The 42415-nt window shown below is 60.0% G+C and carries 37 protein-coding genes (1 of these 37 cut by a window edge); 8 read left to right on the top strand and 29 right to left on the bottom strand.

Going from position 1 to position 42415, the window contains the following annotated elements; translation table 11 throughout:
• From FCH38_RS17815 to FCH38_RS17790, 6 genes are all read right to left on the bottom strand, one after another.
• The coding region (locus tag FCH38_RS17815) for a carbohydrate ABC transporter permease (RefSeq protein WP_174374592.1) at nucleotides 1–639 on the bottom strand (639 nt) is incomplete at its 3' end.
• 12 nt (nucleotides 640–651) lie between these two features.
• On the bottom strand, nucleotides 652–1524 hold the full coding sequence (locus FCH38_RS17810; protein WP_149901728.1) for a carbohydrate ABC transporter permease: 873 nt from the start codon (nucleotides 1522–1524) through the stop codon (nucleotides 652–654).
• A gap of 166 nt (nucleotides 1525–1690) precedes the next feature.
• Complete coding sequence (locus FCH38_RS17805; protein WP_174374591.1) at nucleotides 1691–3004, bottom strand: ABC transporter substrate-binding protein; 1314 nt, start codon at nucleotides 3002–3004, stop codon at nucleotides 1691–1693.
• Between the two features lie 144 nt (nucleotides 3005–3148).
• Nucleotides 3149–4102 (bottom strand): sugar-binding transcriptional regulator, encoded by a 954-nt coding sequence (locus FCH38_RS17800; RefSeq protein ID WP_174374590.1) that lies wholly within the window; start codon nucleotides 4100–4102, stop codon nucleotides 3149–3151.
• A gap of 304 nt (nucleotides 4103–4406) precedes the next feature.
• The gene (locus tag FCH38_RS17795; protein WP_174374589.1) at nucleotides 4407–6257 is read right to left on the bottom strand and encodes an ABC transporter ATP-binding protein; all 1851 of its coding nucleotides are present in this window, start codon (nucleotides 6255–6257) and stop codon (nucleotides 4407–4409) included.
• Between the two features lie 48 nt (nucleotides 6258–6305).
• Nucleotides 6306–7469 carry a M20 aminoacylase family protein gene (locus FCH38_RS17790; protein WP_153515812.1) on the bottom strand — a complete coding sequence of 388 codons (1164 nt, stop codon included), beginning with the start codon at nucleotides 7467–7469 and terminating at the stop codon, nucleotides 6306–6308.
• Between the two features lie 305 nt (nucleotides 7470–7774).
• Here FCH38_RS17790 and FCH38_RS17785 point away from each other — a divergent pair, with 305 nt between their 5' ends.
• From FCH38_RS17785 to FCH38_RS17775, 3 genes are all read left to right on the top strand, one after another.
• On the top strand, nucleotides 7775–9484 hold the full coding sequence (locus tag FCH38_RS17785; protein ID WP_174374588.1) for a peptide ABC transporter substrate-binding protein: 1710 nt from the start codon (nucleotides 7775–7777) through the stop codon (nucleotides 9482–9484).
• Between the two features lie 141 nt (nucleotides 9485–9625).
• Nucleotides 9626–10636 (top strand): ABC transporter permease, encoded by a 1011-nt coding sequence (locus FCH38_RS17780; protein ID WP_174374587.1) that lies wholly within the window; start codon nucleotides 9626–9628, stop codon nucleotides 10634–10636.
• Complete coding sequence (locus tag FCH38_RS17775) at nucleotides 10629–11549, top strand: ABC transporter permease (protein ID WP_174374586.1); 921 nt, start codon at nucleotides 10629–10631, stop codon at nucleotides 11547–11549. Before FCH38_RS17780 ends, FCH38_RS17775 begins: the two co-directional genes overlap by 8 nt.
• 167 nt (nucleotides 11550–11716) lie before the next feature.
• Here the strand turns inward: FCH38_RS17775 and FCH38_RS17770 are convergent, their stop codons facing one another.
• From FCH38_RS17770 to FCH38_RS17705, 14 genes are all read right to left on the bottom strand, one after another.
• A complete protein-coding gene (locus FCH38_RS17770; protein WP_174374585.1) occupies nucleotides 11717–12067 on the bottom strand; it encodes a ribbon-helix-helix domain-containing protein in 351 nt (116 codons plus the stop codon).
• A gap of 72 nt (nucleotides 12068–12139) precedes the next feature.
• Nucleotides 12140–12706: a DJ-1/PfpI family protein gene (locus FCH38_RS17765; protein ID WP_174374584.1), complete on the bottom strand. Its 567-nt coding sequence runs from the start codon at nucleotides 12704–12706 to the stop codon at nucleotides 12140–12142.
• Nucleotides 12707–12802: 96 nt separating this feature from the next.
• Nucleotides 12803–14200, bottom strand: a complete 1398-nt coding sequence (locus FCH38_RS17760; RefSeq protein ID WP_174374583.1) for an amidase — start codon at nucleotides 14198–14200, stop codon at nucleotides 12803–12805.
• Between the two features lie 53 nt (nucleotides 14201–14253).
• Nucleotides 14254–15075: an ABC transporter permease gene (locus tag FCH38_RS17755; RefSeq protein WP_174374582.1), complete on the bottom strand. Its 822-nt coding sequence runs from the start codon at nucleotides 15073–15075 to the stop codon at nucleotides 14254–14256.
• Nucleotides 15072–16022: an ABC transporter permease gene (locus FCH38_RS17750; protein ID WP_174374581.1), complete on the bottom strand. Its 951-nt coding sequence runs from the start codon at nucleotides 16020–16022 to the stop codon at nucleotides 15072–15074. Before FCH38_RS17750 ends, FCH38_RS17755 begins: the two co-directional genes overlap by 4 nt.
• 194 nt (nucleotides 16023–16216) lie before the next feature.
• Nucleotides 16217–17752, bottom strand: coding sequence for an ABC transporter substrate-binding protein (locus FCH38_RS17745; RefSeq protein ID WP_174374580.1), 1536 nt, complete (start codon nucleotides 17750–17752; stop codon nucleotides 16217–16219).
• 184 nt (nucleotides 17753–17936) lie between these two features.
• A complete protein-coding gene (locus FCH38_RS17740) occupies nucleotides 17937–18839 on the bottom strand; it encodes a LysR family transcriptional regulator (protein ID WP_174374579.1) in 903 nt (300 codons plus the stop codon).
• Nucleotides 18840–19101: 262 nt separating this feature from the next.
• Entirely contained in the window at nucleotides 19102–19851 is a 750-nt protein-coding gene (locus FCH38_RS17735; RefSeq protein ID WP_149900882.1) for an ABC transporter ATP-binding protein, read from the bottom strand.
• Complete coding sequence (locus FCH38_RS17730; protein WP_149900881.1) at nucleotides 19848–20684, bottom strand: ABC transporter ATP-binding protein; 837 nt, start codon at nucleotides 20682–20684, stop codon at nucleotides 19848–19850. Before FCH38_RS17730 ends, FCH38_RS17735 begins: the two co-directional genes overlap by 4 nt.
• Nucleotides 20681–21613 carry an ABC transporter permease gene (locus FCH38_RS17725; protein ID WP_149900880.1) on the bottom strand — a complete coding sequence of 311 codons (933 nt, stop codon included), beginning with the start codon at nucleotides 21611–21613 and terminating at the stop codon, nucleotides 20681–20683. Before FCH38_RS17725 ends, FCH38_RS17730 begins: the two co-directional genes overlap by 4 nt.
• Nucleotides 21610–22677 (bottom strand): ABC transporter permease, encoded by a 1068-nt coding sequence (locus FCH38_RS17720; protein ID WP_174374578.1) that lies wholly within the window; start codon nucleotides 22675–22677, stop codon nucleotides 21610–21612. The genes FCH38_RS17725 and FCH38_RS17720 overlap by 4 nt, the downstream gene beginning before the upstream one ends.
• Before the next feature lie 18 nt (nucleotides 22678–22695).
• On the bottom strand, nucleotides 22696–24336 hold the full coding sequence (locus FCH38_RS17715) for an ABC transporter substrate-binding protein (protein ID WP_174374577.1): 1641 nt from the start codon (nucleotides 24334–24336) through the stop codon (nucleotides 22696–22698).
• A gap of 52 nt (nucleotides 24337–24388) precedes the next feature.
• On the bottom strand, nucleotides 24389–25444 hold the full coding sequence (locus tag FCH38_RS17710) for a dipeptidase (protein WP_174374576.1): 1056 nt from the start codon (nucleotides 25442–25444) through the stop codon (nucleotides 24389–24391).
• 205 nt (nucleotides 25445–25649) lie between these two features.
• Complete coding sequence (locus FCH38_RS17705; RefSeq protein ID WP_174374575.1) at nucleotides 25650–26345, bottom strand: phosphoribosyltransferase; 696 nt, start codon at nucleotides 26343–26345, stop codon at nucleotides 25650–25652.
• A 200-nt stretch (nucleotides 26346–26545) separates the two neighbouring features.
• On the opposite strand from FCH38_RS17705, the gene FCH38_RS17700 reads away from it, so the two are divergent.
• The 3 genes from FCH38_RS17700 to FCH38_RS17690 all read left to right on the top strand — a co-directional run bounded on the left by FCH38_RS17700 (nucleotide 26546) and on the right by FCH38_RS17690 (nucleotide 29604).
• Nucleotides 26546–27718 carry a M20 aminoacylase family protein gene (locus FCH38_RS17700; RefSeq protein WP_174374574.1) on the top strand — a complete coding sequence of 391 codons (1173 nt, stop codon included), beginning with the start codon at nucleotides 26546–26548 and terminating at the stop codon, nucleotides 27716–27718.
• A 224-nt stretch (nucleotides 27719–27942) separates the two neighbouring features.
• Nucleotides 27943–28404: a hypothetical protein gene (locus tag FCH38_RS17695; protein ID WP_153515823.1), complete on the top strand. Its 462-nt coding sequence runs from the start codon at nucleotides 27943–27945 to the stop codon at nucleotides 28402–28404.
• 6 nt (nucleotides 28405–28410) lie between these two features.
• The gene (locus FCH38_RS17690) at nucleotides 28411–29604 is read left to right on the top strand and encodes a hypothetical protein (protein ID WP_174374573.1); all 1194 of its coding nucleotides are present in this window, start codon (nucleotides 28411–28413) and stop codon (nucleotides 29602–29604) included.
• Between the two features lie 51 nt (nucleotides 29605–29655).
• Here FCH38_RS17690 and FCH38_RS17685 read toward each other — a convergent pair whose 3' ends face one another.
• The 8 genes from FCH38_RS17685 to FCH38_RS17650 all read right to left on the bottom strand — a co-directional run bounded on the left by FCH38_RS17685 (nucleotide 29656) and on the right by FCH38_RS17650 (nucleotide 38302).
• Entirely contained in the window at nucleotides 29656–31449 is a 1794-nt protein-coding gene (locus tag FCH38_RS17685; protein WP_174374572.1) for an adenine deaminase, read from the bottom strand.
• Nucleotides 31446–32366 carry a nucleoside hydrolase gene (locus FCH38_RS17680; protein WP_174374571.1) on the bottom strand — a complete coding sequence of 307 codons (921 nt, stop codon included), beginning with the start codon at nucleotides 32364–32366 and terminating at the stop codon, nucleotides 31446–31448. Before FCH38_RS17680 ends, FCH38_RS17685 begins: the two co-directional genes overlap by 4 nt.
• A 2-nt stretch (nucleotides 32367–32368) precedes the next feature.
• Nucleotides 32369–33394 (bottom strand): ABC transporter ATP-binding protein, encoded by a 1026-nt coding sequence (locus FCH38_RS17675; protein ID WP_174374570.1) that lies wholly within the window; start codon nucleotides 33392–33394, stop codon nucleotides 32369–32371.
• On the bottom strand, nucleotides 33387–34166 hold the full coding sequence (locus tag FCH38_RS17670; protein ID WP_125146475.1) for an ABC transporter permease: 780 nt from the start codon (nucleotides 34164–34166) through the stop codon (nucleotides 33387–33389). Before FCH38_RS17670 ends, FCH38_RS17675 begins: the two co-directional genes overlap by 8 nt.
• A complete protein-coding gene (locus FCH38_RS17665; RefSeq protein ID WP_149900869.1) occupies nucleotides 34163–34990 on the bottom strand; it encodes an ABC transporter permease in 828 nt (275 codons plus the stop codon). The genes FCH38_RS17670 and FCH38_RS17665 overlap by 4 nt, the downstream gene beginning before the upstream one ends.
• A 177-nt stretch (nucleotides 34991–35167) precedes the next feature.
• Nucleotides 35168–36190, bottom strand: a complete 1023-nt coding sequence (locus FCH38_RS17660; RefSeq protein WP_174374569.1) for an ABC transporter substrate-binding protein — start codon at nucleotides 36188–36190, stop codon at nucleotides 35168–35170.
• Nucleotides 36187–37248 carry a LacI family DNA-binding transcriptional regulator gene (locus FCH38_RS17655; RefSeq protein ID WP_174374568.1) on the bottom strand — a complete coding sequence of 354 codons (1062 nt, stop codon included), beginning with the start codon at nucleotides 37246–37248 and terminating at the stop codon, nucleotides 36187–36189. The genes FCH38_RS17660 and FCH38_RS17655 overlap by 4 nt, the downstream gene beginning before the upstream one ends.
• A gap of 127 nt (nucleotides 37249–37375) precedes the next feature.
• Complete coding sequence (locus FCH38_RS17650) at nucleotides 37376–38302, bottom strand: LysR family transcriptional regulator (protein ID WP_174374567.1); 927 nt, start codon at nucleotides 38300–38302, stop codon at nucleotides 37376–37378.
• A gap of 96 nt (nucleotides 38303–38398) precedes the next feature.
• On the opposite strand from FCH38_RS17650, the gene FCH38_RS17645 reads away from it, so the two are divergent.
• Complete coding sequence (locus tag FCH38_RS17645) at nucleotides 38399–39586, top strand: acyl-CoA dehydrogenase family protein (RefSeq protein WP_174374566.1); 1188 nt, start codon at nucleotides 38399–38401, stop codon at nucleotides 39584–39586.
• An 85-nt stretch (nucleotides 39587–39671) separates the two neighbouring features.
• On the opposite strand, the gene FCH38_RS17640 is transcribed toward FCH38_RS17645, so the two are convergent.
• Nucleotides 39672–41738 carry a TonB-dependent receptor gene (locus tag FCH38_RS17640; RefSeq protein WP_236776638.1) on the bottom strand — a complete coding sequence of 689 codons (2067 nt, stop codon included), beginning with the start codon at nucleotides 41736–41738 and terminating at the stop codon, nucleotides 39672–39674.
• A gap of 300 nt (nucleotides 41739–42038) precedes the next feature.
• On the opposite strand from FCH38_RS17640, the gene FCH38_RS17635 reads away from it, so the two are divergent.
• Nucleotides 42039–42415, top strand: the 5' end (the start) of a protein-coding gene (locus tag FCH38_RS17635) for an IclR family transcriptional regulator (RefSeq protein ID WP_174374603.1). It continues 400 nt past the right edge of the window; 377 of the gene's 777 nt are visible here — the first part of the coding sequence; the start codon lies at nucleotides 42039–42041; its stop codon lies off the right edge, out of view.

The following is a 42415-nucleotide window of genomic DNA, read 5'->3' as shown; positions in this document are numbered from 1 at the left end:
CGTCCAGAAGGATTCGTTCCAGGCGAGGATGACGTTGAGCAGCAGCGTCGAGGCGATGCCCGGCACCGCCATCGGCGTCAACACATGGACGATCTCGTTCCACAACGATGCGCCATCCATGCGCGACGCTTCGAGGATCTCGCCGGGGATTTCCCGGAAGTAGGTGTAAAGCATCCACACCACGATCGGCAGGTTGATGAAGGTGAGCATGATGGTGAGGCCGATGCGGCTATCGAGCAGGCCGGCATTGCGGAAGATCAGGTAGATCGGCACCAGCACGGCGACCGCCGGCATCATCTTGGTGGACAGCATCCACATCAAAATGTCCTTGGTGCGCTTGGTCGGCGAGAACGCCATGGCCCAGGCGGCGGGAATGGCGATGATCAGCGCGATGATGGTTGAGCCGAGCGACAGCACCACCGAGTTCATGAACGGCTTGAAGTAATCGCGCTGGGTCTGCACGGTGATGTAGTTTTCCAGCGTGCCCGAGGGAATGAGGCTGAAGCCGGCTATCGCCTCTGGCTCGGTCTTGAGCGAGGTGAGGAAGGCATAAAGGATCGGGAAGAACAGCAAAAGCGCCACCGCCCATGCCGCGATGGAAAAGCCGATCTTCGCACGTGTGGTTGTCTTGCGGGCCATGATCGGTTCTCCTTAACGGTCCAAATTCTTGCCGACGGCGCGCATCAGGAAGATGGCGACGATATTGGCGAGCACGACGGCGATGATACCGCCGGCCGATGCGCCGCCGACGTCGTAACCCAGAAGTGCGGTGCGATAGATGAGGAAGGCGAGGTTGGTCGAGGCATAACCCGGTCCGCCATTGGTGGTGACGAGGATTTCCGCGTAGACGCCGAGCAGGAAGATCGTCTGGATCAGAATGACGACGGTGATGGCGCGCGACAGATGCGGCAGGGTCAGATAGATGAAGCGGTTGACGAAGTTGGCGCCATCCATCTCGGCGGCTTCCCTCTGCTCGCCATCGAGCGACTGCAGCGCCGTCAAAAGGATCAGTGTGGCAAACGGCAGCCATTGCCAGGCGACGATGATGATGATCGACAGCAGCGGAAACTGCGCAAACCAGTCGACCGGCTGGAAACCGAAGAAGCGCGAGAGATCGGCAAGCACGCCGTAACCCGGATGCATGATCATGTTCTTCCACACCAAAGCTGCGACAGGCGGCATGACGAAGAACGGCGAGATGATCATGATGCGCACGATGCCCTGGCCGAAAATGTCATTGTCGAGCAAGAGCGCAATGGCGATGCCGCCGATGACGGTGATCAGCAGCACGCCGCCGACGATCAAAAGCGTGTTCCAGATCGACTGGAAGAAGGCCGGGTCGGTGTAGAAATACTGGTAATTGAACAGGCCGGCAAAGCTGACATTGGCCGGGTTGAGGAGATTGTAGTTCTGGAACGAGAACCACAGGGTCATCGCCAGGGGCACGATCATCCACACCAGCAATAACAGCACCGATGGCGCAAGCATCACCCGCGCAAGGCCGCTCGTGTTTCGTGTTGCCATTACACTAACCTCCCCTTGGGCTCAGGCGGCACCACATGCGCCCGGCATATCCGGAAGAACCGGCTCATTCTTGTTTTGATTTGAAAAGGTATTGAAACCGCACAGCGGGTTCCAGCCCGGAGGTACGCTGCCCGGCATTGACGCCGGACAGCGATCTTCGGGAGGATTACTTGATGTAACCGGCGCGGGTCATTTCACGCGTCGCCGTCGACTGGGCGCTGGCAAGCGCATCATCGACGCTGGACTGGCCGGCAACGACCGCCGAGAACAGCTGACCGACCGTGGTGCCGAGCGCCTGGAATTCAGGGATCGCCACGAACTGACCACCGGTGTAAGGCACGGGCTTTACAGTCGGCTTGGTGATGTCGGCAGCATCCATGGCGGCAAGCGTCGGCTTGGCGAAGGCGGCGGCCTTTTCATAATCGGCGTTCTTGTAAAGCGAGGTGCGGGTGCCCGGAGGCACGTTTGCCCAGCCTTCCTTGGAAGCGACGAGCGTGGTGTAGTCCTTGCTGGTTGCCCAGGAGATGAACTTTTCGGCGGCTTCCGCCTTCTGCGAGCTCTTCGGGATCGCAAGGTTCCACGACCACAACCAGTTGCCGTGGTTCTTCAGTTCGCCATGCGTCGGGAAGAGCGCATAGCCAACCTTGTCGGCAACAGTGGAATCCTTCGGGTTGGACACGAAGGAGGCAGCCACAGTGGCGTCGATCCACATGCCGCATTTGCCCTGCTGGAACAGCGTCAGGTTTTCGTTGAAGCCGTTGGAGGACGCACCGGACGGGCCGGCATCCTTCATCAGATCGACGTAAAACTGCAGCGCGCTTTTCCATTCCGGCTGATCGAACTGCGGTTTCCAGTTTTCATCGAACCAGCGGCCACCGAAGGAGTTGGTGAGCGCGCTGATGAACGCCATGTTCTCGCCCCAGCCGGCCTTGCCGCGCAGGCACATGCCGTTGATATCCGTCTTGCGATCGGTAATCTTGCGGGCCGCGTCACCGATAAATTCCCAGGTCGGGTTGTCGGGCATCTTCAGGCCGGCTTTTTCAAACAGGTCCTTGCGATACATGATCATGGCGGATTCGCCGTAGAAGGGCGCCGCGTAAAGCTTGCCCTCAGCGGAAAGACCGCCACGGATTGCCGGCAGGATGTCATCCACATCGTATTTGTCGCCGAGCTTTTCGAGCGGCAGCAGCCAGCCCTGTTTGGCCCAGATCGGCACTTCATAGTTACCGATGGTCATGATGTCGTATTGGCCGCCATTGGTGGCGATATCGGTCGTCACGCGCTCGCGCAGGACGTTTTCTTCAAGCGTGACCCATTCGACCTTGATGTCCGGGTTCTTTGCCGTGAAGTCGGAGGTCAGCCCCTGCATGCGGATCATGTCGCCATTGTTGACGGTGGCGATGGTCAGCGTTTCGGCGGAAGCAAGGGTCGAAAAGGCGAGTGCCGAGCATGCGCTCAGCAAAATGGTCTTCAGTGTCATATCTTCCTCCCAGAAGAAAAATGATGAGCATTCGCTTTGCTCTGGGGCATTTACTCACCCAGAGAGGAAAAAAGTCAAGCGACATCCTGTGCTGCGACGCACATGGAAAAATCAACCAACTGATTTTATTGAATTAATTTTTGCTCAGTGATTGAGCAAATATTCGCTTGTCACTTCGTCGGTAATGAGGCCGTTCAGCAGACCGCCCCTCAGCGCCGCCAGAATCGAGGCATTCTTGCGCGCACCCTGGGCCATGCCGATGACGGTGCAGGTCTCGCGTGACGGAATGGGAACGGAGGCGACGCGCTCATTGACGGAATGCTCGAGAATGCGGCCGTTGGCATCATACATCCAGCCACAAATCTCGCCCACCGCACCGCTGGCCATCAGGGCCTTCATTTCATCGACGCCGAGGAAACCATCAACGCAGAGCGGCGCGTTTTCACCGAGTTCGCCGACGCCGACGAAGGTGACGTTGGCGGCAGCACCGAGCGCCAGCGTGGAACGCACCATGGACTGGTCATGCAGCAATTCCCGTTCCTCCGCCGAGGAGCACAGGACCGGCAACGGCATGGGAAAATGCCGCGCCTTGATGGCGTCTGCCATGCTGAAGATGACGTTGTAATAGGCAGCCGATCCATCCGGCCCGATATTGCCGGTCAGCGACACGATGCGGTGCTGCGGGCATTCCATCGGCGGCAGCTGATCCACAGCGGCCTTGAGTGTGCGGCCAGTGCCAATGGCAAGCACAATGGGATCGGCATTTTTCAGCCAGCGCTCGATCTCCGCCGCGCCGGCCTCGGCAATGCCAACGGTCGAGGAAACGCCGGCCGGATCGCTCGGCACCACCTCGATATATCTAAGGTCGAATTTCTCTTTCAGCCGTTCGGCTTTTTCAAGACAGGCTGCGATGGGGTGATCGAGCCGGACCTTGATCAGCCGCTCGGCGACGGCGAGCGACACCAGCCGCTGCGCCGATTGCCGGGAGATGCCCATAGCGGCGGCAATTTCATCCTGCGTGCGGCCGGCGACATAATAAAGCCAGCCGGCGCGGGCCGCATCGTCCAGCCGTCCATGTGCGTCGTTTCGTCTGGCCATGCCGCCGCCCTCTCAGAATTATGCTTGAGCATTTGCTGGCATTTTTTTGCGGCGGCTGTCAAACGGCGGGATGCGGAAGGGAGCGTCTGGTGGATTAAGATTACCTAGCTCGGCAGGGCGGCATATTTCTTCTCCCCGCCGGGGAGAAGGTGGCCCGAAGGGTCGGATGAGGGGGCACCGTTGCCGAATATCTCTACCCTTGCCCCCTCATCCCGCTGCCGCGACCTTCTCCCCCTCGGGGAGAAGAAATGCGCGGCACCCGCTCGTTCCATTCTCTATCGCGCAGTTCGGCGCGCGCCCTCGATCAAGCCGCTTCCTGCACCAGATGCCCCGCCGAAACCTCGCGATAATGCCGTTGCGGCGGCACGTAATCCACTGGGCGGATCGGGCTTCTTATCTCGTCCGTCGCCATATTGCGGCGAATCTGACGCCGCGCCGGGTCCGGCACCGGAACGGCGGACATCAGCTTCTTCGTATAGGGGTGCTGCGGATTGTCAAAGACGGCGGCGCGGGGGCCGATTTCGACGATTTCACCGAGATACATCACCGCAACACGATGGCTGACGCGTTCCACCACCGCCATGTCGTGAGAGATGAACAGGAAGGCCAAATTGAGGTTCTGTTGCAGGTCGAGCAACAGGTTGCAGACCTGCGCCTTGATCGAGACATCGAGTGCCGAAACCGCCTCGTCGGCAACGATGACCTTGGGGTCGAGCATCAGCGAACGGGCAATGGCGATGCGCTGGCGCTGGCCGCCGGAAAATTCATGCGGGAAACGCCGCATCATATCCGGGCTGAGGCCGACCTTTTCCATCAGGTCCGCCGCCTTTTCGCGCGCCTGCGCCTTCGGCCCAAGCCGGTGCTCGATGAAGGGCTCCATGATCGCCGTGCCTATGCTCATGCGTGGATCCAGCGAGGCGAAGGGGTCCTGAAAGATCATCTGCACGCTGCGGCGCATGGTGCGCAGCGTCGTCTTGTCGAGTTTCAGCACCTCGTAACCATCGAGCATGACATTGCCCGAGGTCGGCTCGATCAGCCGGGTGATCGAGCGGCCCGTAGTGGACTTGCCGCAACCGGATTCGCCGACCAGCGACAGGGTTTCACCTTCGGCGAGATCGAAGGAAACCTTTTCCACCGCATGCACGGCACCGGATTTGCGACCGAAAAGGCCCGACCGGATATCGAAACGCGTGGTCAGATCCTTGACCGAGAGAATGGGCGTGCGCGAACCGGAGACCGTGTCCTTCACCTCCATCACGGGCAGGCTTTCGCCGGTCTTGATATCGATGATCGGGAAACGGGCGGGCAGCACACGTTCCCTCATCGAACCGAGCTTCGGCACCGCCGAAAGCAAAGCGCGCGTATAGGGGTGATGTCCGCGATGGAAAATGTCGTCGGTGGCGCCGGTTTCCACCACATCGCCACGGAACATGACGATGGTGCGGTCGGACACTTCCGCCACCACACCCATATCATGGGTGATGAAAAGCACCGACATGCCCTCCTCTTCCTGCAATTGCTTGATGAGATCGAGAATCTGGCCCTGGATGGTCACATCGAGCGCCGTTGTCGGCTCGTCGGCGATCAGCAGCTTCGGTTTGGAGGCGAGCGCCATGGCGATCATCACACGCTGGCGCATGCCGCCGGAAAACTGGTGCGGATAATCCTCAAAACGGTTCTTGGCATTGGGAATGCGGACCTTTTCCAGCAGACGGATGACCTCGGCCTTCGCGGCCGACGAAGAAATATCCTGATGCACTGTGAGCGCCTCAGCGATCTGCTTGCCGATCGGGAAGATAGGGTTGAGGCTGGTCATCGGCTCCTGGAAGATCATCGAAATGTCTTTGCCGCGAACCTTGCGCATCTCCTCGTCCGGCAGCGCCAGCAAATCGCGCCCGCCGAGCATGACCTTGCCTTCGATGCGGCTGGTTTTTTTATCGAGAAGCCGCATGATCGACAGCGACGTCACGCTTTTGCCCGAGCCGCTCTCGCCGACGATCGCCACCGTTTCGCGCGGAGCGATGTCGAAGCTCATATTGCGGACCACGGATTTCCAGTCGCCATCGACACGGAAGGAGGTGGTGAGATTCTGAACCGAAAGAACCGGGCTGACCGAGCCTCCGGTCTGTTCCATGGATGTTGCCGCCAAAAGCATGCCGATCTCCTGAAAAGCGAAAGGCGGCCATCAAGGCCGCCGGATGTCTTACGCAGCAAGTGCTTTTTCGGCCATCGAGACCCAGTAGCTGATACCGTAGGGCAGCGCATCATCGTTGAAATCATAGGCAGCGTTGTGCAGCCCGGCGGTATCGCCATTGCCGATGAAGATGAACGCGCCGGGGCGCGCTTCCAGCATGTAGGAGAAATCCTCCGCCCCCATATGCGGGTTGGGATTGGTGTTGACGGCGTTCGCACCGGCCACGCCCATCGCCACGCCGGTCGCAAATTCGGTCTCATCATTGTGGTTGAAGGTGACGGGATAACCGCGATGATATTTCACCTCCACGGTGGCGCCATGCGCCATGGCCGTGGCAGTCGCCACTTCCTTCAGGCGTTTTTCGGCGAAATCGCGGGTTTCCGGCAAGAGCGTACGCACCGTGCCGGTCAGCGTCACTGAGCCGGGAATGACATTGACGGCGGTGCCGCCATGGGTGGTAGCGACGGTGACGACGAGCGATTTCAGCGGGTCCGTCTCCCGCGAGACGATGGATTGTAAAGCGATGATGATATGCGCCGAGGTCAGCACCGGATCGATGGAAAGATGCGGTGCGGCCGCATGGCTGCCCTTGCCGGTGATGACGATCTCGAAACTATCCGCCGCCGCCATGGTCGAGCCCTTGCGGATGGCGAATTGGCCGACGGGAATGCCCGGCTCGTTATGCATGCCATAGACCTGCGAAATGCCGAATTTTTCCATCATGCCGTCATTTAGCATGGCAAGAGCGCCTGCCCCACCCTCTTCCGCCGGCTGGAAGATGACCGCGACGGAACCCTTGAAATTACGGGTCTCCGCCAGATATTGCGCGGCACCCAGAAGCATGGCGGTGTGCCCGTCATGGCCGCAGGAATGGGCCTTGCCGGGAACCTTGGAAGCCCATGGCTTGCCGCTGGTCTCGAGGATCGGCAGCGCGTCCATGTCGGAACGGAAACCGATGGTCGGGCCGTCGCCGTGTCGGCCCTTGATGATGCCGACCACGCCGGTCCTGCCGATGCCGGTCTCGACGATGTCGCAGCCGAAGGACGTCAGTTTCTCAGCCACGAATTTCGAGGTTTCGAAGACGTCATAAAGCAGCTCCGGCGTCTCGTGCAGGTGCCGCCTCCAACCGGCAACGTCTTCCTGCATCTCGGCCACACGGTTCAATATCGGCATTCCCATTTTTCCTTTTTTTGTTCCCCGCCGGGTTGTCGGGAACCATATTGCGTTAGGAATTTCTGCTTTTGCAAGTCTGAATTTTGCTGCGTGAGCGAAAAATAGGCCAAAAGTTGAATGGCTCAAATTTTGTTCATCAATAGAAGTTTGGGGCTTGCATTTCAAAAAAACTGACAATAGCATCAGCGAGAGTGAAGGAGTATTCCTTAGCAAAGTCAAATACTTATAAAAATAGACCTTGCATTTGACGATGGGAAAAGCGTCAAACATTCAAATAGATAAAATCTCAAAAGGGGAAAAACACGATGAAGAAGCGCAGCGTTCTCTTTGCCAGCACGGTGGCGGCCTTGGCCATGGCAGGCTCTGCCGCCCATGCCGAGCGCGGCAGTGATGGCGAACTGAAAATCCTGTTCTGGCAGGCGGTATCGACACTTAATCCTTATCTTTCCGGTGGCACGAAAGAGATATACAGCTCGTCCATGGTGATAGAGCCGCTGGCCCGCTACGACGAAAAGGGCGAATTGGTGCCGATGCTGGTGAGCGAGATCCCGACAGTCGATAATGGCGGCGTCGCGAAGGATCTGCTCAGCATGACCTGGAAGCTGAAAAGCGATGTCAAATGGTCTGATGGCACGCCGCTTACCGCTGACGACGTGATCTTCACGTGGAAATATTGCACCGCACCGGATGGCGGCTGCGCGCAGGCCGCACAATATGAAGGCGTGAAAAACGTTGAGGCGGTCGACGCCCATACCGTCAAGGTCAGCTTCACCGAACCGAAACCCTACCCCTACTCGGCTTTCGTCGGCGCGCAATCGCCGGTCATCCAGAAGAAGCAGTTCGAAAATTGCCTCGGCGCGGCCGCTCCCGGCTGCACCTCGGCCAATTTTGGCCCCATCGGCACCGGCCCCTTCGTGGTCAAGGATTTCAAGCCGAACGACGTTATCAGCTACGTCGCCAATCCCAATTATCGTGATCCGGCCAAGCCTGCCTTTGCGACCGCCACGCTGAAGGGCGGCGGTGACGCGGCTTCCGCTGCGCGCGCCGTTCTTGAAACCGGCGAATTCGATTATGCATGGAACATGCAGGTGGAGCCGGAAATTCTGGCCACCATGGTGGCCGCCGGCAAGGGCAAGCTGGAAACCGCCTTCGGCACCCAGGTCGAGCGTATCAATCTCAACTGGTACAATGCCGATCCTGCCCTGGGCGACAAACGCTCCACAAAGGAGGGCGGCCCGCACCCGGCCTTGTCCGACCCCGCCGTGCGCCGGGCGCTATCGCTCGCCATCGACCGCGACATCATCGATGAAACGGGATATGGCGAGGCAGGCAAGCCGACCTGCAACATCGTGCCGGCGCCTGAGGCCGTCGCTTCGACGAAAAACGACAGCTGGTGCCTGAAGCAGGATGTGGAAGGTGCAAACAAGCTGCTGGATGATGCAGGCTGGGTGAAGGGATCAGACGGGATCCGCGCCAAGAACGGTGTGAAGCTGTCCTTCCTCTACCAGACCTCCACCAACTCCGTTCGCCAGGCGGCGCAGGAACTGGTGAAGGACATGTGGTCGCAGATCGGCGTTGCATCCGAACTGCGCAATGTCAGCGCCTCGGTGTTCTTCGGAGGCGATCCGGCAAGCCCGGATACCTTCCAGAAATTTTATGCCGACGTTGAAATGTACACCAACAATTTCGACGGCACCGACCCGGAAAAATATCTGGCGGAATGGCTGTGCGACAAAATTCCCGCCCCCGCAAACGGCTGGCAGGGACAGAATGTTCCGCGTTATTGCAACCCGGAATTCGACAAGCTGGTGGGTGTCCTTTCCAAGACCACGGATTTCGCCAAGCGCGGAGAAATCGCCAAGCAGCTGAATGACATGCTGACGGAAGAAGGGGCGCATATTCCGCTCATCCACCGCGGCAACGTTTCCTCGCATTCGCTGACGCTGGAAGGCGTTCGCATGAATGCCTGGGATTCGGAACTCTGGAACGTCGCGGACTGGTCCCGCAAGAAGTAACACGCAGATGCGCCGGCTCCCCGACAAGGGGGCCGGCCTTTTGCATGCCCCTGGACCATGTTCTGAAGACACATTTGCAGCGTCACGGCGAAGATGCTCCCAATTTTCGTCCCGCCGCGCTCTGGGTCTGGAGAGTTTCAGATGTTTGCCTTTACGCTCCGGCGGCTTGCCTTTGCCGTACCGACGTTGCTCGTCATCAGCTTCGTCATCTTCGCGCTGCTCGATCTCGCGCCCAACGACCCGACCGGCGACCTGCCGCTGACCATTCCGCCTGAGGTGCGCGAACAGATTCGCGCCTCACTTGGCCTCGACCAGCCCTTTTTCATCCGTTACCTGATGTGGCTGCAGCAGTTCTTCATCAACGAACCTTTGAACCTCTTCGAAAAGCTGACCGGCTGGCAGATCGGCGATGGCAGCCGTATGCGGGTGCTGTCCTGGGCGACACGCAGCCCGGTGGTCGATCTCGTCATCCAGCGCATGCCGCAGACGCTTTGGGTGGTCGGTCTCGCCTATCTTTTCGGCGCGCTGCTGGCGATCCCGATCGGCGTCATCTCCGCCCATAAGCAATATTCGATCTTCGACCAGATCGGCACCTTCGTCTCGATGGTCGGTTATTCGGTTCCGACCTTCTTCACCGGCGTGCTGCTGGTCGTCATCTTCAGCTCCTACCTGCAATGGTTCCCCTCGGTCTATGACACCAATTTGCAGGTGCGGGACTGGGCAAGTTTCGTGGCGCAGGTGAAGCAGATGTTCCTGCCGGTGCTGGTGCTGACGCTTTACAACGTCTCGCAGATCAGCCGCTTCGTGCGCGCCTCCATGCTCGACAATCTGCATCAGGATTATGTGCGCACCGCGCGTGCAAAGGGCGTGAAAGAAAAATCCGTGCTGCTGGTGCATGTGCTGCGCAACAGCCTGATCCCGGTCGTCACCGTCATTGCACTCGGCGTGCCGACGATCTTTTCCGGCGCCATCATCACCGAGCAGATATTCCGTGTGAACGGGCTTGGCCAATTGCTGATAACGGCCGTTCAGGGTGCAGATATACCGCTGGTGCAGACATTGACCTTCATTTTTGCGGTGCTTATCGTGCTCTTCAACCTGATTGCCGACGTGCTTTACGGCATTCTCGACCCGAGGATTCGCTATGACTGACGCCACCATCGCAGCGCCGACAGTTGCCGCCTCGCCCACGAAATCAGCACTTGCCGATATCTGGAAACAGTTCCGCGCTCACAAGGGCGGCGTGGCGGGCCTGATTGTTTTCGTCTTCATCCTGCTTGCCGTTTATGTCGGCCCCTATATCCACACCGTCGCGCCCAATGTCATCAACGTCAGGGAACGCAACCAGTGGCCGTCGCTGGCCCATCCCTTCGGCACCGATAATCTGGGCAAGGACATGCTGGCGCAGGTTCTGGCCGGCGGGCGCATCTCGCTTGCCGTCGGCATCACCGCCATGCTGCTGGCGCTGTTTCTCGGCACGCTGGTGGGAGTGCTATCAGGCTATTTCCGCAGGCTCGACGGACCGCTGATGCGGCTGACGGACCTGTTCCTGGCCCTGCCGCTTCTGCCGCTGCTGCTCGTCATCCTGATGCTGTTTCGCGATACGCTGCGCGCAGCCTTCGGGCCGGAAACCGGCATCTTCATCCTGATCGTCTTCGTGATCGGGATAACCAGCTGGATGCATACGGCCCGTATCGTGCGCGGCGACGTGCTGACGATCAAAAGCCAGGAATTCATCATGGCGGCGAAATCGAGTGGCATGCGCGAATATCGCATCATCATCAGGCACATCCTGCCGAATGTGCTGAGCTCGATCATGGTCTCGGCCACGCTCGGCATCGCTGCCGCCATTATCACGGAATCGGCCCTGTCCTTCCTCGGCCTCGGTTTCCCGTCCGACTTCCCGACCTGGGGACGGCTGTTGTTCGATGGCGCCAACTTCCTGCAATTGACGCCGTCGCGCGTGTTGTGGCCGGGGCTGGCGATTTCGCTGACGGTTCTGAGCGTCAATTACATCGGTGACGCCGTGCGCGATGCGCTCGATCCAAGGGCGCTGAAAAGTTGAGCGCTCCCCTTCCCTCATCCCTGTGCTTGTCACAGGGATCCAGCCAGTCCAAGTCCTTGGGCTGAAAGGAGTCTCTCTGCCGCGCAGACGCGCGTCGGCTGGATTCCTGTGACAAGCACAGGAATGAGGTTGAGGGGATGCCCAGGCAGATAAAAAACGAACGTGCCCTAGTGATAGTTCAACTTTTCCGCATCAAGAATGCTGTCCGCATCCAGCGCCGCAATCGGAATATCGCTGCGCGCCGGAATATCGCCGGAAAGCTGAAGCGCAAGATAACGCCCGCAGCAAACCCGCAGGAACGAGGTGAAATTGCCGAGATCGTGGCCGGCATCGATCGATTCATTATAAAGCTTGGCGATGAGCTGCACGCTGTTCATGCCATCGCGACGGGCGATCTCGTCCAGCGTCGTCCAGAAGAAGTTTTCGAGCCGCACACTGGTGACCATGCCATCGATCCTGAGCGACCTTGTGTGGCTTTCCCACAGCGCCGGGTCAGCCTTGATGAAAAGCTTACACATGGTTTTCCTCCCTCACCACGCTTCAAAAATAGACGGGAAACGGGGCCGGAAAAAGCCCCGTTTCACCACAGCTTATTTGCCGAGAACCGCCATGAACTGCGAAAGCCAGGCCGGATGGGCGGGCCATGCGGGAGCCGTTACCAGCTTGCCGTCGGTCACGGCGGCATCGATGGCGATATCGGCATAGGTGCCGCCTGCCAGTTCCACCTCGGGGCGGCAGGCCGGATAGGAAGAGCAGGTGCGGCCCTTCAGGACACCGGCGGCCGCCAGCAATTGCGCGCCGTGGCAGACCGCCGCCACCGGCTTGTCGGCTTCAAAGAAATGTTTCACCGCCGCCAGCACATCGGCATTGAGCCGCAGATATTCCGGCGCACGCCCACCCGGAATGACCAGCGCATCGTAATCCGCCACCTTGATATCGGCGAAGGTGGCGTTGAGCGCGAAATTATGGCCACGTTTTTCCGAATAGGTCTGGTCGCCCTCGAAATCATGGATGGCCGTGGCAATGGTCTGGCCCGCTTTCTTGCCGGGGCAAACGGCATGGACCGTGTGGCCGACCGCAAGCAGGGTCTGGAACGGCACCATGGTCTCATAGTCCTCGGCGAAATCGCCGGTGATCATCAAAATCTTCTTCGGCATGTTTGCTCCTCCCGTTTTCGAATGCCTTCGGGCAACCTAACAGGCGGGGCGCAGGTGTGGTATTACGGCAATACTACATGGGCGACAAAGGCGGGATCAGCGGGCCTGCGGCGGCTCCGGCCAGCGCCGCACACCACCGCCCCAATCCTCGAAAGCCCTGGAGAGTTTGAGCACGAACATATCCTCGTAACGGGGGCCGACAATCTGCAGGCCGATCGGCATGCCGGATGCCGAGAAACCGCAATTGATCGAGGAAGCCGGCTGTTCCGACATGTTCCACGGCACGGTGAAGGCAATATGTTCGAATGGCCTTGCGGGATCATTGGTGGGCGAGGCCCAGTCGGCCGGATAGGAGACGATGGGATTGGTGGGCGAGATCACCGCATCCACTTTCTGCATCAGCCGCCCGCAGGTCTTGCGCATTTCCATGGTCTGGTTGAAACCGAAGACCGCACGGGAGCCGGTAACCTCCGCCCCCTTCTCCGCCCATTCAAGAATATAGGGAAGGATCGCCGCGCGACGCTCCTCACTCAGCGCCACCATGTCGCCCCAGAATTTTGCCCGCCAGAAATCATCCAGCCCGTCCAGCATCTCGCGCGTCAGCACCGGCTCGACCGGGATGACGATGGCGCCGGCCGCCTCGAACAGTTTCGCGGCGGAAAGCACGGCGCCGCGCACTTCCTCGTCCAGCGGCAGGCCGCAGCCGGCATCCAGCATCAGGCCGATCTTCAGGCCCTTCACGTCGATATCGAGATCCATCCAGTCGATGCTGTTTGGCGGCAGTGATGTGCCGTCGCGCCAGTCGGGCCGCGAAAGCGTCGCCATCGCATAGGCAGCATCGACAACGGTGCGGGTCATCGGCCCGGCGCAGCGGCCGGTATAATAGGGATCGACCGGGATGCGGCCCTGGCTCGGCTTGAAGCCGAACAGTCCCGTCCAACCGGCCGGGAGCCGCACCGAGCCGCCAATATCCGTGCCGATATGCAGCGTGCCGTAACCCGCGGCCCCGGCCGAGGCTGCACCGGCACTGGAGCCGCCGGGGTTCTGCGTCGGGTCCCACGGGTTGCGGCTGAGCTTGTGGAAGCTGGAAAGGCCTGATGATAACATGCCGTAGTCTGGGCAGGTCGTCTTGGCGTAAAGGATCGCGCCATCCTCGCGGCAGCGGGCAGCGACGGGCGCATCTTCAACCGCAGGCACCAGTTCGACCGCCCTAGTGCCTAGCGGCACAGGATGGCCCTTGGTGGCGATCAGTTCCTTCAGCGAAACGGGAAGCCCATCTAGCGGGCCGAGCGTTTCGCCTTTTTGCCAGCGCTGCGTCGAGGCCAGCGCCTGCCTGCGGGCGTCTTCAGGATCATAGGCATAGAGCGCGTTCACCGTCGGCTCGAACGCCTCGATCCGCGCCTCCACCGCCTGCCAGTATTCCGATGGCGACAGCTTTTTTTGCCCGTAAAGCGTCAGGATTTCGAGCGTGTTGAGGTCTATGAGATCGGTCATGGCATCGTCTCGTCAGAAAAACAGGAAATAGGGGCGATATCGACTTGAAGTGGTCAGCTGGTATCGCGCGGGTCGAGCAGGTCACGCAGGCCGTCGCCAAGAAGATTGAGACCGAAGACGGCGAGCGCAATTGCAAGGCCTGGCATGATGGCAAGCCAGGGTGCCGCGCCGAGATAGGTCTGTGCATCGGCCAGCATCCGCCCCCAGGTGGCGGCCGGCGGCGGCATGCCGAGACCGAGGAAGGAAAGGCCTGCCTCCGTCAATATCGCAAGACCGAGCTGGATCGTCACCTGCACGATGATCTGGTTGGAAATATTCGGTATGATATGAAAGAGCGTGATCTTGGCGCGGTTCTGGCCGATGCTGGTGGCGGCGGTGATGTATTCCCGCGCCCAGATTTGCAGGGCAGCCCCCAGCGTCAGCCGGGCAAACACCGGCACCATGAAGGTGGCGATGGCGATGATGGCGGTAAAACGTCCCGTGCCAATGAAGGCGCCGAGCATCATGGCCGAGAGGATGGGCGGCACGGCGAAGATGATGTCGCAGATGCGCATGACCACGGTTTCGGTGACACCGCGCAGAGCCGCGACCGTCACGCCGATGGCCGTGCCGAGAGAGGCGCCGATGGCGACGGCGGCGGTGGCCGTGGAGAGCGAGTTCCACGCACCGGTCATCAACATCGACAGCACATCACGGCCGAAATGATCCGTGCCGAGGCCGCCATAAACGAATGGCGATTTCAGTTTCTGGACAATCTGCATCTTGGTCGGCGAGACTGGCGTCCAGACCAGCGACAGCAGGGCGACGGCAACCAGAAAGGCAGTGACAGCAATACCGAGTACAAAGGCGGGGCGGCGGCGGATCAGTCGCATCATCGCGCACCTGCCCGCAGTCTCGGATCGATGAAGAGATAGGCGATATCGACCACGAAATTCATGGTGATGACCAGCGCCGAGAAAAACAGCACCACCGATTGCATGACGACGATATCGCGCTGGGTCAGCGCCTGATAGGCGAGCCGCCCCAGCCCCGGCAGGTTGAAGACATTTTCCACCAGCACCGCGCCGGCGATAAGAAAGGTGAATTGCAGGCCGATCATGGTGACGACAGGGATCATCGCATTCGGAACCGCATGCCGCCACAACGCCACCCGCTCGCTCAGGCCCTTGGCCCGGGCGGTGCGCACGAAATCCTCATTCATCACCTCCAGCACGGCGGAGCGGCAGACGCGGGTAAGAACACCGGCCTGCGACAGCGCCAGCGCGACCGCGGGAAGTACCAAGGCGATGAGACCCGCCGAAAAACTCGGTGTCCAGCCGGGAAAACCGCCAGCCGGCATCCAGCCAAGCGTTGTGGAAAAGACGATGATAAGCAGCAGCCCGGCCCAGAAACCCGGCACGGCAATGCCGATATGGGAAAACAGCCCGGCCGCGAAATCCACCAGCCCGTTGCGGCTCCTCGCCGCCGCCACGCCGAGCGGAATGGCGATGGCGACCGAAAGGCAGACCGCGAGCAGCGCCAGCGGCAGGGTGACGGCAAGCCGCTCGACGATCAGCCCTGCCACCGGCACGCCATAGGTATAGGATTGCCCGAGATCACCCCGGAAGACGCCACCGAGCCAGTGGAGGTACCGCAGCGGCAGCGGCTGATCGAGACCCATCTGCTTTTGCAGCGCCGCCAGCGTATCCGGACTGGCGGAAGTGCCGAGCATGATGGCCGCCGGGTCGCCCGGCAAAAGCCCCATGACGACATAGATGATGAGGGAAACGGCAAACAGTGTGATGACGAGGCTTACGAGACGCCGGATAAGGAGGGTTAACATCTGGCATCTTCTCCTTGCTTGGCTTCGTTTGCGGGCGAGCGTCCGGCCGCCTCTCTCCCGTCATTCCGGCCCAGAGCCGGAATCCAGCCGACGCGCGTCTGCGCGACGGGGAGAGCCCTTTCAGCCCAAGGACTTGGGCTGGCTGGATGCCGGATCAAGTCCAGCATGACGGCGATGGAGGATATCGGCAAACCCTACTCTTCCCAATGCACATCCGTCAGCACATTGGAGGGAATAGGCTCGTTTTCCCACAGCCCCTTCACCTTCCTGTCCCAGACACCAAGCTTCGGCATGACGAACAGAAAGAGAGCCGGCACATCTTCGGCAAGGATTTTCTGGGCATCGCCATAAAGCTTTTCCTGCTCGCCGGCATCCGCCGTCTTTTCGACGCTGGCAATAACCTCGTTGAAGGCCGGGTTCTTGTAGTTGAAATAATAGGGATCGCGGGAATAGATATCGATATCCATCGGCTCGGCATGAGCGACGATGGTCATGTCATAATCCGCGCCTTTTAGAACGTCGGCCACCCATTTTGCCGGAAATTCGGTGGTCTCGATGGTCATCGTCACACCGATTTCGGCCAGCATCGCCTGCAGGATTTGCGAGGTGCGCTGGGCATAGGCCATCTGCGGCGCCTTGATGGTGAAGCTGAAGCCATCCGCATAACCCGCTTCGGCAAGCAACGCCCTGGCCTTGTCGACATCGTAAGGGTGCACCCCTGTCGTATCGGTGTATCCGCGGTCATTCGGGGTGTAGTGGCTGCCAATGGCCGTGCCGTAACCGGACCAGGCGCCTTCAATGACAGTGCCACGATCCACCGCCATCATCAGCGCCTGGCGTACGCGCTTGTCGTCAAAAGGCTTGCGGGCATTGTTCATGCCGGCCACGACCTTCAGCTCGGTATTGCCTACGAAGTTGCCGAGGCGTTTATCGCCGTCAAAGGAGGCCATCAGTTCCGGCGCACCGAATTCCGGGAAGGCATCGATATCGCCAGACTTCAGTGCCGCAGCCTGCGCCTGCGGGTCGGACACGAAGCGGAAAGTCGCCTTGTTGAGCTTCACCGCCACGGCCTTGTCCCAATAGGCGGCGTTCTTCTCCAGTTCCACCTTGTCGCCCTTGGCCCAGTTCACGAATTTGAACGGGCCGGTGCCGACGGGCGTGGTGCGGTTATTGTCGGCGCTTTTCGGCGCAACAATCACGGAGGCAGGCCAGCCGAGCCAGTAAAGAAGGCTGCCGGCCGGCTGCTTCAGCTTCAGCACCAGCGTTGTGGCATCCGGTGTCTCGATACTGTCGATAGCGGCAAAGAAGCGTTTCTGCGGATTGACGGAGCTATCACCGCGCGCCCGATCCAGCGAAAATTTGGCGACGGAGGAATTGAAAGCCTCACCATCGTGGAAGCTGACGCCCTTGCGCAGCTTGAATGTATAGGTCTTGCCGTCAGGAGAAATCTCCCAGCTTTCGGCAAGCTGCGGCTTCACCTTGCCGTCGCGATTGATCTTCACCAGTCCTTCAAAGACATTCTGCCAGGTGACCTGGCCGATGGCGACGGGGGCGGCGATGGTTGGATCGAGACCGGTTGGCTCGACTGCCATGCCCAGTGTCAGCGCGGTTTTCGGTGCAGCCTCAGCCCCCGCAAACGAAAGCGGCAGCCAGAGCGCCGTGCCCAGGGCGAGGGTCAACGCGGTGCGGCGCGAAAGCGTTGCCGCCTGCGAAAGGTAAGTGCGTGGCATCATTGTCCCCTATCTTGCGGCCGGGGGCATTTTTGCCCTCTCATCGACCGCCCGTTGCAAAAAGAGTGTCATGTTGCAGGCGCACACACAATCTCGATTTTTGTGTGCTCCGTGTAGCTGAAATGGCTACACGGAAATGCGACCGGAAATCAACCTCTCGGACAGAGACATGGGAGTGCCCCGTTTACCCCGCCGTTGCCTCGCGCATGAAGCGCTCGATGAAATCGGCAAGCTTGGAGGCGGCGAAGGACAATTGCCTGTCGGGAGCAACGCAGAGATCAATCTGGGTATGAATGCCCTTCTTGCCGGCAAGGGGAACGGCGACCATCTGGCCGCTGCGGATTTCGCGCGCTACCGACAAAGCGGGCAGCAGCGTGGCCGCCGCGTGCCCCAATACCAGTTCCTTCAGCATCTCCAGCGAGCTGGTGATAAAGACGGGATCAAGCTCGACATCCGCATCGGCAAACAGCGTATCGAATGCCTGTCGTGCGGCGAAACTCTTGTCCGGCAGGGCAAGCGGCAGGCCGGCCAGTTCCTTCAGCGAAACCTCCGGCTGGGCCGCGAGCGCATGACCGGCCGGGAAGATGACATCGTAACTGATGCGGGTGCGCGAGCGCACTTTCACACCGGAAACCTTTGGGGCAAAAAGGCTGACGACCAGATCGGCCTCCGCCGCACCCAGCGCCTCCATCGCCTGCCGAGCGCTGGTAATATGCACCTCGAAACGCAATTTTGGATATTTCAGGCTGAACTGTGCCAGCACCGGCGCCAGAAGGCTCGCCACCGTCGCGCCATTGGCATAGACCGTGACCCGGCCGCGCTGCAGCCCCTTCAGGTCATCGATCAGCTGGTGCACATGATCGAGTTCCCGTAGCGTCTTGCCGGCGCGGGCGGCGAGCAACTCCCCCGCCGCCGTCAACTTCACGCCGCGGCTGGAGCGCTCCACCAGCGGCGAGCCGAAATAATATTCCAGATTTTCGATCTGCCGGCTCACCGCCGTTGGCGCAACATTGAGGTTTTCCGCCGCGGCGCGCATGGAATTTGTACGGACGAGTTCGTCGAAATACATCAATGCGCGCAGTTGCATGGTGTGGGTACCTTGTTCGGATATGCCGGTGTGGCGGGGCAGCATATCACCGCCGCTCGATGAGAGAATACGTCACCGGAGAAGATCGCGTGGGGAACGAAGCTTGCCACTTGTTTCTTCTCCCCGGCCGGGGAGAAGGTGGCGCGCAGCGCCGGATGAGGGGGCAACGTTGCCGGATTTCGGAGAGCTTGCCCCCTCATCTGCCCCGTTCGGGCCATCTTCTCCCCGGTGGGGAGAAGAAAGGGAGGCACCTTCCCGCCAATCAACCGCGTTTAAAACCCTCACTCGCCACCAGCAGCTGCCTTGTATAATCCGCGCTGAACTCGCGGCTTTCCAGCGCCTCAGCCTCCAGCATTTCCACAACCTTGCCGCTCTTCATCACCGCCAGACGGTCGCACATGTGGCTGATGACGCCGAGATCGTGGCTGACCATGACGAAGGTGAGGTTACGATCCTTGCGCGCCTGTTCCAGCAGGTTGAGGATTTCCGCCTGGATGGAGGCATCGAGCGCCGAAGTCGGCTCGTCCAGCAGCAGGATTTTCGGCTCGACGATCAGCGCACGGGCAATGGCGATGCGCTGGCGCTGGCCGCCGGAAAGCTGGTGCGAATACCGAAACCGGAAACCGGAGCCGAGACCCACCTCGTCGAGCGCGCGGGCAATGCGTTGCTCACGATTGTCGAGACCGTGGATGACCAGCGGCTCCAGCAGCAGCGCATCCACAGTCTGGCGCGGGTGAAGGGAACCGTAAGGGTCCTGAAACACCATTTGCACATCACTGTAGAAGCTCTTGTCGCGATGCTTGCTCGAATAGGAGCGACCAGCCACCATCAATGAGCCTTCGTCGAAATGGTTGAGGCCGGCAATCGCCCGCAGCAACGTCGACTTGCCGGAACCGGACTCGCCGACGATGCCGAAGGATTCGCCCTCTGCCACGTCGATGCTGACGCTGTCGAGCGCGATGTAACCGTCGAAGTCGACCACCATGTCGCGGATAGAAAGAACTGTGCTCATGCGCGCCACTCCGGCTTGCGTTCCAGAACCGGCAACGGATGCCGGTGGCCGCCAATCTCCGGCAGGCAGTTGAGCAGACCCTGCGTATAGGGGTGCTTCGCTTCCTTCAGATTGGCCGATGACAGTTCCTCCACCACCTTGCCCGCATACATGACGAGAACCCGGTCGCAGAAAGACGAGACCAACCGCAGATCGTGGCTGACGAAAATCAGCCCCATGCCGCGGTCGCGCACCAGCCTGTCGAGAATGTCGAGCACTTCCAGCTGAACCGTCACGTCAAGCGCCGAAGTCGGCTCATCGGCGATCAGCAGTTCCGGGCCGCAGACCAGCATCATGGCAATCATGACACGCTGGCCCATGCCGCCGGAAACCTCATGCGGGTATAGATCAAACACCCGCTCGGGATCACGAATCTGCACCGCCTCCAACATGGCGAGCGTGCGCTGGCGCGCCTCGCCTGAGCTGACGTTCTCATGGGTCCGCAAGGTTTCCATGATCTGGCGGCCGATGGTCATGACCGGATTCAGCGAATATTTCGGATCCTGCAGGATCATGGCCATGCGCTTGCCGCGCATGAGCCGCCTTTCTTTCGCCGAAGCGCTGAGAAGATCGATATCGCCGAAGCGCAGCGTATCGGCCTCGATGAGCGCCCCCTTCGGGGTCAGCCCCATGATGGCGCGGCCGGTCTGCGATTTGCCGGAGCCGGATTCGCCAACGATGCCAAGCCGTTCGCGGCCCAGCGTAAAGGATACACCGCGCACCGCCTCCACCAGCCCGGTGCGGGTGGGGAAGGAGACGCGCAGATTGTCGACGGTCAGAAGCGGCGCGCTCATTGGCCCGCCTCCTTGGGGTCCAGCGCATCGCGCAGGCCGTCGCCCAGAAGGTTGAAACCGAGGCTGACGATCAGGATCGCGATACCCGGCATGGCGGCAACCCACCATTGATCGAGAATGAAACGGCGGCCTGAAGCGATCATCGCCCCCCATTCCGGCAGCGGCGGCTGCGCGCCGAGGCCAAGGAAACCGAGACCGGCGGCGGTGAGGATAATGCCCGCCATATCGAGTGTGACGCGCACGATAAGCGACGACATGCACAGCGGCATGACGTGTTTCAGCACGATGCGGAAGGGCGAAGCGCCCATGAGCTTCACCGCCGCGATGAAATCGGAATTGCGGAAGGTCATGGTTTCAGCGCGCGCGATACGCGCATAGGGCGGCCATGAGGTGACGGCGATAGCCAGCACCGCATTTTCGATGCCTGGCCCCAGAGCCGCCACCAGCGCCAGCGCCAGGACGAGCTTCGGGAAGGCAAGGAAGATATCGGTGATGCGCATCAGGATGGCATCGACCCAGCCGCCGGCATAACCCGAGACGGTGCCGACGATCAGCCCGATGGGCGCGGCGATAATCGCCACCAGCAGCACCACGAACAGCGTCAGCCGTGACCCGTGGATGAGGCGCGAGAGAATATCCCGCCCCTGATCATCGGTGCCGAGAAGATAACCCGCAGTGCCGGGCGGCAAAAGCCGGGCATTGCGCAGATCGCCCTGCACGGGGTTGTGCGGCGCCAGCACATTGGCAAACAGCGCCACGAATAGCAGAGCCGCAATGATACCGAGGCCGAGCAGCGCCAGCCGGTTTTCCGAAAACCGCCGCCAGATGACGTAGGCGCGGCCAAGCCGGGCCTGTTTGCGCGAGGCCGGTCGGTCGGAGAGCAGCCATTCGCGGCTGTAAGGTTTCAATGTATCGGTCGAAATCGTCATCGGCTGCGCGTCCTTGGATCGAGCGTCCGGTAAAGCAGATCGGAAAAGATATTAATGCCGACGAAGATGGCGCCGATCACGATCGTGCCACCGAGAACGGCGTTCATATCCGCATTCTGCAGGGAATTGGTGATGTAGAGGCCGAGCCCCGGCCAGGCGAAGATGGTTTCGGTCAGCACCGAACCTTCCAATAGACCTGCATAGGACAGCGCAATCACGGTCACCAGCGGCACGGCGGCATTGCGCAGCGCGTGGAACCAGATGATGCGGGTTTCCGACAACCCCTTGGCGCGCGCAGCAACGATATATTCCTGGCTAAGCTCGTTCAGCATGAATGAACGCGTCATGCGGCTGATATAGGCCAGCGAAAAATATCCGAGCAGGCAGGCAGGCAGGATGATGTGGCGGAACAGGTCCCACAACACGTCCCATTGCCGTTGCCAGATCGCGTCGATCAAAAAGAAACCGGTGATCGGCGTGAAGGTGAATTCGTAGACGATGTCCATGCGGCCAGGATACGCCACCCATTGCAGGCGGGCGTAGAAAAACAGCAGCGCCAGAAGGCCGAGCCAGAAAATAGGCACGGAATAACCGATGAGGCCGATGACGCGCACGATCTGGTCGGCAAAGCTGCCGCGCTTGACGGCGGCAAGGACGCCGAGCGGAATGCCGAACACCGCACCGATGATGGTGCCGAGCGTGGCAAGCTCGATCGTGGCGGGGAAAACCCGCTTGATATCCTCCATCACCGGATTGGTGGTGAGCACGGAAATGCCGAAATCACCCGAAAGCGCCTGCTTCAGGTAAAGGAAAAACTGTTGCCAGAGCGGCAGGTTGAGGCCGAGCTCTTCCCGTACGCGCTCCACCACATGGGCGGGCGCACGGTCACCGACGATCGCCAGAGCGGGATCGATCGGAATGACGCGGCCAATGAAAAACGTCACCGCCATCAGCCCCAGAAAGGTGGTGATGACGGTGATGGCGAAGCCGAGAATGGCTTTGGTGCGGGCGTTGGCACGGCGTTTGCCGTGCCTTGCCCTGCTGTTTGCTTCAACGATGCTCAAGAGACCGATCCTTCCGGATCATTCCTTGGAGATGGGCGAAACGAAGTTGGTGTCGAAGCTCGGTCCAAGCTTCAGGCCCTTGAGCTTGTTCGAATAACCGGCCACTTCCGTCTGCTGGAAGATGATGACGAAAGGACCCTTCGCCAGAACTTCCTTCTGCAGGTTTTCATAAATGGCGGCACGCTTGGCGGTGTCTTTTTCCAGAAGCGCCGACTGCGTTTCCTTGGTCAGGTCAGGAACGTCCCAGGCATTGCGCCATGCGAGCGTCTTGTTCTTGCCTTCATCGGAATTGTCGTAGTTGATGGTGAAGGTTTCGGCATTCGAATTCGGATCGAAATAGTCCGAACCCCACTGGCCGATATAGATGTCATGCGTGCGGGCGCGGTATTTGGTCAGCGTCTGCTTGCCGTCACCCGGAATGATTTCGAGCTTGATGCCGGCCTGCGCCAGCGTCTGCTGCACGCTTTCGGCAATGCCAGTCACCGGCTGCGTGTTGCGCACATCCATGGTTACGGTGAAGCCGTCCTTCAGGCCGGCCTTGGCGAGAAGTTCCTTGGCCTTGGCGACGTCGAGCTTGTAGGGGTTCTCGTCAAGCGCGCCGAGCTGGCCCTTCGGCAGGAAGGTCTGGTGGACTTCGCCGATGCCCTTGATCAGGGTCGCGCCGATCGCGTCATAATCGACGAGATATTTGAAGGCCTCGATGACCTCAGGCTTCTTCAGGTTCTCGTTCTTCTGGTTGAGGCTGAAATAATAGACGGTGCCCTTGGGCGCGGAAGTGACGGCGAGGCCGTCCTTCTTGGAAACGGCATCCATATCGCCTGGCTCAAGATTGCGGGCGATATCGATATCGCCGTTTTCAAGCGCCAGACGCTGGCCGGAGCTTTCCTTCATGTGGCGATAGACAACGCGCTTCAGCTTCGGCTTTTCGCCGTAATAATTCGGGTTTACTTCCAGAGCGACCGACTCATTGGCCTTCCAGCCAAGGATCTTGTAGGGGCCGGAACCGGCATAACCGGTCTTCAGGAAGGCATTGCCAAAATCGGTGTCGTATTTGTATTCGGCGGTCGGGGTTACCGATTTCGCCTTTTCAGTCACCAGCTTCTTGTCCACCACGGCAGCAACGGTGGCCGTGAGCACGTTAAGCACGAAGCTTGGCGCATAGGGCTTGTCGACCGTCAGCACGAAGGTGTTTGCGTCCGCAGCCTTGGCCTTTTCATTGACGTTGTCGCCCTTGAGGCCGAACTGCGTCAACAGGAATGCCGGCGACTTGTCGAGCTTGACGGCGCGTTCGAACGAGAACGCCACATCGTCAGCGGTGATCGGGTTGCCGGAGGCGAATTTCAGGCCGGATTTCAGCTTGAAGGTGTAGGTGAGGCCATCCTCGGAGGTCGTCCAGCTCTCGGCCAGATCGCCAATGACCTTGGAGGTGTCGTTGAGATCGATGGAAACCAGCTTGCTATAGGTGTTGCCGGTGACTTCCGCTGCGGAAAGCTCGAAAGCCTCACCCGGATCAAGCGAGATGATGTCGTCGATGGCGAAACCTTCGACCAGCGTATCGGCCGGAGTGGCCGCAAAAGCTTGCGGCGCAGACAGCATCATCAGCGACAGAGCGGCGCTGGTGCTGAGGATACGCATGGATTTGTTGAGCGATTTGATCATAGGATCTCCCCTTTTGTTATAAGATTGATTTCATTCGCTTTTAGTGGTGCCCTCAGGCCGGCTCGTGCCAGGCCTCAGACAAAACACGCAGCCAGTTTTCCTGGCATATTTTAGCAAGTTCTCCATCACCGTAGCCCGCCGATTTCAGCGCCGCAACCAGATTGTGGTTGCCGCTCGCATCGGCTATTCCGACAGGTACGGTTGCGCCGTCGAAATCCGATCCGAGCGCCACGCAGTCGATGCCCATGCGCTCCACCATGTAGTCGATATGGCGCACCATGTCGGAAAGCGGCGTGTCGGCAATGTCACGCGCATCGGCCCGCAGCATCGTCACGGCATAGTTGAGACCAACCAGACCGTGGCTATCCTTGATGGCGTCCATCTGGCGGTCGGTGAGATTGCGAGCAACGGGGGTGAGCGCATGCGCGTTGGAATGGCTGGCGATCAGCGGCTGGTTGGTGGTCCTGGCCACATCCCAGAAGCCTTTTTCGGTGATATGCGCGAGATCGATCAGAATACCGAGCCGGTTGCATTCCTTCACCAGCGCGAAACCGGCATCGGTGAGGCCGGGCGCAGTATCGGGCGACATGGGGTAGGAAAAGGGAACGCCGTGGCCGAAAACATTATGCCGGCTCCAGACCGGACCCAACGAACGCAGGCCGACGGCGTAAAATACCTCGAGCGCATCGAGATCGGCACCGATCGCCTCGCAGCCTTCTATGTGCAGCACGGCGGCGAAAACATCCTCGGCAAAGGCCTTGCGGATATCGGCCGTGGAACGGCAAAGCCGCCAGGCGCCAGCGCGATCGAGCCTCAGCGCAATTGCCGCCTTCTCCATGGCGATATCGAGCGAAGGCAAGCGTTCCAGCGGCGCGGCGAGCGGCGTGTCGTAGTGGCCGCTTTCGTCCGGCTCCTGCAAAATGAGGTCACCGGAGGGGATGTAGATGGCGCAGATTCCGCCGCCAAGACCGCCGGCCCTGGCGCGAGGACCATCGATATGCCCTTCACGCGTACCGTTTTTGAATTCCGCAACCGGATCGGCCCCGGCCTTGCTGTTGCGCCACAACCGAAGCAGCACATCATTATGACCGTCGAACACTGCATGCATGTTAAGAAATTCCAGTAAGCGGCAAAACCAAAGGGGGCGGGCAGACGCCGGAATGACACCGAACGAAAGCAAACCGGCGCGTTTTTCGCCGAGCGCTATAATCTGTCGGAGGTGATCTTAGGACGATCTCTCGCGGCTTCGCAAGACGCAAATTAGGCAATGATGAAATTATCACCACTTGCGTTTTTCAGGAATTTGCGCAACGTCAAGCCCGCCAGCCACCTTCGGCTTTTTTCAGCAACGGCGTGGTGAAAACACCCCTCACCCGCTCCGGCCATTCCGGCCCGAAAGCGGCAATTTTTTCCCGCCACCGGTCCGATTGCAGCATGGCCGCGCCGATCGCCACCGGCCGGATGCCCGACGAGGCGAGAAGCGACAGACCCGCAATGATGGAACTGCCGCTGGAGATGACATCATCCACCAGCGCCACCCGCCTGCCTTCGATCAGCGGCAACATACGCGGATCGATGTAAAGCCGCTTTTCCTGTTTGGTCGTGATGGAGGACATGGGCACCGACAGTTCCTCCAGATACCAGAATTTGCGCGAGGTGCCGAGCGGTACGTAACGGGAATGGCCAAGATGGCGGGCAACGGCGGCGGCAAGTGTCAGACCGAGCGTCGGCAGGCCGATGACGACATCGGGCTCGAAGGGAGCAAGCTTTTGGGCAAGGTCAGCCGCCAGCGCCTCCAGCACCTCGAAAGAAGCCTGATTGACGATGAGCGAGGCGAGCGCATGCTCGCCGTCCGCCAGCGGCCTTATCGGCAGGCAGATCTGCCTGTCGTCATCCAGTTCCGCCGGAAAGAATGCCGAATGCGGGCCGGCCGTTTCGAAGGCACGAGGCGGATGAATATCCTGCCAGAATTCGTGTGGCGCTGCGGGCGATGATGTGGATGGCGGCATCTTTCATCTTCTTTCAGGAACAGGGCGGCGACACGCGACAGCGGTTTTCAGCCCGTTCGGCATATTCAGAATTCAACAACCGCAGACATGCGGCGGGTTCATTTCATTGGCTTTTTCAGCTAGAAGGGAACAAAGCAACAGGCATTCGGACAAACCCACCTATGACGCGGGTTTTTCCCATATTCAAGGACAAGCTGCCCATGAGACTGCTGGACCGGATCGGTGAGGACCTGCCATTCCTGACGGAGCTTCGCCACGATCTGCACGCGCATCCGGAACTGGGCTTCGAAGAGGAGAGAACCAGCGCCATCGTCGCCGATCTTCTGGAACGGGCCGGGCTGAAGGTGCATCGCGGTCTTGGCGGCACCGGCGTCGTCGGCACCCTGCAGGTGGGCAACGGCACCCGCAGCATCGGCCTGCGTGCCGATATGGATGCGCTTGCCATGCCGGAAGTACCCGACAGGCCCTATAAATCGAAATTTCCCGGCAAAATGCATGCGTGCGGCCATGATGGCCACACCGCCATGCTGCTGGGTGCTGCGCGCAATCTTGCAAAGACCCGCGATTTTTCCGGCACCGTGCATTTCATCTTCCAGCCGGCCGAAGAAGGCCGTGGTGGTGCGAAGAAAATGGTGGAGGACGGGCTTTTCTCGCTGTTCCCCTGCGATGCCGTTTATGGCCTGCACAATATGCCGGGCTTAGCCATCGACGAAATGGCGGTGGTGGAAGGCCCGCAGCTTGCCTCTTCCGACAGCTGGCGCGTGACCTTCAAGGGTATAGGCACCCATGGCGCCAAACCACATCTCGGCCGTGACCCGATAACGGCGGCAGGCACCTTCCTCGCCTCGCTGCAAACGATCGTCGGCCGTGTGATCGATCCGCTGCAGCCCGCCGTGGTCAGCGCCTGTTCGGTGCAGGCGGGTGACCCCAAGGCACTCAACGTCATTCCCGATCTCGTCGAAATCGGCGGCACGGCGCGCGCCTATGCACCTGAGGTGCGCGACCAGCTGGAAGCGGAAATCGGCAGGCTCGCCAAAGGCACGGCAGCGATGTTCGGCATCGAGGCACATTATGAATTCATCCGCCGCATCCCCCCCGTCATCAACGAGACGGAAGCGACGAAGCGGGCGTTGAGGGCCGCAAAAACAGTGTTCGGCACCAAAGCCCGCACCGCCTTCCCACCCTCGACCGCCGGCGACGACTTCGCCTTCTTCGCGGGTGAAGCCCCCGGTTGCTACGTCTGGCTCGGCAACGGTCCTGCGGTGGATGGCGCGCTGCACCACAATACCTCGTATGACTTCAACGACATGGCCATCGTGCCGGGTGTGGCCTTTTGGGCGACACTGGTCGAGCAGGAACTGGCAGTGGAATGAATAAGACCGTTCCGGTCCAAGCCCGGAACGGCTTTCAGATGTGAGATTTTCACACGACAGCCCTTGCCTCACGCTGCGGCGCAAATGAATACACTGTCATCGCCTATATTCAACAAAATATACACCCATACGCAATAGACTCTTCGCTTCCTATAGTATACATTCAAAAAATATTCACATTTATTACTTTGTTTTGGTTCAACAATTTTAAGCAGGCAAGCGTCATGGTGAGACTTGTTGTGCCACAAAGTGCGATCATCGGACGTCTGGCCGGCGCCAAATCGTTGAAAAACCTGCCGCCTGACGATTATCGCGATCGCCTTATCAAATATATTCCGGCGGAATCGGTCGCCCTTTACGTCGCGGTCGATAAAATGGTCAATTCCCACTATGGACTGAGCTTGCTGACGGCGGATAGTGTCGTTCCCATGCAGGCAGTGATCGTCAGCTGGATCATTCTGGGCCTCGGCATCGTCGGCACACCGATCTATCTTCACCGTCGCAAACTGCCGGGCCAACCGTGGCTTTTGAACGCCAGCATTTCCACCATCGCCTTCGTGCTCTGGGCCTATACGCTGAGCGGCTCGGTGTTTCTCGTGCACGGCTGGTACAGCGTTTTCGCGGCCGGCCTGCTCGCGCCGATCTTCACCTTCGTCGCGGGGTTTTTCGAACCCAAACCGGAGTAAGCGCCGATGCCGACCTATGAGGAACTGCGCGGCTATTTCGACGCTTCCGAAGCCATGACGCAACTCGCGCGCCAGGCCTCGGAAATCCCCATCGTCCACGGCTTCACACTCGATGTGGATCCGGTGTGGATGCTGCTTTACGATCTGGAAGATGGTGTGGTGCCGGACAACGAACGCTACTTCTATGACTATCTGCTCGACCAAAGCCCCTTGCACGACCGGTGGGGTGCGCCCTTCTCTCTTCCCTATTGGCCGCTTCAGCTTCCCTATCAGGGATACAGACGCCGCGACCTCACGCGCAAGGTTTCCCTGTGGAACGCAATTCCACACCCCGAGAAAAGCGGCCCGGTCATGATGACAATCGTCTACGGACCATTGAAGACGCCGGTAAAAAACCCCACCACAGCGGAAGAAGACGATAACCTGGCGGCCTTGCGCAACTTGACCACCCTTATCAACCAAAGCCCTGCCTACGCGCGTATCCAAGAGCGCCCGAGGGCAAGGCTTGCCTTTGCGGCGGGCGATGAGATCACCACCAATGCGGGCGCATCCGGCACCTATGGCGGAACGCTGACGGACAGTCTCAGCAACAAAAAATATGGTATGACCTGCGCTCATGTCGCCCAAAGCGGCGACGATATTTTCGATGCGTCGGGAAGCCGGATCGGCACTGCCAAATACCACACGAAGCTCCACCCTCTGCCGGCAAGGACGGTCTGCGATCCGGTGGCGCTACCGATGCCCACCCCCTACCCTGGCAACGATCCGCCTGTGAACATGTTCGATTTTTCGCTGATCGAGCTGAGCGCCGCACCGGCATCGTCATCATTGGGCGGGGTGGCCGCCAGCCTGACGCCGGGGCAGAATGTGACACTGAGAGGTAAAAGCGGCGTCTATAAATGCAAGCTCGGCTCGCTGGCGATTAGCTACGCTTTCACCGACGGCACGTCGACCTATTGTTTTCGCGACCAGATCGAACTTCGGCCACAGCCGAGCCTGCCGATCGGCGGCGCCCTGGGGCATCTCGTCACCCCCGTGCCGACACAGGGCGATTCCGGCGGCTGGGTTCTGACGGACGATGCGATACCGCTCTGGGCCGGCGTGTTTTTCGGCGAGGATGGCAGTCGGGGTTATTGCTCACGCGCCAGCTGGGCGCATGACTGGGCCGAAAATGAGGTGGGCAATACGCTTTCGGTATAGCCCACTCCATTTACTGGAATGAGAAAAAAGCACACCGGGAATACCCGGCGTTCACTCCACCACCGCAATCACCGGGCTCTCCATCACCCTTCCCGTCAAAACATCGGCAATGCCCATATCCGTCTGGTGCGGGCCGATATTGCAGGCGAGCGTGGCGCCGAAACAGGCCTTGAAGACCAGATAGGGCGGTTGCCATTCCACCACCTTGCCGACGGCAGCGCGCAATTCTTCGAAAGCCTTTGCCACGTCTTCAAGCGGGGCATCGGAAACGAGGCCGGAAAGCGGCAGCGGGAGCAGTGCGGTAACCTTGCCCCCTGAGGCGACGGCCATGCCGCCGCCCGTGGCAATCACCGCGTTGGCGGCCAGCGCCATGTCTTCCGCATTGCCACCGTAGACGGTGAGGTTGTGGCTGTCATGCGAGACCGTGGTCGCGAAGGCACCGTTCCATGTTCCCCAGCCGGTGAGAAAGCCGGTTCTGGTGACGGGCTCGGCCTTGCCGTGGCGATGGGTGACGGAAATCATCGTCACACCCTGGGGCGGAATGACGAAACCGTCTTTTACCGCAGCCTCCGTTTCTGCCCATTGGGTAAAGCGCGGGCGGTCGATGGTGGCGAGGCGTATCTTCGTGCCTTCGGATGTGACCCGGAAATCATCGGGCTCGCGAAGCGGCAGCTTCATCGAGCCTTCGAGCGCGGTGGCGTCGCAGGCGGGAACATCCTCAAGCATGCGGCCGCCTTCAGCGACAGCCCTGCCATTCGAGATCACCTGGCGGGCCGCAAAGTCGCTCAAATCCTCGAAAACGACGAGATCGGCGCGGCGGCCGGCGGCGATGAGGCCGAGATCGGCACGGCCGAGCCTTTGCGCGGCATTCAGCGTGGCGGCGCGCAGCGCCCATTCAGGCTTGAGACCGTAACGCACAAGCCGGCGCACCACATCATCCAGCCCGCCGCCTCGCAACAGATCATCCGGGAAAACATCGTCGGTACAGAGCGTTACCGTCTGCGGCAGATGGCCAAGCGCATTCAGCGCTTCCACGAATTCCGGCAGCAGATGATCATGCGAACCGCGCAGCTCGATCGTCAGCCCCGCCCGCAGCTTTTCCATCAGATCTTGCCCCGACACCAGTTCGTGGTCAGAGGAGACGCCCGCCGCCATGAAGGCGTTGAGATCGGCACCTTTCAGACCACGGGCATGGCCGCAGACCAGTTTGTCCGAGACAAGCCCGGCCTGCACGATACCGCTCATGCGCGGATCGCGCTCGACGACGCCGCGCATGTTCATGATTTCCGCAACGCCACCAACCTGCGGCCATGACAGGATATCGGCGAGAATGGTAGCGTCGAAGTCCGCACCACCGCGTTCCAGTCCCGGTGCAGAAGGAACGCAGGAAGGCGCCAGCAGAATAGCGCGCAGGGGCAAATTTTCGATTGCCTTCACCGCCCAGCGGACACCATCGACGCCATGGACATTGCCGAATTCATGCGGGTCCCAGACGATGGTGGTGACACCGCGGGCGACCACCGCCGCCGCATAGGCGGCCGGCGTGACCATCGAGCTTTCGATATGCATGTGTGTGTCGATCAAGCCCGGCGCGACATAGGCTCCGGCCGCATCGATGATGCTTGCAGCGTCGCTGCGACTAGCGGGTTCATGGACGCTGCCGATCAGCGAGCCAACGATGCCGATATCGGCGGCGCGCAGCTCGCCGGTCACCACATCCACCAACGTTCCGCCGGTGATGAGAATATCGAAGGGCTGGTCTCCCCGCGCTGCAGCAACGGCGCGGGCGCGCAGGGTGTCGTCGGTGAGATCATCAGCTTCGCGTATCGGGGATTTGGCGCTCATCGGGCAGCCTCCCGGCGCAGCGCCTCGAGAACGGCAGCCTTTGCACCTTCAGCATCAACGGTTTCGGCGAAGTGCGCATTGAAGGTTTCCACCTTGTCGGCACGCGTCTCAACCACCGTTCTGCCTCGGGTCAAGGCGGAATGAAGCTCGACATCGATCCGCGCCTGCCGCCAGCCAATGAGACCGGGCGTAAAGGCAACGGCAGCGACGGGATCATAAAGCGCCATGGCCGCCCTGCCGCGGCTGGTGGCAATGCCGATGAAGCCCTCCAGAAGATCGGCAATCAGCCTGGCATTCTTGCCGCCGGCATCGCGGATCGGCAGCACATCGGCCGGAGAGGCTGTAACCTTGCGGCAGGCGTCGAGATCGACCATGCGCAGCGGCAGGCCGTGGGACAGCACGATGGCCAGCGCCTCCGGATCGGCAAAGGCGTTGAATTCGGCCGATGCGGTGTGGTTGCCGCTGGTCAGGCCGCCGCCCATCCAGGTGAGGTCGGAAATCCGGGCGGCAAGATCAGGTCGGGCAAGGCAAAGCGCGGCAATATTGGTGAGTGGTCCGAGCGCGAGGATGCGTTTTTCGCCTTCGCCCCCTAGCCAGTTGCACAGGGCGGCAAAGGCATCGCTTCTCGGCAAGGCCGGCGCATCCGGCAGGCTTTGGCCGACGGTCGGGATGCCACTGTCGCCGAGAATCGACTGGGCGGTTTCGAGCGCACCGAGCACGGGCTTGGCGCGGCCCTGATGGATCGGCATGGACCAGCCGAAAGCAGCAACGGCGCCTGCGGCATTGCCGCAGACCGCTTCCAGCGTCGCATTGCCGAAGACCAGCGAAATGCCGTCTATGGCAAGGCCGGACGATTGCACCACCATGATGGCGGCAATGTCGTCGAAGCCCATATCGGTATCGATCCATACACCCATGATCAGTTGAACACCTTGAGGCTCGCCGCCTTTTCGACCGGCAGGTCGAAGGCAAGCGTATCGCCGATGACATGCGCGGCAAGCGCCGCATCGGTTTCCGCCTTGATGAGCCCGAGCGGCGTATCGAGCAGATATTCGCGGCTGTTGCCGGCAAAGGATGTACCGCGCACGGTTCCCTGGAACGGACCTGAACCGAGGGTAACCATGCGCGGCCGCCAGGCCAGTCCAGATGCTGAACGGACTGGTCCGGGAAGCGGTGTTGTGCCGTTGGCGGTTTTCAGCGCGCCGCCTTCCAGCGCGAAGATGTTTTCGAAACCGACGAAATCCGCCACGAAAGACGAAACCGGGGCGTTATAGATCTCTTCCGGCGTGCCGATCTGCTCTATCTTGCCGCCCTTCATGACGACAATGCGGTCGGCCAGCGCCAAAGCCTCGATCTGGTCATGGGTGACGAAGATCATCGTCACGCCGGTTTCCTTCTGCACACGCTGCAATTCGGTACGCATTTCCAGCCGCAGACGCGCATCGAGGTTGGACAGGGGCTCGTCAAGCAGCAGTACCTTCGGTTCCATGACCATGGAGCGCGCCAGCGCCACGCGCTGCTGCTGGCCGCCGGAAAGCTCCGCCGGCTTGCGCGAAGCGAAGTTCGGAAGCCCGACCGACTTCAGACCCGAGGCGACCTTGTCCTCCAGCGCCTTGCCGCTCATGCCTTTGAGCTTCAGGCCGAAGGCGACGTTTTCGTATACCGTCAGATGCGGAAACAGCGCGTAGGACTGGAACACCAGCCCGACGGCGCGCTTGTTGGCCGCGACCCGGGTAATATCGACGCCATCGAGATCGATGCGCCCGCCCGCCACCGGCATCAACCCGGCAATGGCGCGCATCGTCGTGGTCTTGCCACAGCCGGAAGGCCCCAGCAAGGCCAGAAGCTCGCCCTTGCGGATATCAAGATCGAGATCCTTGACGGCGATGCTGTTGCCATAAGCGAGCGAGACTTTGTTGAGCGAAAGATAATTTGCGTCAGACATAACGGGAGAACCCCAGAAAACGTTCGGCCATGAAGACGATGCCGATGGAAAGGAAGGCGAGCAGCGAAGAAAGTGCTGCAACGGACGGATCGAAGACGATTTCCATGTAACCCAGCATGTCGATCGGCAGCGTGCGCACGCCGGGGCCGGACAGGAACAGTGACACCGGCACCTGATTGAAACTCGTCACGAAACCGAGAATGAAGGCCGACAGGATACCGCCGCGAATATTCGGCAGCACCACCCGGAAAAATGCGCCAACCCGCGACGAGCCGAGCAGCACCGCAGCCTCCTCGATATCCGAGCGCAGATTGTTGAGGCTGGCCGAAACCACCCGCACCGCATAGGGCAGGATGAGCGCTGTGTGGGCGAGAAACAGGGCAAGCGTGATGCCGATGCCGAAAGGCACGACGAAATATCGCAGCAGCGCCAGACCGACGATGATACCAGGCACGATAATCGGCGCGGAAACGATGGTGCGCACCGTCTCGGCAAAAGGCAGCTTGTAGCGCGACATGGCATAAGAGGCCGGAATGCCGAGGATGAGCGCCGTGAACGTGCCGCCGATGGCGAGGAACATCGACATCGCAAAGCTTTCCCGGAAGCTTTCGACCGTGAAGACCTTGGCGATCCACTTCAGCGAAAAGCCCTGCGGCGGAAAGGCGAGCGTATCGCCGGCCGAAAACGAGGCGGCGACGATGATGAGGAACGGCCCGATGAGGAAACCGACAACGAGAAGAAGCGTGAGCGGAATGAAGAGCTGCCTTGTCATTTCTTGTTCCTTGCGGTGGCGATGCGCTTCAGCAGGATATTGGCGGCAAAGCTCATGACGATCAGGATGAAGGCGATGACGCTGGCGGCAACGAAGTTGTTGGAGACTGTGACCTGCTGATAAAGCAGTGTTTCCAGCATCAGCACCTTCGAGCCGCCGAGAATGGCGGGCGTAATATAGGCCGTCAGCGAACCGGTGAAGACCAGCGTGCCGCCGACGACCAGCCCTTCCTTGGTGAGCGGCAGGATGACCTTCCAGAACACCTGAAACCAGTTGGCGCCGAGCACGCGGGCGGCGGCGATTGTGTCCTTCGGCATGTTTTCCAGCGCACTGATGAGCGAGATGATCATCAACGGCAGGAACAGTTGCAGAAGGCCGATAAAAACAGCCGTTTCGGAAAACAGGATGCGGATCGGCGCATCGCTGAGGCCCACCGCCTGCAGCGCCTGGTTAACGATGCCGGTTCTGCCGAGAATGACGATCCAGGCATAGGTGCGGGCAACCGGCGAAATCATCAGCGGCAGTACGACGAGATTGACCACATGGCCCTTCGTCCCCTGCGACAGGTTGATGATGGCGAAGGCGGCCGCATACCCCACCACCGCCGAAACGACGGTGACGAGCGCGCCGAGCTTCAGGGTGCGCAGGAAGACCGTCCGGTTCAGCGGATCGAAAAAGAAATCGGCGTAAGCTGACACTGTCCAGCCGTCAGTGGTGCGGAAACCTTCCGACAGAAGCATGAAGACCGGCACAAGAAAAACCGCCGCCGCGAAAATCGCGGCGGGCAAGGCAAGCGCCAGCGCTTCGGCCCGGTTCTGAAACATTGGTTTATTCCCTGAACGGCCCGTGGCCGGTTACGCTTGAAGCCGGAATACCAGCTTGCGGCTTTAAAAGGTTGGAAAAGCGGTCAGGGGACGACCAAACCGCTTTTCCCGAAACGGAGCGAGCCCTTGCGGACGCTGAAAATCACCCCGTTTCTGACTGAATTCGACTATTTTAGCTTATTGCCCGACCTTGGAGTTCCACTCCGACAACCACTTGTCGCGGTTATCAAGCGTCACGTCGGACGGAATGAGCTGCAGGCTGCGTGCGGTTTCATCGCCATAGGTGATATTGTTCGCCACCTCGTCGGAAACCTTGACCTCTTTATTGGTCGGGCTGTCGACCAGCTTTTCGGCCAGCGCCTTCTGGACGTCGGTCGAAAGCCAGAAATCCATGAATTGCAGGGCAAGGTCCTCGTTCTTCGTGCCCTTCGGCACCACGAGCACGTTCATGCCGCCGGTCTGTCCTTCCTTGGGCGTGGCCCAGGCAAGCGGCAGATCGAGCTTGGTGAAGGGCGCCCAGGAGAAACGGCCAATCGGCGCTGCCCAGATTTCTTCCTGCTGCATCAGCTGCACCAGCTGCGAAGACTTGACGTAGAAAGTGACGATCTCGTCCTTCTTTTCGCCCACGGCCTCGATGGCGCCGGCAAGATCCGGCGTGTCCTTGCCGATGGCCTTGCCCAGCATGTAAAGCGCCGGCGGGCCCTGGTTGGTGGTGACGTTCGGGAAGGCGACGTGATCGACGATGCCGTCCTTCAGGAGATCGGCCCAGCTATCGATCTTCATCTTGTCGGTGCGGTAAACGATTGATGTGGCGTAGAAATTGACGCCGACGCTCATGCCGTCGCCATTCGGGTCCTTGGCGATGTCATAGAGGTTTTCGATATTCGGCACCTTGGCGGCGTCGATCTTCTGGATCAGGTCCTTGCGGGTGGCGGAAAGCGCATCCGCCATGGAGACGATGGCGAGATCGACCACCGGATTGGCCTTGTTGGCCTCCATCTTGGCCAGACGCTCGACGCTGTTGCCGGTCTCGACCACCAGCTTGCAGCCGCATTTCTGCTCAAACGGCGTATAGACCAGTTCCTTGAATTCGTCCTGCGCGAAGGCGTAGACCGAGATCGTCAGCGTCTTGTCCTGCGCCTCAGCGGCTCCCATCGTCAGCATCAGGGCAGCGCCCGATGCAAGAATGATCTTTTTCATGGTGTGAGTTCTCCTGCTGTGATTTTTTTGGCTTCAATCGCATCATGCTTTGCTTTGCCGGTGGAGCCGCGCATGATCAGCGCCATCGGTACTTTCGAGATTTCTGCCGTGACATCGATGGCGACGCCGTTTTCACCCGCGCCGTCGATGGCGCGCAGCAGCGCCTCGACGGCCAGATCGGCAATGCGCCCCATATTCATGCGCATCGTCGTCAGTGGCGGGGTGACCACGGCTGAAAAGATGAGATCATCGAAGCCGGTGACACTGGCCTCTTCCGGCACGTCGATGCCCTCGCGCTGCAATTCGGTGAGTGCGCGCAATGCGTGGAGATCGGAAACGGCGGCAAAAGCGGTGAACCCCGCAGCGACCCTGTCGGCAAGCCCAAGTCGGCAGCCCTCGCCGCCGGCCTTTTCGATGGCGTCTATCCACAGCGTCTGTGTGTCGCAGGCCTTACCGAGACCGTCGCGAATGCCGCCAAGGCGGTCATTCTGCACGTTGGAATCGCGGCTCCTGCCCACCAGCACCACCTTGCGATGGCCAAGCCCCGCCAGATATTCGCCCACCTGCCGACCGCCATCCCAGTGGTCAGCGGCCACAGTGTTTCCGGGGGTCGAGGGGCTGTCGATCACCGCGACGGGACAATCGACATCGGTAATGCGCGTGCCGCGGCGGGGAACGATAACCATTCCATCCACGCCGCGCTCGATCAGCCGGTTGATGGCATCCGTCTGCATGGCGATCTCACCGCGGGAGTCGGCGATCAGCACGCCGTAACCGGCAGTCACCGCCGCCTTTTCGATGGCCTGCGCGATCTGCGGAAAGAGAGGATTGGCAATATCGGGCAGAACCAGCCCCAGAACACCTGATCTGCCGGTGCGCAGCGCCCTGCCCGCCGAACTCGGCACATAACCAAGTTCGCTTGCCGTCTTGCGGATACGCTCCGCCAGATCAGGCGAGACGCGGCCCTTGCCCGACAGCGCATTGGACACGGTTGCCACCGACACGCCGAGTGCCGCTGCTATCGCGCTCAGATTGGTGGCAGGCCGTGAAGATGCCATGATGGACCGAAAGGGCTGATTAAACGTTTAATCAAGATAGTCGAGCGAAACCGCCCTGTCGAGTCCAGCCGGCGGCAAAATGGGCGAAAAGCTGGGCATAAGACATAAATGCCCGAAAAAAGTGCGGTTATTTTTGCAGCGACGAGCCATTCGCCGCACGATAGGCCTCCACCTGCCGCACCAGCCAGTCGCGAAACAGCACGACTGGAACGTGATTGGCGCGCGAAAGCGGCGCCACCGCGTAATAAGAGCTTGGACTTTTAGCCTGATGATCGAAGGCTTTGACCAGTTGCCGCGATTTCAGTTCGTTGTCGATCAGGAAAAGCGGCATCAGCGCCACGCCCAGCCCGGCGATGCAGGCCTGCGCCACGCTGGAAAACTGCTCGAATCGCATGCCCTGCGGCAGAGCGAGCGACAGGCCGAGGCTTTCGAACCAGTGGCCCCATGCGCCCGGACGGGAGGCCATGTGCAACAGCGGCAGGGCGGCAATATCTTCTGCTTTCAACACCGGATTGGCGCGGAGAAATTCAGGACTGCAAACCGGGGCGACCATCTCATTCATGAGAAAAGTGCATTCCGCTCCCGGCCAGTCCGCCTGACCGATATGGATCGCCATATCCAGCTGCTCGCGCTCGAAGTCGAATTGCCCGATGCGGGTGGCGAAATTGATGGTGATTTCCGGGTGGCTGGACACGAAATCCGGGATACGCGGCAGCAGCCAGCGGGTGCCAAAAGTGGGCAGCATGGCAAGGTTCAGCGTATTGCCATGCGTTTTGGTCATGATCTGCAGCGACGCGGAGCGTATTTCGCCCAGCGCCGCGGCAATCGATTTCGCATAAGATTGCCCCTCCGCCGTCAACGCCACGCCGCGCGCGCCACGCTCGAACAGCCGCACGCCAAGCTGTTCTTCCAGTGACATAACCTGCCGGCTGATCGCCCCTTGCGTCAGGGCCAACTCATCGGCAGCGGCGGAAAAGCTGCCGAGCCGGGCAACGGAATCGAAAGCGGCAAGCGCGCTGGTGGAGGGCAGGAGTTTGCGGCTGAGAGATGTCATGAGATATGACTATAGGTAATGCAAAAATGAGTAAACATGGCTTGTGCCGTCAGGATCGATTACCAATAATCCGGCCAGCAAATCCGGAGGCATAAAGTGAGCGAACGCGCAGCATTCAATTGGCAGGACCCTTTCCTGCTCGAAGACCAACTGACCGACGACGAGCGGATGATCCGCGACGCCGCCGCCGCCTTCGGCAAATCCGAACTCATGCCGCGCGTGTCCGAGGCCTATCTTTCCGAAACCACCGAGCCAGAACTGTTCCGTCTGATGGGCCGCACCGGCCTGCTCGGCGTCACCCTGCCGGAAGAATATGGCGCGGCCAATGCGAGCTACGTCGCCTACGGTCTCGTCGCCCGCGAGGTGGAGCGCATCGATAGCGGTTATCGCTCGATGATGAGCGTGCAGTCCTCGCTCGTCATCCACCCGATCTTCGCCTATGGCTCTGACGAACAGAAGAAGAAATACCTGCCCGGCCTCGTCTCGGGTGAGCTTATTGGCTGTTTCGGGCTGACCGAGCCGGATGCCGGTTCCGATCCCGGCGGCATGAAGACCCGCGCCGAAAAGATCGCCGGCGGCTATCGCCTGCGCGGTTCGAAGATGTGGATTTCCAATGCGCCGATCGCCGATGTCTTCGTCGTCTGGGCCAAATCGGAAGCCCATGACAACCAGATCAGGGGTTTCGTGCTGGAAAAGGGCATGAAGGGCCTTTCCGCCCCCAAGATCGGCGGCAAACTCTCGCTGCGCGCCTCGATTACCGGCGAAATCGTCATGGATGGCGTCGAAGTCGGGGAAGACGCGCTTCTTCCCAATGTTTCCGGCCTGAAAGGCCCGTTCGGTTGCCTCAACCGCGCCCGCTATGGCATTTCCTGGGGTGTGATGGGCGCGGCCGAAGATTGCTGGTTCCGCGCCCTGCAATATGGTCTCGACCGCAAGCAGTTCGGCAAGCCGCTGGCCGGCATGCAGCTTTACCAGAAGAAGCTCGCCGACATGCAGACTGAAATCGCGCTCGGCCTTCAGGCATCGCTGCGCATCGGCCGCCTGATGGATGAGCACAGGATGGCGCCGGAAATGATCTCCATCATCAAGCGCAACAATTGCGGCAAGGCGCTGGATATCGCCCGCCAGGCCCGCGACATGCACGGCGGCAACGGCATCCAGATCGAATATCACGTCATGCGCCACGCCCAGAACCTTGAAACGGTCAACACCTATGAGGGCACGCATGACGTTCACGCGTTGATCCTCGGCCGGGCGCAGACGGGCATTCAGGCGTTTTTCTGAGGCGTTGCCCCATCATTCCCAGTAAGAAAAAGGCCTTCGAAGACAGCTTCGAAGGCCTTTTTGTCTTTCTGGTTCGCCCGGTGGCTCAGAAGGTGCCGCGAACACCGATGCCGAACATGCGCGGTTCGGTCATGCTGGCCTCGATGCCGCCAATACCGCGATTTTCCTTCATCAGTGTCGGCGCACGTTCGTCGAAGACGTTCTTGACGTAAGCGTAGAACTCAAGCTCCTCCTGGAACTTGTAGCTCGCCCGCACATCCGCGATCGTATAGGGCTCGATCGCATAGACGGCCTTGTTATCCGTGTCGGAATAATAACCGTCGAGATGGCGCACCTGCCCCGAAACGGTGAACTTGTCCGTCACGTCCCAACTCGCGCCGATGGTGAAGCTGTAACCGGGAGACTTGGCGAATTCCTTGCCGAGATAGGCGGAATTGCTGGAAATCTCGTCGATTTTCGTCTTCAGCAAACCGGCGCTGGCTTTGAGCGTCAGATTGTCGAGAACCTGATAATCCGCGCCGATTTCCAGGCCGTAGGCATGGGCCTCTTCAGCATTGACGGTGTAGGATTCGCTGATGCCGGTGGACACAACGATCGGCACGTTGAACTGCGCATCCTTCATGTCCATGTAGAACAGGTTGCCGTTGATCGTCAGCGTATCATCCAGCAGACTGGCGCGGGTGAAGAGTTCATAGTTCCAGATGGTTTCCTTGTCGAAGGTCCGCCATTTGCTGGTCGTCAGGTCAAATGCAACACCGCCGGGATTGTAACCGCGGCTGATCAAGCCACCCACCGTCCAGTCATCATTCACGGCATAAGCGAGCGAGGCCTTCGGCAGAATTTCAGAGAAAGTCTCGTCATAATTGACCGAACTTCTGCTTGTGGCGCTCAGCGTTCTGTAACCGCTGCGCTGAATCTGGTCCTGCTGGTAGCGCAGACCACCCGTCAGGGTCCATTGATCGGTCAGGCGATAGCTCAGTTCGCTGAAAAGACCGAGATTGTCCTTGGTGTCGTTGAAGCGCGATGTTCCGCGCAGATAAAGCACTTCGTCGGCTTTCGTATGCGCGTAGAAGATACCCGCTACGCCGCTCAACACATCCTCCTGATCACCAAAGGTCACACGGGTTTCGTGGGAGGTGTTCTTCAGGTCGATATCGGCATCGCCGGTATTGGCAATGCCGACCCTGCGCTTGGCGATGGACGAGGAAAACTGCGTCTGGTTGAACAGTTTCACACCATTCTCGAAATCGTAGTTGATGTCGAGAATGCCGGTATTGGTATACTGGCTGAAGCTCGGCATCGTGTTGGTGATGTGATTGAGATCCTCGAAAGGACGCGACGCCGCTTCCTGGCTAGGCCGGTTGGAGGCGTTATAGGAATAGGTGAGCTTGGTCGAAAGACCGGGGATTTCCGAAGGTTCCCACAGAAGCTTGAAACGACCGTTGAACTCCTTGAAGTTCTGATCCGTGCCGTCATGGGCAAAAGCGGAATTGATATAATCGATGAAGGTGTCACGACCTGAATAGTCGATCGCCATGCGCGCCGCCAGTTCGTCTTCGATCAGCGGACCGGAAAAGGCGAAGGAACCGCGCTTCTGGTGATAATTGCCGATCTCGGCCTGATAGCTCGCTTCCGGCGTAAACGTCGGGTCTTTGGTATTGACGAGGATGGCGCCGGCAATAGCGTTCGCGCCCTGTGAGGTGGTCTGCGGACCGCGGAAGACCTCGATGCTGTCGACATCCCAGATGGAGGTCGCGCCATAGATGAACTCGTTATAACCGAGATAATGACCGTCGACATTGATCGTGGCGCGCGGCACCGTGCCGGTGAAGAAGGCGATTGAACCCGTATTCGGTCCCTGCGTGTCCTGTCCGCGAATGATCGGAGCGCTGACATTGTCGGTGTAAACGACGTTCGGAATATCCTTGATCGCATCCGAAACGGTCGGGTCGCCGGTCTTTTCCTTTTTGATTTTCTCACTGGATATGACCGAAACGGACGACGCCGTATTCCTCATATCGCGCGCCACTTTTTCACCGGTCACGACGATCGGTTTGAGAACGGTCGTCCCCGCTGTCTCAGCCAGCTGATCCTGACCCAGGACCGGCGTTACAAACAGCGTCGCCAGTGTCAGAACGCTGACTCCGTTCATCAAACGACCGTTAGAGCGAAACCCCATAACACACCCCTAAATAAACATGAGTATTAAAGTCATATTCAAGTAATGGAAGCGTTATCTGTTTCGCAATAGAGAATACGTTCTGCATTGCGGACAATTGGGGTTCCGTAACGGGATGTGCCATATTTACAACAAAATTTATCGCCCACCCGTCTGCACCACGATTGGCAAAGCGTCGCAACGGCCTGTTTTCCTCCCAGAAATCAATTCCGGTTTTCGAGCCGATGCGTTAGGCATGTTCAGTCCAAAAATGAGGGAATCTGTTTGAACGCCATGAATGACGATGCCGATGATCTGCCTGAGAACGAGGGCGAGAAGCGTTCGGCGCTCATTCAATCCGTGTCGATCGCGGCGCGTTTTCTCGATCTTCTTGCAAAATCGGAGACGGCAGTCGCGCTTGGCGAATTGGCCAAACGCGCCGGCACCGGTCGTTCAACCGCACACCGTTATATGCAGAGCCTGGTGCGGGAAGGACTGGTGACCCAGGATCCCGCAAGCGGCTGCTACGATCTCGGGCCGGCGGCACTGGGGATAGGCATCAGCGCGCTGAGACGAATCAATCCGGTCGAGACTGCCGGTCGACAGATGAAAAATCTGGCCTCGCAGATCGGCGCCAGCTGTGGCGTGGCGATCTGGACCGATCGCGGCCC

This window comes from Agrobacterium tumefaciens, assembly GCF_013337285.1.
Classification (GTDB): Bacteria; Pseudomonadota; Alphaproteobacteria; order Rhizobiales; family Rhizobiaceae; genus Agrobacterium; species Agrobacterium burrii.
This window is presented reverse-complemented; position numbering and strand designations above follow the sequence as displayed.

Coding starts and splice junctions, on each gene's coding strand:
- FCH38_RS17780 (WP_174374587.1), top strand. CDS start 9,626: ATGTTTGCCTTTACGCTCCGGCGGCTTGCCTTTGCCGTACCGACGTTG.
- FCH38_RS17775 (WP_174374586.1), top strand. CDS start 10,629: ATGACTGACGCCACCATCGCAGCGCCGACAGTTGCCGCCTCGCCCACG.
- FCH38_RS17790 (WP_153515812.1), bottom strand. CDS start 7,469: ATGCCGATATTGAACCGTGTGGCCGAGATGCAGGAAGACGTTGCCGGT.
- FCH38_RS17805 (WP_174374591.1), bottom strand. CDS start 3,004: ATGACACTGAAGACCATTTTGCTGAGCGCATGCTCGGCACTCGCCTTT.
- FCH38_RS17705 (WP_174374575.1), bottom strand. CDS start 26,345: ATGCCGCCATCCACATCATCGCCCGCAGCGCCACACGAATTCTGGCAG.
- FCH38_RS17700 (WP_174374574.1), top strand. CDS start 26,546: ATGAGACTGCTGGACCGGATCGGTGAGGACCTGCCATTCCTGACGGAG.
- FCH38_RS17785 (WP_174374588.1), top strand. CDS start 7,775: ATGAAGAAGCGCAGCGTTCTCTTTGCCAGCACGGTGGCGGCCTTGGCC.
- FCH38_RS17745 (WP_174374580.1), bottom strand. CDS start 17,752: ATGCCACGCACTTACCTTTCGCAGGCGGCAACGCTTTCGCGCCGCACC.
- FCH38_RS17690 (WP_174374573.1), top strand. CDS start 28,411: ATGCCGACCTATGAGGAACTGCGCGGCTATTTCGACGCTTCCGAAGCC.
- FCH38_RS17755 (WP_174374582.1), bottom strand. CDS start 15,075: ATGATGCGACTGATCCGCCGCCGCCCCGCCTTTGTACTCGGTATTGCT.
- FCH38_RS17730 (WP_149900881.1), bottom strand. CDS start 20,684: ATGAGCGCGCCGCTTCTGACCGTCGACAATCTGCGCGTCTCCTTCCCC.
- FCH38_RS17680 (WP_174374571.1), bottom strand. CDS start 32,366: ATGGGTGTATGGATCGATACCGATATGGGCTTCGACGACATTGCCGCC.
- FCH38_RS17740 (WP_174374579.1), bottom strand. CDS start 18,839: ATGCAACTGCGCGCATTGATGTATTTCGACGAACTCGTCCGTACAAAT.
- FCH38_RS17675 (WP_174374570.1), bottom strand. CDS start 33,394: ATGTCTGACGCAAATTATCTTTCGCTCAACAAAGTCTCGCTCGCTTAT.
- FCH38_RS17665 (WP_149900869.1), bottom strand. CDS start 34,990: ATGTTTCAGAACCGGGCCGAAGCGCTGGCGCTTGCCTTGCCCGCCGCG.
- FCH38_RS17655 (WP_174374568.1), bottom strand. CDS start 37,248: ATGGCATCTTCACGGCCTGCCACCAATCTGAGCGCGATAGCAGCGGCA.
- FCH38_RS17800 (WP_174374590.1), bottom strand. CDS start 4,102: ATGGCCAGACGAAACGACGCACATGGACGGCTGGACGATGCGGCCCGC.
- FCH38_RS17795 (WP_174374589.1), bottom strand. CDS start 6,257: ATGCTTTTGGCGGCAACATCCATGGAACAGACCGGAGGCTCGGTCAGC.
- FCH38_RS17670 (WP_125146475.1), bottom strand. CDS start 34,166: ATGACAAGGCAGCTCTTCATTCCGCTCACGCTTCTTCTCGTTGTCGGT.
- FCH38_RS17650 (WP_174374567.1), bottom strand. CDS start 38,302: ATGACATCTCTCAGCCGCAAACTCCTGCCCTCCACCAGCGCGCTTGCC.
- FCH38_RS17765 (WP_174374584.1), bottom strand. CDS start 12,706: ATGCCGAAGAAGATTTTGATGATCACCGGCGATTTCGCCGAGGACTAT.
- FCH38_RS17725 (WP_149900880.1), bottom strand. CDS start 21,613: ATGACGATTTCGACCGATACATTGAAACCTTACAGCCGCGAATGGCTG.
- FCH38_RS17640 (WP_236776638.1), bottom strand. CDS start 41,738: ATGAACGGAGTCAGCGTTCTGACACTGGCGACGCTGTTTGTAACGCCG.
- FCH38_RS17685 (WP_174374572.1), bottom strand. CDS start 31,449: ATGAGCGCCAAATCCCCGATACGCGAAGCTGATGATCTCACCGACGAC.
- FCH38_RS17735 (WP_149900882.1), bottom strand. CDS start 19,851: ATGAGCACAGTTCTTTCTATCCGCGACATGGTGGTCGACTTCGACGGT.
- FCH38_RS17760 (WP_174374583.1), bottom strand. CDS start 14,200: ATGACCGATCTCATAGACCTCAACACGCTCGAAATCCTGACGCTTTAC.
- FCH38_RS17750 (WP_174374581.1), bottom strand. CDS start 16,022: ATGTTAACCCTCCTTATCCGGCGTCTCGTAAGCCTCGTCATCACACTG.
- FCH38_RS17715 (WP_174374577.1), bottom strand. CDS start 24,336: ATGATCAAATCGCTCAACAAATCCATGCGTATCCTCAGCACCAGCGCC.
- FCH38_RS17695 (WP_153515823.1), top strand. CDS start 27,943: ATGGTGAGACTTGTTGTGCCACAAAGTGCGATCATCGGACGTCTGGCC.
- FCH38_RS17710 (WP_174374576.1), bottom strand. CDS start 25,444: ATGCATGCAGTGTTCGACGGTCATAATGATGTGCTGCTTCGGTTGTGG.
- FCH38_RS17660 (WP_174374569.1), bottom strand. CDS start 36,190: ATGAAAAAGATCATTCTTGCATCGGGCGCTGCCCTGATGCTGACGATG.
- FCH38_RS17810 (WP_149901728.1), bottom strand. CDS start 1,524: ATGGCAACACGAAACACGAGCGGCCTTGCGCGGGTGATGCTTGCGCCA.
- FCH38_RS17770 (WP_174374585.1), bottom strand. CDS start 12,067: ATGTGTAAGCTTTTCATCAAGGCTGACCCGGCGCTGTGGGAAAGCCAC.